Source organism: Sphingopyxis sp. JAI108 (genome assembly GCF_013410105.1).
In the GTDB taxonomy this organism is placed as follows: domain Bacteria; phylum Pseudomonadota; class Alphaproteobacteria; order Sphingomonadales; family Sphingomonadaceae; genus Sphingopyxis; species Sphingopyxis chilensis.
On the sequence record NZ_JACCCJ010000001.1, the window covers coordinates 282,560 to 340,230 of the forward strand.

At 62.4% G+C, this 57,671-nt stretch carries 47 protein-coding genes (2 of these 47 running past the window's edge); 31 read left to right on the top strand and 16 right to left on the bottom strand.

What is annotated here, in order from left to right; genetic code table 11:
• A protein-coding gene (locus HDC29_RS01355; protein WP_257017990.1) for a dipeptidase crosses the window boundary here: on the top strand, positions 1–160 show its 3' end. The gene continues 968 nt to the left of window position 1, outside the view; 160 of the gene's 1,128 nt are visible here — the last part of the coding sequence; the start codon falls outside the window, past its left edge; the stop codon is at positions 158–160.
• A gap of 39 nt (positions 161–199) precedes the next feature.
• Here the strand turns inward: HDC29_RS01355 and HDC29_RS01360 are convergent, their stop codons facing one another.
• Entirely contained in the window at positions 200–1,522 is a 1,323-nt protein-coding gene (locus HDC29_RS01360; RefSeq protein ID WP_179493672.1) for an amidohydrolase, read from the bottom strand.
• Positions 1,523–1,865: 343 nt separating this feature from the next.
• Between HDC29_RS01360 and HDC29_RS01365 the strand changes: the two genes are divergently transcribed.
• Positions 1,866–2,648, top strand: a complete 783-nt coding sequence (locus HDC29_RS01365) for a phytanoyl-CoA dioxygenase family protein (RefSeq protein WP_179493673.1) — start codon at positions 1,866–1,868, stop codon at positions 2,646–2,648.
• An 83-nt stretch (positions 2,649–2,731) separates the two neighbouring features.
• Positions 2,732–4,054 (top strand): serine hydroxymethyltransferase, encoded by a 1,323-nt coding sequence (gene glyA, locus HDC29_RS01370; RefSeq protein WP_179493674.1) that lies wholly within the window; start codon positions 2,732–2,734, stop codon positions 4,052–4,054.
• 87 nt (positions 4,055–4,141) lie between these two features.
• Here the strand turns inward: glyA and HDC29_RS01375 are convergent, their stop codons facing one another.
• A complete protein-coding gene (locus tag HDC29_RS01375; RefSeq protein WP_179493675.1) occupies positions 4,142–5,035 on the bottom strand; it encodes a LysR substrate-binding domain-containing protein in 894 nt (297 codons plus the stop codon).
• A 204-nt stretch (positions 5,036–5,239) separates the two neighbouring features.
• Here HDC29_RS01375 and HDC29_RS01380 point away from each other — a divergent pair, with 204 nt between their 5' ends.
• The 3 genes from HDC29_RS01380 (at position 5,240) to HDC29_RS01390 (ending at position 10,231) form a co-directional block, all read left to right on the top strand.
• Positions 5,240–6,352 (top strand): S-(hydroxymethyl)glutathione dehydrogenase/class III alcohol dehydrogenase, encoded by a 1,113-nt coding sequence (locus HDC29_RS01380; protein ID WP_179493676.1) that lies wholly within the window; start codon positions 5,240–5,242, stop codon positions 6,350–6,352.
• 235 nt (positions 6,353–6,587) lie between these two features.
• Positions 6,588–8,522, top strand: a complete 1,935-nt coding sequence (locus HDC29_RS01385; protein WP_218844276.1) for a DUF885 family protein — start codon at positions 6,588–6,590, stop codon at positions 8,520–8,522.
• 275 nt (positions 8,523–8,797) lie between these two features.
• The gene (locus HDC29_RS01390; protein WP_179493677.1) at positions 8,798–10,231 is read left to right on the top strand and encodes an amidohydrolase family protein; all 1,434 of its coding nucleotides are present in this window, start codon (positions 8,798–8,800) and stop codon (positions 10,229–10,231) included.
• Between the two features lie 80 nt (positions 10,232–10,311).
• On the opposite strand, the gene pip is transcribed toward HDC29_RS01390, so the two are convergent.
• Entirely contained in the window at positions 10,312–11,268 is a 957-nt protein-coding gene (gene pip / locus HDC29_RS01395; RefSeq protein ID WP_179493678.1) for a prolyl aminopeptidase, read from the bottom strand.
• A 212-nt stretch (positions 11,269–11,480) separates the two neighbouring features.
• Here pip and HDC29_RS01400 point away from each other — a divergent pair, with 212 nt between their 5' ends.
• From HDC29_RS01400 to HDC29_RS01420, 5 genes are all read left to right on the top strand, one after another.
• Positions 11,481–12,380, top strand: coding sequence for a LysR substrate-binding domain-containing protein (locus tag HDC29_RS01400; protein ID WP_179493679.1), 900 nt, complete (start codon positions 11,481–11,483; stop codon positions 12,378–12,380).
• 181 nt (positions 12,381–12,561) lie between these two features.
• Entirely contained in the window at positions 12,562–13,977 is a 1,416-nt protein-coding gene (locus HDC29_RS01405) for an amino acid permease (protein ID WP_179497129.1), read from the top strand.
• A gap of 377 nt (positions 13,978–14,354) precedes the next feature.
• Positions 14,355–14,612 (top strand): hypothetical protein, encoded by a 258-nt coding sequence (locus HDC29_RS01410; protein ID WP_218844277.1) that lies wholly within the window; start codon positions 14,355–14,357, stop codon positions 14,610–14,612.
• Positions 14,613–15,443: 831 nt separating this feature from the next.
• The gene (locus HDC29_RS01415) at positions 15,444–17,816 is read left to right on the top strand and encodes a TonB-dependent receptor (RefSeq protein ID WP_179493681.1); all 2,373 of its coding nucleotides are present in this window, start codon (positions 15,444–15,446) and stop codon (positions 17,814–17,816) included.
• A 96-nt stretch (positions 17,817–17,912) separates the two neighbouring features.
• The gene (locus tag HDC29_RS01420) at positions 17,913–19,358 is read left to right on the top strand and encodes an amidohydrolase family protein (protein WP_179493682.1); all 1,446 of its coding nucleotides are present in this window, start codon (positions 17,913–17,915) and stop codon (positions 19,356–19,358) included.
• A gap of 31 nt (positions 19,359–19,389) precedes the next feature.
• Here the strand turns inward: HDC29_RS01420 and HDC29_RS01425 are convergent, their stop codons facing one another.
• On the bottom strand, positions 19,390–19,971 hold the full coding sequence (locus tag HDC29_RS01425; protein WP_179493683.1) for a TetR/AcrR family transcriptional regulator: 582 nt from the start codon (positions 19,969–19,971) through the stop codon (positions 19,390–19,392).
• Between the two features lie 211 nt (positions 19,972–20,182).
• Here HDC29_RS01425 and HDC29_RS01430 point away from each other — a divergent pair, with 211 nt between their 5' ends.
• The 3 genes from HDC29_RS01430 to HDC29_RS01440 all read left to right on the top strand — a co-directional run bounded on the left by HDC29_RS01430 (position 20,183) and on the right by HDC29_RS01440 (position 26,608).
• Positions 20,183–21,052, top strand: a complete 870-nt coding sequence (locus tag HDC29_RS01430) for an ABC transporter ATP-binding protein (RefSeq protein WP_373562741.1) — start codon at positions 20,183–20,185, stop codon at positions 21,050–21,052.
• 11 nt (positions 21,053–21,063) lie between these two features.
• A complete protein-coding gene (locus HDC29_RS01435) occupies positions 21,064–24,675 on the top strand; it encodes a M1 family aminopeptidase (protein ID WP_179493685.1) in 3,612 nt (1,203 codons plus the stop codon).
• A gap of 61 nt (positions 24,676–24,736) precedes the next feature.
• Complete coding sequence (locus tag HDC29_RS01440; protein ID WP_179493686.1) at positions 24,737–26,608, top strand: DUF885 family protein; 1,872 nt, start codon at positions 24,737–24,739, stop codon at positions 26,606–26,608.
• A gap of 290 nt (positions 26,609–26,898) precedes the next feature.
• Here HDC29_RS01440 and HDC29_RS01445 read toward each other — a convergent pair whose 3' ends face one another.
• The 5 genes from HDC29_RS01445 to HDC29_RS01465 all read right to left on the bottom strand — a co-directional run bounded on the left by HDC29_RS01445 (position 26,899) and on the right by HDC29_RS01465 (position 31,255).
• A complete protein-coding gene (locus HDC29_RS01445; RefSeq protein ID WP_179493687.1) occupies positions 26,899–27,246 on the bottom strand; it encodes a hypothetical protein in 348 nt (115 codons plus the stop codon).
• A gap of 618 nt (positions 27,247–27,864) precedes the next feature.
• A complete protein-coding gene (locus HDC29_RS01450) occupies positions 27,865–28,551 on the bottom strand; it encodes a CPBP family intramembrane glutamic endopeptidase (protein WP_179493688.1) in 687 nt (228 codons plus the stop codon).
• A 155-nt stretch (positions 28,552–28,706) separates the two neighbouring features.
• Positions 28,707–30,029, bottom strand: a complete 1,323-nt coding sequence (locus HDC29_RS01455; RefSeq protein ID WP_179493689.1) for a HAMP domain-containing sensor histidine kinase — start codon at positions 30,027–30,029, stop codon at positions 28,707–28,709.
• A complete protein-coding gene (locus HDC29_RS01460; RefSeq protein WP_179493690.1) occupies positions 30,026–30,700 on the bottom strand; it encodes a response regulator transcription factor in 675 nt (224 codons plus the stop codon). The genes HDC29_RS01455 and HDC29_RS01460 overlap by 4 nt, the downstream gene beginning before the upstream one ends.
• A gap of 108 nt (positions 30,701–30,808) precedes the next feature.
• On the bottom strand, positions 30,809–31,255 hold the full coding sequence (locus HDC29_RS01465) for a RidA family protein (protein ID WP_257017994.1): 447 nt from the start codon (positions 31,253–31,255) through the stop codon (positions 30,809–30,811).
• Between the two features lie 43 nt (positions 31,256–31,298).
• Here HDC29_RS01465 and HDC29_RS01470 point away from each other — a divergent pair, with 43 nt between their 5' ends.
• A complete protein-coding gene (locus HDC29_RS01470; RefSeq protein ID WP_179497133.1) occupies positions 31,299–31,910 on the top strand; it encodes a TetR/AcrR family transcriptional regulator in 612 nt (203 codons plus the stop codon).
• A gap of 377 nt (positions 31,911–32,287) precedes the next feature.
• Entirely contained in the window at positions 32,288–32,413 is a 126-nt protein-coding gene (locus tag HDC29_RS19430) for a helix-turn-helix transcriptional regulator (protein WP_373562790.1), read from the top strand.
• Here the strand turns inward: HDC29_RS19430 and HDC29_RS01480 are convergent.
• Positions 32,410–33,666 (bottom strand): site-specific integrase, encoded by a 1,257-nt coding sequence (locus HDC29_RS01480; RefSeq protein WP_179493692.1) that lies wholly within the window; start codon positions 33,664–33,666, stop codon positions 32,410–32,412. The genes HDC29_RS19430 and HDC29_RS01480 overlap by 4 nt on opposite strands.
• 418 nt (positions 33,667–34,084) lie before the next feature.
• On the opposite strand from HDC29_RS01480, the gene HDC29_RS01485 reads away from it, so the two are divergent.
• The 7 genes from HDC29_RS01485 (at position 34,085) to HDC29_RS01515 (ending at position 41,252) form a co-directional block, all read left to right on the top strand.
• Entirely contained in the window at positions 34,085–34,582 is a 498-nt protein-coding gene (locus HDC29_RS01485) for a hypothetical protein (protein ID WP_179493693.1), read from the top strand.
• Positions 34,583–34,609: 27 nt separating this feature from the next.
• Positions 34,610–37,471, top strand: coding sequence for a TonB-dependent receptor domain-containing protein (locus HDC29_RS01490; protein ID WP_179493694.1), 2,862 nt, complete (start codon positions 34,610–34,612; stop codon positions 37,469–37,471).
• A gap of 184 nt (positions 37,472–37,655) precedes the next feature.
• Positions 37,656–38,780 (top strand): sensor histidine kinase, encoded by a 1,125-nt coding sequence (locus HDC29_RS01495; RefSeq protein ID WP_179493695.1) that lies wholly within the window; start codon positions 37,656–37,658, stop codon positions 38,778–38,780.
• Entirely contained in the window at positions 38,777–39,571 is a 795-nt protein-coding gene (locus HDC29_RS01500) for a LytTR family DNA-binding domain-containing protein (protein ID WP_179493696.1), read from the top strand. Before HDC29_RS01495 ends, HDC29_RS01500 begins: the two co-directional genes overlap by 4 nt.
• A 229-nt stretch (positions 39,572–39,800) precedes the next feature.
• The gene (locus tag HDC29_RS01505; RefSeq protein ID WP_179493697.1) at positions 39,801–40,400 is read left to right on the top strand and encodes a hypothetical protein; all 600 of its coding nucleotides are present in this window, start codon (positions 39,801–39,803) and stop codon (positions 40,398–40,400) included.
• The gene (locus HDC29_RS01510) at positions 40,366–40,932 is read left to right on the top strand and encodes an RNA polymerase sigma factor (protein ID WP_373562742.1); all 567 of its coding nucleotides are present in this window, start codon (positions 40,366–40,368) and stop codon (positions 40,930–40,932) included. Before HDC29_RS01505 ends, HDC29_RS01510 begins: the two co-directional genes overlap by 35 nt.
• Positions 40,929–41,252 (top strand): hypothetical protein, encoded by a 324-nt coding sequence (locus HDC29_RS01515; RefSeq protein WP_179493700.1) that lies wholly within the window; start codon positions 40,929–40,931, stop codon positions 41,250–41,252. Before HDC29_RS01510 ends, HDC29_RS01515 begins: the two co-directional genes overlap by 4 nt.
• A gap of 20 nt (positions 41,253–41,272) precedes the next feature.
• Here HDC29_RS01515 and HDC29_RS01520 read toward each other — a convergent pair whose 3' ends face one another.
• From HDC29_RS01520 to HDC29_RS01540, 5 genes are all read right to left on the bottom strand, one after another.
• On the bottom strand, positions 41,273–42,991 hold the full coding sequence (locus tag HDC29_RS01520; protein ID WP_179493701.1) for a flotillin family protein: 1,719 nt from the start codon (positions 42,989–42,991) through the stop codon (positions 41,273–41,275).
• A 63-nt stretch (positions 42,992–43,054) separates the two neighbouring features.
• A complete protein-coding gene (locus HDC29_RS01525) occupies positions 43,055–43,681 on the bottom strand; it encodes a YqiJ family protein (protein ID WP_179493703.1) in 627 nt (208 codons plus the stop codon).
• Positions 43,682–43,736: 55 nt separating this feature from the next.
• Positions 43,737–44,450, bottom strand: coding sequence for a hypothetical protein (locus tag HDC29_RS01530; protein WP_257017997.1), 714 nt, complete (start codon positions 44,448–44,450; stop codon positions 43,737–43,739).
• Between the two features lie 14 nt (positions 44,451–44,464).
• Entirely contained in the window at positions 44,465–45,670 is a 1,206-nt protein-coding gene (locus tag HDC29_RS01535; RefSeq protein WP_179493708.1) for a toxic anion resistance protein, read from the bottom strand.
• Positions 45,671–45,733: 63 nt separating this feature from the next.
• A complete protein-coding gene (locus HDC29_RS01540) occupies positions 45,734–46,690 on the bottom strand; it encodes a bile acid:sodium symporter family protein (RefSeq protein ID WP_179493710.1) in 957 nt (318 codons plus the stop codon).
• A gap of 64 nt (positions 46,691–46,754) precedes the next feature.
• Between HDC29_RS01540 and HDC29_RS01545 the strand changes: the two genes are divergently transcribed.
• The 8 genes from HDC29_RS01545 to HDC29_RS01580 all read left to right on the top strand — a co-directional run bounded on the left by HDC29_RS01545 (position 46,755) and on the right by HDC29_RS01580 (position 54,982).
• Entirely contained in the window at positions 46,755–47,405 is a 651-nt protein-coding gene (locus HDC29_RS01545; protein ID WP_179493712.1) for a purine phosphorylase, read from the top strand.
• A gap of 63 nt (positions 47,406–47,468) precedes the next feature.
• Positions 47,469–48,389 carry a lipopolysaccharide assembly protein LapB gene (locus HDC29_RS01550; RefSeq protein ID WP_179493714.1) on the top strand — a complete coding sequence of 307 codons (921 nt, stop codon included), beginning with the start codon at positions 47,469–47,471 and terminating at the stop codon, positions 48,387–48,389.
• Complete coding sequence (locus HDC29_RS01555) at positions 48,356–49,282, top strand: hypothetical protein (protein ID WP_179493715.1); 927 nt, start codon at positions 48,356–48,358, stop codon at positions 49,280–49,282. Before HDC29_RS01550 ends, HDC29_RS01555 begins: the two co-directional genes overlap by 34 nt.
• Before the next feature lie 108 nt (positions 49,283–49,390).
• Positions 49,391–51,223, top strand: coding sequence for a translational GTPase TypA (gene typA / locus HDC29_RS01560; protein ID WP_179493716.1), 1,833 nt, complete (start codon positions 49,391–49,393; stop codon positions 51,221–51,223).
• A 154-nt stretch (positions 51,224–51,377) separates the two neighbouring features.
• Entirely contained in the window at positions 51,378–51,923 is a 546-nt protein-coding gene (locus HDC29_RS01565; protein WP_179493717.1) for a pseudouridine synthase, read from the top strand.
• Between the two features lie 364 nt (positions 51,924–52,287).
• The gene (locus HDC29_RS01570) at positions 52,288–53,157 is read left to right on the top strand and encodes a DUF3883 domain-containing protein (protein WP_257017998.1); all 870 of its coding nucleotides are present in this window, start codon (positions 52,288–52,290) and stop codon (positions 53,155–53,157) included.
• A 96-nt stretch (positions 53,158–53,253) separates the two neighbouring features.
• Positions 53,254–53,643: a hypothetical protein gene (locus tag HDC29_RS01575; protein WP_179493718.1), complete on the top strand. Its 390-nt coding sequence runs from the start codon at positions 53,254–53,256 to the stop codon at positions 53,641–53,643.
• 295 nt (positions 53,644–53,938) lie between these two features.
• Positions 53,939–54,982: a hypothetical protein gene (locus tag HDC29_RS01580; RefSeq protein ID WP_179493719.1), complete on the top strand. Its 1,044-nt coding sequence runs from the start codon at positions 53,939–53,941 to the stop codon at positions 54,980–54,982.
• Positions 54,983–55,022: 40 nt separating this feature from the next.
• Here the strand turns inward: HDC29_RS01580 and HDC29_RS01585 are convergent, their stop codons facing one another.
• Positions 55,023–57,671: the 3' portion of a TonB-dependent receptor gene (locus HDC29_RS01585; protein WP_179493720.1), read on the bottom strand. The gene runs 24 nt beyond the window's last position; 2,649 of the gene's 2,673 nt are visible here — the last part of the coding sequence; its start codon lies off the right edge, out of view; its stop codon occupies positions 55,023–55,025.

A 57,671-nucleotide genomic window follows, 5' to 3' on the forward strand; every position in this document is an offset into this window, starting at 1 on the left:
CGCCTGGCGCGACAAGCTCGACACCGACGGCTTCGATCACCCGCGCCGCATCTATGACCTTACCGAGGCTTTGCTGCACCGGGGATATTCGGCGGACAATATTAAGGCAATCCTTGGCGGCAATTTCCAACGGCTGCTGACCGCGACATGGGGCGGCTAAAGCGCATGTTTACGTCGGGCGGCTGACCGCCGCCCGTCCTTATTTCCTCAGCAGATCGAGCGCAGCGACCGCCATGGCCTGCGTCCCCCGCGTCACTGACGCCTTCGCATCGACGCGGAATAGCGGCGAATGGTGCGGACGAACCGGCGGACCTCCATTTTTCGCGGCTTCGAATTCGCTCTGTGGTGTTCCGCCGACCCAGAAAAAGGCGCCCGGCACCTTCAGATCCCGCTGGATGAAATAGGCGAAATCCTCCGACCCCATCCAGTCGCGCGGCTGATATATGAGCACGTCCTTGCCGAGCGCCGCCGCAAGAGCGCCGCGCACCCGCTCCGTCAGATCGGGATCGTTATAGGTGACTGGCGTCGATTCCGGGCCGATCGTAACTTGCGGCAACCTGTCTTCCGGCATGCCGTTCATACGCCCGACATTGACGGCGATGCGCCTGATGCCATCGAGCAGTTTTCGCCGAGTTTCTTCCTCGTCGGCGCGAAGGCTCAGCTGGAGCACGGCGTTGTCGGGAATGATATTATGCTTGTTGCCCGCCTGGAACGATCCCACCGTCACCACGCCGGGTTTCAGTGGCGAAATTGTTCGGCTGACGAGCGTCTGGAGAGCCATCACGATCTCGGCCCCCATCAGGATAGGATCCTTGCCGAGGTGCGGCGAGGCCCCGTGTGCGCCGACGCCGGGGATCGTGATATCGACGCTGTTGGCAGACGACAGTGCAACGCCCGGGTCGAGCCCGATCTTGCCTGCGGGATAGGCTGTCGTAACGTGAAATCCGATCGCATAATCGGGCTTGGGAAAACGGGTGTAGAGGCCGTCGGCAAGCATCGCTCGCGCGCCCGCGATTCGTTCCTCAGCCGGCTGGACGACAAAAACGATCGTGCCCTTCCACTGGTCCCTGCGTCGACCAAGTTGCCGTGCCGCGCCGACTAGCGCGGTGATATGCACATCATGTCCGCACGCGTGCATAACCGGCTTGACCGCGCCGTCGCGGTCGACCTGCTTCGTCGTCGCGGCGTAGTGCAGGCCGCTGTCTTCCTTCAGTGGCAATCCGTCCATGTCGGCGCGCATCAGCAACACGGGGCCATCGCCGTTGCGCATCACGCCGACGACGCCGGTCCCGCCAACCTTCTCGGTCACGTCAATCCCGTCGATCGCGCGCAATTCCCTTGCCATGGCGGTGGCGGTGCGCGTCTCGAGAAAGGAGAGCTCGGGGTTTTGGTGAAAATCGAGAAACAGTGCCTCAAGATGGGCCGAATAGTCATCGTCGACTGCGGCGACGATATCCTGTTGCTGCGCGATCGCCGGCGCCGCAATCAGGCAGGTAGCAATCAGCGTTGTTGGGATGCGCATGGGTTGCCCTTTCCGTATCCACAAGGTCCTGCCATGTCGCGATGCGTACGGCGATGAAGTTATTCTGGTCGTGAGGGCTAGCCAATCTATTGGCTTTCATCCTCCCAATCGGAATCAATCGAGTTTGAGAGACTTAACCCTCGGAATGAACTGACGCATTCGGCAGAAAATAGGGGTAGAATAAAGCTCCGGCGGGAAGAGGGAGATACGCTAACGCTCTGACTGAATATTATTGGTTTGCGAACAATAGCCCCCCAATCGAAATTGGATAAGACCAACCGGCCACGCCTTTGCCGCACGGGCCGGACGCGACATCTCAATATCGATTGGCGGAGTGGAACGAATGAAACTGTCAGAGGAGCGTATCGAGGAATTTCACGAAAATGGATTTCTCGTCATTCCCGACCTGTTTTCCGCAGAGGAAGTGGCGGAACTGCGCAGCGCGATGGAGCGAACGTTCCAGCAGGACGATCCGGCGAACGTCCGAGAAAAGAAAAGCGGCGTGGTCCGCACAGCAATGGGGCTTCACCTGCGCGACGAGGTCTTCGCGCGCTTGATCCGCCATCCGCGCCTCGTCGAGCCCGCGAAGCAGCTTCGCGGCGAGGAACTTTACGCGCAGCAGGTGAAGATCAACGTCAAGGCTGCGTTCGAGGGCGAGCAATGGCAATGGCATCAGGATTTTTCGACGCACCACCAGGATGACGGTGTCCCCGAACCGCTCGCGCTCAACCTGCATATTTTCCTCGACGACGTGACCGAATTTAACGGGCCGCTCTATTTCTTCCGCGGTTCGCACAAGTTCGGCAGCGTCGCCACTTGGCACGATACGGTGTCGACGAGCTTCGCGCTCTGGGTGGTCGAGGAGGAAAAGGTCAAGGAGATCGCCGAAACCTGCTCGCTTGTCGCGGCGACCGGCCGCGCCGGGACGGCGTTGATATTCGGCGACTGCCTCGTCCATGGCTCGCCGCCGAACATGTCCCCTTGGAACCGCAGCATCTTCTCGCTGATTCTCAACCCGGTCGAGAACGCCTATACCAAGGACGATCGTAAGGATCATTTTCATCACCGCGACCTGACGCCGGTTCAGTCGCTCGCCGATGATTGCCTGCTCCAGCCCGCACGCTGAGCACTCGCTGTCGACCTGATTAATTTGAGTTGCCGAGCGCCGCGCGCTTTTGCGCGCGGCGCGGGCTTATGGGGATATTCTGTATGACGATGTTGGCGCGGCGATCATGGGTGGGCAACGAGAGCGAGGATTTGGTGCAGAGCGTCGCCTCTGCAGTGGCGGATGGGTCTGTCGATGCCGTCGACCGGCGGTTGTTCGAACTGGTCGAGCAAAACCGGCAGATCCACGATGTCGGATCGATTAATTTGAACCCCGCGACAAATGTGATGAATCCTCGCGCCGAGCAGCTTCTCGCCAGCGGGCTCGGCAGCCGTCCTTCGCTGGGCTATCCCGGCGCCAAATATGAAATGGGCCTTGAGGCGATCGAGCAGATCGAAGCGCTCGCGGCCGAAATTGCTGCCGAAGTGTTTGGCGCGCGTTTTGTCGAATTTCGTCTGGCATCGGGCGCGATGGCCAACCTCTACGCATTCATGGCGACGTGCAAGCCGGGCGATGCCATCATCGCTCCGCCCGATACGATCGGCGGGCATGTCACGCATCATCGCGCCGGTGCGGCAGGTCTCTATGGACTCGAGGTGCATACCGCCCCCGTCGACGCCGAAAATTTCACGGTCGATGTTGCCGCGCTCGCCGAGCTTGCACAGCGCGTGCGTCCCAAACTGATTACGATCGGCGGAAGCCTCAACCTGTGGCACCACCCGGTCCGCGAAATCCGGGCGATCGCCGATGACGTCGGAGCCTATGTCCTGTTCGACGCGGCGCATCTTTGTGGAATGATCGCAGGCAAACAATGGCAGCAACCGCTGGAAGAGGGCGCTCATCTGATGGGATGCAGCACCTACAAGAGCCTCGGTGGCCCGCCGTCGGGCCTGCTGATGACGAACGACGCCGAACTCGCGGAGCGAATCGACAAGATCGCCTATCCTGGCCTCACGGCGAACTTCGACGTCGCCAAGACGGCCTCGCTGGCGCTCGCGCTTCTCGACTGGAAGAAATATGGCGTCGACTATGCCGAAGAAATGGCGGCCACTGCATCGGCGCTCGCGCATCAACTTGAGGAGCGGGGCATTCCGGTTTTCCGGACCGCGCGCGGAATTACCGGATCGCAGCAGTTTGCGGTGCGCGCCGAACGCTATGGCGGTGGCCACAGCGCCGCCAAGCGGCTGCGGCAGGCCAATATCCTGACCTCGGGGATCGGCTTGCCGATCGATCCGGTCGACGGCGATTTCAATGGTTTGCGATTGGGTACACCTGAAATTGTAAGGTGGGGCATGACGGCCGATCACATGCCCGAACTGGCGAGCCTGGTTGCCGAGGCGCTGTCATCGAACGACGCGGGCGCGACGGCTGGGCGTGCGGCCGCATTCCGGAAAGAATTTCAGACGCTGCACTTCATCCGAGGCTAGCCGGTCGCTTCATTCAATCGGCCAAGAGTCGCCCCCGCATCCGGATTCTCCCCTCGATGCGGGGGCGGTGCTTTACGGGCGGGGCTTTCAGGTCCCAGACGGCTTGGCTTGCTCCAGAAGCCACGTGACGAACGTCTCCGCCGCTGCCGACAAGGGGGTCGCCGACTTCGTCAGCAGGTAAAACTGGTTCTTCGACGGCACCCGACGGTCGGATAGCGTTTGAAGCTGCCCGGTCCGCAGCAGTTCGCCGATGAGCGCCGTGTGCCCGATCATGAAGCCCCGGCCTTGCAGGGTAGCGTCGACCGTCATTGCGTAGAGCGAGAAGGTCTGCGTCTTGAGCGCCGCGGGGGGTGTCAGGCCCGTGCGCGCAAGCCAGTCAGTAAAATCATGTTCCCAAAAGGGGTCGAGCATCAGCGACGCGCCGATTGGCAGGCCTTGCTCGTCGCGTTCCAGCTTCTCTATCAGCTTGGGGCTTGCGACGGGCACGAGTTCGTCGAAGAAGAGTTCGCGATAGTCACAACCCGGAAAGGGCGGTTTCCCGTATCGGATCGCCAAGTCAAAGTTCGAGGTGCGCAGATCGATCACCGTGGGATCGGCCCAGATCTCGACGGTCGTGTTGGTTTCTAGCGCATGGAACTCCTCCATGCGCGGGCCCAGCCATAGCTGGGCCAGCGACGGAAGGATCGTGACACGCACCGACTTGGCGCTCCCGGCCGATGTAATTTCGCGTGTCGCCGTAACCAATTGGTCGAGCGCTGGAGAGACTCGCTGGGCATAGCGCTTTCCAGCTTCCGTCAATCTCACGCCCTGCGGATAGCGCTGGAAAAGATCGATCCGGAGAAAGGCCTCAAGCGCCTTGATCCGCTGGCTCACGGCGCCGGGTGTCACATTCAGACGCGTTGCCGCCATTGCGAAGCTCTCGGTCGAGGCGGTTTCAGCAAAGACGCGAAGCCAGTCGAGGTTGGGCGTTTCGCGCAGCATCAATATATCTGCCGCTTAGATGCAGTATTAGTCATTTGATGCTTTCCCCGATGGCCCATTAGATCAGGGCTGGACGAGAAAGGTCTACAGCGGCGGCGCGCGCTGTCGACATGATGAATTCTGGGGGAAAGCCGTAGTTTTTCTGCGCGTTCGTGCCGTGCACGACTGATCTTGCCCCAACTGTCCCGAAGGAGAATCTTGAAGATGAAGACCCGCGCCGCTGTTGCGTTCGAAGCGAAGAAGCCGCTCGAAATCGTCGAACTCGACCTCGAAGGCCCGAAGGCGGGCGAAGTTCTCGTCGAGATCATGGCGACGGGCATTTGCCACACCGATGCCTATACGCTCGACGGCTTCGACAGCGAGGGGATCTTCCCGAGCGTGCTCGGCCATGAGGGCGCAGGGATCGTGCGCGAGGTCGGTGCGGGCGTGACGTCGGTGAAGCCCGGCGACCATGTCATCCCGCTCTACACCCCCGAATGCCGCCAGTGCAAAAGCTGCCTCAGCGGCAAGACCAACCTGTGCACCGCGATCCGCGCGACGCAGGGCAAGGGACTGATGCCCGACGGCACGACCCGCTTCAGCTACAAGGGCCAGCCGATCTTCCATTATATGGGCTGCTCGACCTTTTCGAACTTCACCGTGCTGCCTGAGATCGCGGTCGCGAAAATCCGCGAGGACGCGCCGTTCCAGTCGAGCTGCTATATCGGCTGCGGCGTCACCACCGGGGTCGGGGCGGTGATCAACACCGCGAAGGTGCAGGTCGGCGACAATGTCGTCGTGTTCGGGCTTGGCGGCATCGGGCTCAACGTGATCCAGGGCGCGCGCCTCGCGGGCGCCGACAAGATCATCGGCGTCGACATCAACCCTGCGCGCGAGGAATGGGGCCGCAAATTCGGCATGACCGACTTCCTGGGCACCAAGGGCATGAGCCGCGAAGACACGGTCGCCGCGATCGTCCAGCTGACCGACGGCGGCGCCGACTATACCTTCGACGCCACCGGCAATACCGAGGTGATGCGCACCGCGCTCGAAGCCTGCCATCGCGGCTGGGGCACCTCGATCATCATCGGCGTGGCCGAGGCGGGCAAGGAGATCGCGACGCGTCCATTCCAGCTCGTCACCGGTCGCAACTGGCGCGGCACCGCTTTCGGCGGCGCCAAGGGCCGTACCGACGTGCCCAAGATCGTCGACATGTACATGACCGGCAAGATCGAGATCGATCCGATGATCACCCACGTCATGGGGCTGGAAGAGATCAACAAGGGCTTCGACCTGATGCACGCGGGGACAAGCATCCGCAGCGTTATCCTGTTCTGAATTTTAGGCTCAGAAGGAGAAGTTCTAGTCCTGGGGGCGAGCATTACTGGTTTGCTCAGTGCCCCGGAAACCATCCTAAATGGTCGAAAGCGTGAGCGGGTGCCGCGATCTTTTGCGCGGTCGCAAAGACGGAGCGTGGCGCTTCACGCCGCGGCCGCGCGGTACTGAATTGCGGCGGCTGCTCGGCTGGAAGCGGTAGCGCGTCGATCGGAGACATGGGTGGAGTGGGCGCGATATGCGCTATGGCTGGAGGATTTCTGTGACTGATAATATTTTGGGATGTACGGATGGCTGCATGATGCGCAGAGGATTTGCTGTACGCACGAAGACGCTTCTCTGCCTCGCCACTGCCACGCTTTTTCTGGGCGGGCTCCAGGGCGCCCCGGCGGGGGCGCGGCCAGCACAAAGCGCGGCAATCCCTTCGCCCGATGCCGAAACTGCGCGCCTCAACAGCTGGCTTAATGCCAAATATGAAGAAGAACTCGCGTTTAGCCCGATCACGCGCGGTTATCAGGGAGACAAGGCTGATTACGAGAAGATTGATGACTTCTCTGACGCGGCCGAGGACCGGAAGATTGAATGGCAGCGCCGGTCGGTCGAAGAAATGGAGGCGAAATTCGATCGCGACAAACTGCCTGACGACGCTCAGCTTTCCTACGACCTGTGGATCTACCGCTACGAAGATGCCGCAGCTTGGGCTAAATTTCGGCGAAACCATTATGTTTTCAACCAGATGTTCGGCCCGCATACCCGGATTCCTCAATTTCTGATGCAAGTTCACAAGGTCGAGGAACCTGCGGACATGGACGCCTATATCACGCGCATCGGCGGCATTGCTCGGGCACAATTGCAGCAGCTCGATACTGCGAAGGCTAATGCCGCCGCGGGGTCACGGGTGCCGCGGTTCGCCTATGAAGCGATGATCGGCCAAGCGCGCGCGCTGATTTCCGGCGCGCCATTTGGCGGCGAGGGCGACAGCCCGGTGTGGAGTGACGTGCAGACTAAGATTGATGGACTGCTCAAGGCAGGCAAGATCGATCGGCTCAAGGCGGACGCGTACCGGGTTGCGGCGAGGGATGCATTAGTCGAAGAATGGCTACCAGCCTATCAGTCGCTGATCGCATGGTTCGAAAGCGAAGCGCCAAAAGCCGATGCGGTAGCCACCGGCGTCGGCAAGAACCCGAATGGCAAGGCCTATTATGATATGCTGCTCGTCAGTTCGACGACGACCAGTCTTACTGCCGACCAGATCCATCAGATCGGCCTGGACGAGGTCGCTCGGATCAAGGGCGAAATGGAAGCGATCAAGGATAAGGTCGGTTTCAAGGGCTCGCTGCAGGATTTTTTCAAATATGTGCGCGATGACGAGCGTTTTTATTATCCCAATACCGACGCGGGTCGGCAGCAATATATCGACGCCGCGACCGCCCATATCGCCTATATGAAGCAGCAACTGCCAAAATATTTTGGCATCTTGCCCAAGGCCGACGTCATCGTGAAGCGGGTTGAATCTTATCGCGAAGTCGCAGGCGGCGCGCAGCATTATTATATGTCGACCCCCGATGGATCGCGGCCGGGTGTATATTATGCGCATCTGCTCGACATGAAATCGATGCCGATCCCGCAACTCGAAGTGATCGCCTATCATGAGGCGCTGCCAGGGCATCATATGAATTTCGCAATCGCGCAGGAATTGCCTGACGTCCCGAACTTCCGCAAATTCCTTTATGTGAATGCGTATCAGGAGGGATGGGGCCTCTACACCGAGCAACTCGGCAAGGAAATGGGCGCCTATCGGGATCCCTATTCGGATTTTGGCCGCCTGACGACCGAGATTTGGCGCGCGATCCGTCTGGTGGTCGACACCGGGCTCCATTCGAAGGGGTGGACCGAAGAGCAGGCGGTCAAATATTTCACCGAGAATTCAGCTGCCGCGGAAGGACAAATCCGGTCCGAAGTGCGACGCTACATCATCATGCCGGGACAGGCGACGGGATACAAAATCGGCATGATCAAGATGCTCGAGCTCCGTAAAAAGGCTGAAGACCAGCTCGGCAGCAAATTCGACGTCAAGGGCTTTCATGACACGATCCTCGGTCGCGGTCAGATGCCGCTCGACCTGCTCGAGCGCCGCGTCGACCAGTGGATCGCCAGCCAGAAGGCGGCTTGAACCGGCCTGATCGCAGGAATCCTGCACTCGATCATGTTGTCCCGGCCAAGGCCGGGATGACATGGTCGGATATATTCTCTTCCTAACTGCAAGCCACGGATTACCCCCAGAGAATCTGGCCCTCCGGGCGAGCTTTATTGCGTTGCCTCTGGCTCCGTCTGTCACCCAATAGGATGCATCACTCCGCAACAAACCGGGGCCACTAACAGATGTTCGCGGCGCGTGACTGCAGTCCCACAGGACGGCAGGCCGTTCGAGCGAATGAAGGGGAAAGCATGAAAATCGCTACACTGGTTTCGGGTCTGCTTGCCGCCGCTGCCATGGCTTCGCCCTCCGCCGCCCAGGATGGCGGCCCGGAGGCGCGGCCGATCTACAATCGCGACCAGTGGCTGCCGCCGTCGGTGCCGACCTCCGACGACGTGCTGCGGATTCCTGCTCCCACCGATTTCAACGCCCCAAAGGGCTCCTTCGTGCTGGTCGGCGGACGGCTGTTCGACGGTACCGGCAAACCCGCGCGCCCGGCGACGATTGTCGTCGAAGGCAAGGCGATCACGGCGGTGCTGGGGCCGGAGGAAAAGAACTGGCCGGCCGAAGCGGTGGTCTATGACGTCGCGGGTAAAACCATCATGCCGGGTCTCATCGACCTCCATACCCATCTCACCTTTCTCGAACCCGCAGAATCGCACGTTTATTCGACGGCGCACCTCAGCGGGGCGGAATCGGCGATGCGCGGGGTCAGGCGCATGGGGATCCACTTACAGGCGGGCGTGACCAGCGTGCGCGATCTGGCATCGCACGGCGACACACCCTTCGTGCTCAAGCGGGCGCAGGCCGCGGGCCAAGTTCCGGGGCCTCGCATCTTCACCGCAGGCCAGCTCATCACGCAGACCGGCGGACACGCCGCGCTCCACGCGATGGTACCCGGCTATCCCGAAAAGCCGAACGATAATCCCAATTCGATGGTGCGGATTGCATCGGGTCCGCAGGAATGGCGCGAAGCGGTGCGCATCCAGTTCGCGAAGGGCGCGGACCTGATCAAGCTCGCCAGCGAATATACGCAGGAAGAAATCACCGCCGCGGTCGACGAGGCGCATTCGCTCGGGCTGCCGGTGACGGTCGATAGCGAAACCCAATATATCGACATGGCGATCAAGGCCGGCGTCGACTCGATCGAGCATCCCCTGCCGCGCAGCGATGCCGCCATCGCCTTGATGGCGAAGCGCGGTATCGCATCGGTGCCGACCTTTGTGCCCTACCGGATCATCAGTCGCTCGTCCGGCGGCTATTTCGGATCAACTTCGCGACGCTTCGAGCTCAACGAGGGCACGATCGTCGAAATGGGCAAGAAGCTGCGCCGGGCAGGCGTGAAAATGGGAATTGGCCTCGACCTCGTCATCAACTGGCCCGAATATATGCCGGGCGCATATATTAGCGAACTTGAGAGCTTCACCCAGATCGGCTTCACAAAAATCGAGGCGCTGGTCGCAGCAACTAAAACGAGTGCCGAGATCATGCACATGGGCGACCGACTCGGTACGATCGAGGTGGGCAAACTCGCCGACATCATCGTCGTCGACGGCAATCCCGATGAAGACTTCGGCGCGCTCCGCAAGGTACGGACCGTCTTCGTAAATGGCCGGCTGATGTTGCAGGACGGCCGCATCTACAAACCGCCCCACGAAGAGGTCCCGATGCCGCAGGCGAAATAGGGCGTTGCTATTCTCGCGCTCCTTCACTGCTCGAAGAAGGCCAGGACTAATGCGAGTGATGCGCCGAATTTGAAGGTCGGTTAGTCGTAATCAGCGAAGCGGTCCGTCGCCTCGAGTAGCTCGTGGAGGACGCCGGGTTCGTTGAAAGCATGGCTGGCACCCTCGATGATAAAGAGTTCCGAATCCGGCCATTTATTGTGAAGTTCCCACGCCGAGCGCACCGGGGTAGGCAGATCGTAACGGCCATGAACGATGACGTCCGGAATGCCGGCCAACTTGTCGGCGTCACGGAGCAGTTGACCGGGCTCCAGCCAGCAATCATGCGAAAAATAATGATTCTCAATCCGTGCAAAAGCAATGGCGAACTCGCCGGCGCCATGGGAGAGAGTCAGCTTGGGGTCGGGAAGCAGGGTGACCGTCTCGCCCTCCCATAGACTCCACGCCTTGGCGGCTTGCAGCTGCGCCTCTTGATCGTCGCCGGTCAGGATGCGATTGTAGGCGGCGACCAGATTCCCGCGTTCGGTAGGGGGAATCGGCGCGAGGAAGCGCTCCCATTTGTCCGGGAAAATCTCGGATACGCCGAATCTGTAATACCAGTCGATCAGCGCGCGTTCTCCGGTAAAGACGCCGCGCAGGACGAGGTGGCTGACACGTTCGGGATACGCCTCCGCATAGGCGAGCGACAACGTCGATCCCCAGCTGCCCCCAAAGACCAGCCAACGCTCGGCGCCGACCCATTCGCGCAAGCGTTCGATATCGGTAACGAGGTGCCAGGTCGTGTTTGCATGCAGTTCGGCGTGGGGCGTCGAGCGGCCGCATCCGCGCTGATCGAAAAGCAGGACGTCATAGCGGGTGGGATCGAAGAGTTGGCGGTGAAGCTCGGACGACCCGGCGCCCGGTCCGCCGTGGAGAAAGACCGCCGGCTTAGCGCCCGGCGTGCCGACCCTTTCATAATAGAGACGATGCCCGTCTCCGACATCCAGCATACCCGTCTCATAAGGTTTTATGGCGGGATAGAATGTTCGCAAATTACTCATGCGCACTCCATGGATATGGGCGGTTGTTCCCAATTCGCTTCTGCCAAGGGCTTGATTGGCACAGCCAAGAAAACTGGTGCTGACCTCTCGATTCGGCCCTGCTTGTCGCGGATGTCGTGCCTATATTTCCGTCACGGTCTCCTCGACATAAGGCCCCCCCCCGGCTAGCAGTCGCAAGTCAATTTTCCTGTTGGTGAGGGTCAAGGTTTCTAATGCCACGGGAGCTACCCAATCTCGACTGGCTTCGCGTTTTCGCGGCGACGGCCTCGAGCGAGAGCTTCGTGTTTGCCGCGGGCGAACTTAGCGTCACACCAGGCGCCGTCAGCCAACGCATCAAGGCACTCGAGGCCTATCTTGGCGTCGAGCTTTTCCAAAGATATCCTCAGGGGGTGCGGCTCACCGAGATCGGGCGAAGTTATGCCCAGCGCGTGCTTCCGCCGCTCGAACAACTGACGCTGGCGACACGTGAGATTTTCTCCCCCGCAGACGCAAGATCGATCCGTGTGACAGCCTTGCCTGCGTTTGCGCAGCTTTGGCTGGGCCCCAGAATTGAAGGGTTTCACCAGGCGCATGCCAACACGACAATCGAAATCTGGGCCGATCCCGCGATCGTCGATTTGCGGACCTCCAATTTCGATGTGGCTATTCGTTACGGTAAGCCGCCATTCGCTGGATGCGATCATCGCGAACTGTTGTTCGACGAACTGGTGCCCGTTGCGGCGCCGTCTCTCCTCCGGTCGTCGACGTTGGACGCGCAAGGGCTTCCGATCGGGGCGCCGCTTTTCCTCGATACCTATTGGGCGAATGATTTCGACGACTGGCTTGGGCACACCGGCCATGTCCGTCCGGCCGATCTCGTCACGCACACCTTTTCGCTCTATTCGATGGTGATCGAAGCAACATTGAGTGGGCGCGGGTTCATGGTCGGGCACACGTCGGTGGTATCGGACCTGATCGACGAGGGACGGCTGCAACTGCTTTCCGAACGGCGGGTGACGGCGGGAAGCCAATTCTATCTGCTCACCAACACCGGGTCGGCGCTATCCGACATCGCCGCCGCCTTCGTAGATTGGCTGCTCGATCGGGCGATGACGAAGCGACCTCTAGGATGAAAGCCCAGGCGCAATAATTCTCGCGGCGAGGCGCAGGATTAGTCCTGTTGCGCGAGTGGGGTCTCAGGGGCCACCCTTGGATCAGTCGTTTGCCCGTTGCCCGGGAATTCAAACAAGAGCCATCGATTGTTTGGCTGCCTTCCGGCGGCGCGCAACGGTGCGAGTCCGCCGGAGATTGGAATTGAAGAGCTGGACACGTTGCAAGCCCATTGCACCGGCGGGCGAGCGCCATCCCGACGCGTTGCCGCCGACCTTGTCCTGGCCGCATCTGGTCATGCTAGGCGTCGGCGCCATCGTCGGCACGGGCATATTGACCCTCATTGGGGTTGGGGCCGACCGCGCCGGGCCGGCCGTGCTATTGTCTTTCGCTATCGCGGGCGCGGTTTGCGCGTGCGCCGCGCTGGCTTACACCGAGCTTGCCACGATGATGCCTGCCGGGGGCAGCGCGTACAGCTATTCTTATTCGGTATTGGGAGAGGCGATCGCTTGGGTGGTAGGATGGAGCCTCATCCTCGAATATTCACTGGTCGTCTCGACGGTAGCGGTCGGATGGTCGGGCTATGCCTCGCCATTGCTCACAGCTATCGGGTTTCCCGCGTCCCTGACGCTGGGGCCGGAACTTGGTGGGTTCATCAATCTTCCCGCTGTGTTCATCATTGGCGCCGTCACGGGGCTCCTGCTGCTCGGGACAGGCGAAAGTGCACGGGTCAACGCTGTCCTCGTCTTCGTGAAGATCGCGACACTATCGCTCTTCCTTTTCTACGCGCTGCCGCATTTCGATGCGGCAAACCTCGATCCCTTCATGCCTTATGGCTTTGGAGCGAACGCGGGCGACGACGGCGTACAGCGCGGTGTCATGGCGGGAGCCGCGATCATCTTCTTCGCCTTCTATGGCTTCGACGCTATCTCGACTGCCGCCGAGGAAACGAAGCGTCCCGAACGCGACCTCGTGATCGGAATCCTCGGGTCGTTGATCATCTGCACCCTGATCTATCTCCTCATCGCGGCCGCTGCGATGGGCGCGGTGGCCTTCACCATCCTTGCCGACAGCCCCGAACCTTTGGCGCTGATCCTGCGTTCGATCGGTCGCGAAGGAGTGGCGCAAGTGGTCGCTGCCGCGGCGGTCCTTGCCTTGCCCACCGTACTACTGGCCTTTCTCTACGGCCAGAGCCGCATTTTCCTGGCGATGGCGCGCGATGGCTTCCTCCCCAAGGGGCTTGCGCGAATTTCAGCGCGGGGGACGCCGATCCGGATCACGCTGACCACCGCGGTGCTGGTCGCGATCCTAGCCGGGCTACTTCCGATCAGCGAAATCGCCGCGCTTGCTAATGCCGGCACTCTCATAGCGTTCGTCGCGGTCGGAACCTGCTTGCTCGTCTTGCGGCGGCGCGCTCCCGATCTTCCACGACCATTCCGTGTCCCGGCCGCGACGATGGTGGGCGCTGGAGCGATTGGCGGCTGCCTCTATCTCTTTTTCAGCCTTCCGGTGCAAACCTTGCTCTGGTGCTTCGCGTGGAACCTTCTCGGTATCGTCATCTACGCGTTCTATGGCAACCGGAAGAGCATCCTCGACCAGGGTGACAATGCATCGGCCTAGAATCCGGGGCGCATTTCACGGCTGCAGATCAACGCAATATTCGATGGTCAGGCGGATTTAACGTCCGGGATGTGCGGCATTGAACGGGCCGCACGTACAGCGCGGCCCTCCTCCCGCGCTTTCCCGAGACCGCGCGCAGCTGGTCCTGAGCGTGCAGGACACTCGGATGGTCGCAACGCGGCCGCCCGCACCATGTTCGCGCAATGTTGCCCTGCTTTTGCTGCAGACAGCCCGCGTGCGGCAACGCTGCGGGGCCGCATCTCAGCGCTCAAACCTAACTGGAGAGTCCAATGTTACACCGTCCCTTCTCGCAGGGCCGCCGATCCTCTATCTCGCTCGGTCTCGTCGCCCTGTTCAGCATCGGCCTGGGAGGATGTATGTCCACGGGCGAGCGGCGCGAAGCAAATCTTCGTGAAGACGAAGACACCTGCGCCAGCTTCGGCGCGCGTTACGGTTCGCCCGCCTATAATGATTGCATGCTGACCCAGCAGCGCCGGCGCGACGTCAAGCAACTCGAATCGCTCGAGCGAACCCGACTGACGACCGAGATTGCCAGAGACGCCCAAATCATGGCTGATCGCGCGCGCAAGCAACGCTGCGATCGCGATCCCGATCGGCGCGAGTGCGGTCGCTAGACGCTCCGTGGCTCGATGCTGCTTGCGGCGGCGGTAGTCCGACCGACCGCCATGACTGCGCGGACCGCTGACCCGGGACGCGTAAGTTTCGCTTAGCCAACCCGGCCGGTTGCCCAGCCGGGTGGCCGGCCATGGCCGGCCACAAGCAATGCGACGCACCGAATTGAGCTTATGGCCTCTGGCGCGCCGGACACCGTCCCTAGCTTGATGAGAGCCGACATTAGCCTTTGCATTGACGACATTCGGCTGGCTCCGGGCAAGTAATCGCCCATCTCAGGTGGCGTGCCTCGCACCTCAGGCGAGCGCCCTTGGCGGGTTTCTGGATGATCGCGGCTCTCTTCTCGATGTCGCCGCGATACCGGTCGAGCCGAACCTGTTTGGGTTAGCTTGGGTCGCCTTCAATGTTCAATGCCATGGTCGATAGCCAGGGTTGCAGCGGGCTGCGTGGATAAGGCGCGCTACGCGAACCGCATGGGAAGCACGCGAAGAGGATGAAAAAGCCTCCGCCTATGAAGCAGGATTACTCGTTTGCGCCGCGCCGGACGGGCTGAGAAGCTTATCCAGTCGATGGCGCGCATCTTGAGCGCCCTCTCCCGACGATTCGAATATATTATGCCCAATGGGCCCGTTTAAAACAGCATTTATGAAATAGATTTTTAGATATCGTCATGCCTATATCAAAGTTTATGCGAAATTATTGTGAAAAGTGGAATGTAATCATTTTATTATGTTAATAAAATGAGACATTTTAATGAATCTAAGATCATGAAATGCGGAATATATTAAAATATGGGCCATTTGTAATTCAAGTCTTTTAAAGGGGGGTTTGGAATGTCGTTACCGAAATATCTGGCGCTAGGCGCATCGGCGCTGGCGCTCTCCTTGCCGGTGTCGGCTGCGGCGCAGGCATCGGAGCAGGGCGGGAGCGCATCCAGCAATCCGTCTGCGCAGCAGGATGGCGGGACCAGAGGGGCCTCGCAGCAAAGTGCTTCGGTTGACCCCAACGACATCATCGTGACAGCGACGCGGCGCGACGCGTCGATCCTCGACGCGCCGCTTAGCATCAGCGCCTATTCGCAGGAGAGCCTGGACATCAAGGGCGTGCGCAACATGGAGGACCTTGCGCGCATGACGCCGGGAGTCTCGCTCAACCAGGGCGTGTTCGGCACGAAATATCTCGTGATCCGCGGCCTCTCCTCGACGATCGGCGCCACAATGAATGGCGTTTATGTCGATGACACGCCGGTACAGGTTCGCTCGGTCAGCACGACGGGTAACTTCTATCCGGCGATGTTCGATCTTGAGCGCGTCGAAGTGCTTCGTGGTCCCCAGGGCACGCTGTTCGGCGCCGGCTCGATGGGTGGTGCGATCCGCTTTATCTCGGCCAAGCCGAGCGCTACCGACTATTCGGGCTATGCGCGCGGCGAACTCGGCCTCACCGAAGGTGGCGACCCGAGTTATGAAGCCGGCATCGCGTTTGGCGGGCCGATCGTCGACGACAAGATCGGCTTCCGCGTGAGTGGCAATTACCGCCGCGACGGCGGCTACATTGACCGCGTCCCCTATGTCGCAAGCCGCGGCACGGCGCGAAAGAATCACAACGAGCGCGATACTTACGTCGGGCAGCTCTCCCTGATGTTGCAGCCGGCCGACGGCATTACGATAACCCCCTCGATCTTTCACCAGCAGGCCAATCGCGACAATAGCGACCAGTTTTGGGAATGGCGTCCCGGTGTCGACCTGCCGACCTTGCCGAAATTCTTTAGCGGTGAAGGCATCGACTCCTATGGCCGCGACCGCGCCACCATCTACTCGGTCAGGGGCGAATTCGATCTCGGTCCGGCGACGATCATCACCAACACCGCCTATCTTGACCGCAGGGTGGTTAACAAGGACGACGCCACGGCCTATTATCTGGACGCGTTCGGTCTCCCGGTTGGACTCGATATCCCGGGCGTCATCGATCCGCGCATCATCATCAATATGGAGATGACGCAGCGCGCCTTCACGCAGGAACTGCGTGTCCAGTCGAACCCCAGTTCGAGTCCGATCAGCTATGTCGCGGGTATCTTCTATCAAAACTCGCGCCAGACCGCGGAGGAATTCGATGTCGCACCCAACCCCGACCAGTTCCTCGTTCCATCGACGAACGGGAATGTCGGCTATCTTCTCGACAACGCACGCGACCAGCAGTTCGCCGTATTCGGGCAGGTCGATTACAAATTGGCCGACAAGCTGACGGTCAACGCGGGCGTCCGCTATTCCTATGTGACATTCGACTTCAAGCAAACCGGCGGTAACAACTTGCCGACCGACACCGTCTTGACTGGCAGCACCGACGAGAGCCCGATTACGCCCAAGTTCGGCATCGAGTATAAGCCGACCGACAATCTGATGTTTTATGCCAGCGCCGGCAAAGGCTTTCGTCCCGGCGGTTCCAACGCGATCCTGTCATCGCAGCTCGACGATTCCTGTCTGGTTCAGTTGCAGAACCTTGGATATTCGCAGATTCCTGCACAATATCGCTCCGACAGCACATGGAGCTACGAAGTCGGCGCAAAGGGACGGGTCGGCGGTTGGCTGACCTTCGCAGGCGATGTGTTCCAGATCGACTGGACCGATGTGCAGCGGTCGCGCTCGGTACTCAACTGCGGGGTCCCCTTTATCGATAATCTCGGCAAATCGCGCGCGCGCGGCGTCGAGGCGAAGATTACCCTCACTCCGCTCGTCGGTCTGACGCTGGACGCCAATGTCAGTTACACCGATGCAAAAGTGCGCCAGACGCTGGTCCGGCCCGAGTTCGTCAACGACGACGGTTCGGTCATTCCGGCAGGCAATATCGTTACCAAGGGCGACAGGTTCGCACCGCCATGGATCGTCTCGTTGTCGGCAGACTATGAAACCGACCTGGGCGTGGGCGATGTGGTCGGCTTTGGCCGCGTCCAATGGGATTACCGCAGCGGGCTGACGAACCCTTCGGGCAACCTCGGTTACAATCCACTATATGCCCGGGTTCCGGCGCGCGATTTCGTCGCCGCACGGCTCGGCGCCCGCACGGGCCAGACCGACGTCTCGCTGTTCGTGAACAATCTTCTCAACTCGCGCGACGAACTCGGCAGGCTCGTGATCGGCGCGGGACAGCGCCAGCTCCGGCAGACCTATCGCCCGAGAACCTGGGGCGTCACGGTCAGCCAGCGTTTTTGACTGCTGGCGCGGGTAATTCGAAAAAATGAAGCATGCCATGTGCCTGGTCCGCTCGCCTCGGGCGGATCAGGCCGAAATCCGAAGGGACGCGAGATCATGAGCGCCGCGTGGGTAACAGGACTGCTGCTGGTCACGGCGCTGGGCGCGGTGCCCACCCTCGCGCAAGCGAGGGACAAGGGCCCCGAGGCGCGCCCGATCTACAATCGTGACCGATGGTTGCCGCCGTCGGTGCCGACGTCGGACGACGTGCTGCGTATTCCCGTGCCGGCGGACTTCAATGCCCCCAAGGGATCGTTCGTGCTGGTCGGTGGGCGGCTGTTCGACGGTACCGGCGAGGCCGCGCGCCCGGCAACGATCGTCGTGGAGGGAAAGTCGATCACAGCGGTGCTGGGTCCGGAAGACAAGAACTGGCCGGCCGATGCGGTGATCTATGATGTCGCGGGCAAGACCGTGATGCCGGGCCTGATCGACCTCCATGCCCATCTGACCTTCCTCGAAGGGGCCGCCGACGCTGGCCTTTACGCCACCGCGAATATGAGCGGTGCAGAATCGGTGATGCGCGGCCTCAAGCGCATGGGGGTCTATCTTGAATCGGGCGTCACCAGCGTGCGCGACCTGGCATCGCACGGCGACGCGCCGTTCGTACTCAAGCGCCTCCAGGCGACGGGCGAACTGTCAGGGCCTCGCATCTTGGCGGCCGGTCAGCTGATCACGCAGACCGGGGGGCACGCTGCGCTCCATGCCTTCCAGCCTGGCTACCCCGAGATCGCCGACAAAAACCCCAATTCGATGGTGCGGATTGCATCGGGTCCGCAGGAATGGCGCGAAGCGGTGCGCATCCAGTTCGCGAAGGGCGCGGACCTGATCAAGCTCGCCAGCGAATATACGCAGGAAGAAATCACCGCCGCGGACGACGAGGCGCATTCGCTCGGGCTGCCGGTGACGGTCGATAGCGAAACCCAATATATCGACATGGCGATCAAGGCCGGTGTCGACTCGATCGAGCATCCCCTGCCGCGCAGCGATGCCGCGGTCGCCTTGATGGCGAAGCGCGGTATCGCATCGGTGCCGACCCTCGTCGCCTATCGCATCATCATGCGTGGCAGCGGCGGCTATTTTGGATCGACCTCGCGCCGTTTCGAGCTCAACGAAAGCGTCAACGAGACCACGGCCGCCAAGATGCGCCGCGCCGGGGTGAAGATGGGAATCGGCCTCGACGTGGTCGCGCTCGCGGGGACGGGCTTCCTGCCCGGATCCTATATCGATGAGCTGGAATCCTTCCACCGCATCGGCTTTACGAAGAGCGAGGCGTTGGTCGCGGCGACGAAGACGAGTGCCGAGATCATGCATATGGGCGACCGGCTTGGTACGATCGAGGCGGGAAAACTCGCCGACATCATCGTTGTCGACGGCAATCCGGATGAAGACTTCGGCGCGCTGCGCAAGGTACGGACCGCCTTCGTGGGCGGCCGGCTGATGTTGCAGGACGGACGCATCTACAAACCGGCGCACGAAGAAGTGCCGATGCCGGCGACCAAATGATGGAAAACCGCGTATCAGCGCCTGCCCGGGATCATTCGCTATGGTGATGGCCAAGCGCAGCCATCGCGGCCTTCACGATCGGTTCGCGCCATTCGCGTTCGAGATGCATGGTTACGGCGAGCCTTGCCGAGAAAGTGGCACCCGAGAGGGCGGTAAAGGTGTGCGCCATCCGGTCCATATCGGGCGCCGTGAGGTCGATCCCCATCGCGCCGACGATGTCGAACCCCAGCTGGGTGAAGCGCGGATCACCCGTGCCCCCGGCGTGCGCCAATCGCTCGCCATCGCTCGCGAGCTGCTGGGCGAAGGCCGACATGCCGGGCCAGTCGAAGGCAAAGTCGATGACATCCTCGACGAGTTTGCGATCGCGCTCGATCCCGGGGGGCATGCCCTCGAGCCTGCCGATCCGTTCGCGCGTCTGGGCTTCGTACCGGTCGAGCACCGCATCGTGGAGCGCCTTCTTGCTCGGATAATGGTGGAGCAGTCCTGCCTTCGAATAGGCGAGCGCGTCCGCGATCTGCTGGATCGATGTGCGCGCAAAGCCATGGCGCGCGAAGATTCCCGCAGCGCAGTCGAGAATCTCGGCGTCGATCTCCGCTTTCGTCTGTCTCGGCATGGTAGCCCTCTAGCATGGCCCCGTTCGACACGGTCAATCTTCTATCGGCAACCCGCAGGGCCCCGTTTCAAAAAATTCTTGCGGCCGACCAATATGGTTGGTAGCCGACTATATTGGTCTGTTTTTAGTAGGCCCAGCCGGGCGGGTGCGTCAACCCGTCTCAACGCATTTCAGGAGAGAAGCATTGTTGCAATTGAATGGAGTTGAGCATGTGTACCCGAACGGCACGCGCGCGCTCGACGGCGTGACGATGACGATTGGCAAGGGGATGTTCGGGCTGCTCGGGCCGAACGGGGCCGGGAAATCCTCGCTGATGCGGACGATCGCGACCCTGCAGACGCCCACCGCCGGCGAGATACGCTTCGGCGACATCGACGTGCTGCGCGAGCCCACGCGGCTGCGCGCCACACTCGGATATCTCCCGCAGGATTTCGGCGTTTATCCGCGCGTGTCGGCATATGATCTGCTCGATCACATGGCATCGCTGAAAGGCGTCATATCGGCCGCCGATCGCAAGAATACCGTCGAAACATTGCTCAATCAGACCAATTTGTGGAATGTTCGCAGCAAGGCCGTGGCGGGCTTTTCGGGCGGCATGCGCCAGCGCTTCGGCATCGCGCAGGCGTTGATCGGCAACCCGGAGCTCATCATCGTCGACGAGCCGACCGCAGGCCTCGACCCCGAGGAGCGCAATCGCTTCTATAATCTGCTCGTCGAGATCGGCGAGAATGTCGTCGTGATCCTCTCGACCCATATCGTCGACGATGTCGCCGATCTGTGCCCGCGCATGGCGGTGCTTGCCGCGGGCCGCATCCAGCTCGAAGGTGCGCCGCTCGACCTGATCGAGCGGAGCCGCGGCACGGTGTGGGCGAAGACCATCGAGCGCGAGCGGCTGGCCGAGGTACAAGCGTCGCATGAGGTGATCTCGACGCGCCTGCTGTCGGGCAGCACCGTCATCCATATCCTGTCGGACAAGGATCCGGGGGACGGCTTCCTACCGGTCGAGGGCGGGCTCGAAGATGTTTACCTGTCGACCCTGGTGCGCTCTCGCCGGATCGCCGCCGCTCGGCAAGCCGCTTGAGGAATCCGGAGATGTTCGCAACGATCGCGCGCTTCGAGCTGCGCTACCAGTTTCGCAATCCGGTCTTCTGGGCTGCGGCCATTATGTTCTTCCTGCTGACCTTCGCGGGAACGACGGTGGAATCGATCCGCCTTGGCAGCGGTGGCAGCATCCATAGCAACGCACCGACCGCGGTTGCGCAGGTGCAGCTGATGATGTCGCTGTTCTTCATGTTCGTGACGACGGCATTTGTCGGCAATGTCGTGGTGCGCGACGACGAGACCGGCTTCGGCGGCATCATCCGATCGACCAAGATCGGCAAGATGCCTTACATGTTTGGCCGTTTCACCGGGGCCTTCCTCGGCGCCGCGGTGGCGTTTCTTGCTGTTCCGCTGGCAATCTGGATTGGCACCTTCATGCCGTGGGTGAACGCCGAGTTCCTCGGGCCGAACCGGTTGCAAGACTATGCCTTCGGCTATTTTGTTCTCGCGTTGCCCAACATCTTCATCACGTCGGCGATCTTCTTCGCAGTGGCGAGTTGGACGCGTTCGGTTACCTACAGCTATCTGGCAGTCATCATATTCATGTTCGCCTATTTTGCGCTCAACGCCATGCTGCGCAAATTGCCGGACCTCGCCTTCGCATCCTATTTCGAGCCGTTCGGATCGGTCGCCTATAGCCTGGGCATCCGCTATCTGAGCCCGATCCAGGCCAACACCCAAGCGCTCGAGTTGTCAGGGCTCCTCGCAAGCCACCGCCTGCTGTGGGTGGCCATCTCGGTCGCAATCATTGCCTTCACGGTCTGGCGTTTTCGTTTCGCCGATCGCGGTTCATCGAAAGCAAGCGCCAAGCGCGACATTGCGCGCCAGCAGAAGCTTGCGGCGGTCAGGCCAGCGCATGTCGATCGATTGCCCGACAGCACGCCGGAACGAGGGGCCTGGCATCAGCTCGCGACGCGCACGCTGCTTGAAATGAAGCTCGTGTTCAAGAGCCCGGCCTTCTGGGTGCTGGCGGTGGTCGGGTCGATCAACCTGTATCTCACGCTCAAACTCGCCGGTCTCTATTACGGGGTACCGATCTGGCCCCGGACCTTCGCGATCGCCGATACGGTGAGCGCTGCATCGATGCTGATCACCCTGTTGATGGCGATCTACTTTTCGGGCGAAGTGGTCTGGCGCGAACGCGAACGTCGCTTCAGCGAAATCATCGATACGACCCCGCTGCCCAACTGGATTTTCCTTGTCTCCAAACTCGCCGGTGTCGCGGGCGTATTGTTGGTGCTCAGCGTGGCTGTGACGATGCTCGAATCGATACTGTACCAGGTCATGGGCGGCGTAGCCGATATCGAATTCGGTCATTGGCTGGCGTGGTTCGCCGCACCCGCCACATTCTACGTCATCCAGATTTCCGCACTTTCGATCGTTGTTCAGGCGGTCAGTCCGAACAAGTTCGTCGGCTGGGGGATCATGCTGATCTATCTCGTCTCGACGATCGTCTTTGCCGGGTTGGGCTGGGAGCATCCCTTGTTGAACTATGCGGCCGTGGCGCAGCCGCTCTCGGACATGAACGGTTCGGACTATGGCGATACGGTCGGTTGGTGGCTGCGCTTCTTCTGGCTCGCCGTCGCCCTCGTCCTCGTCGTCGTCGGGCACCTGATGTGGCGGCGGGGCACCGCCGTCACCCTTCGAGGGCAATGGCGGACGCTACCGGCCCGGCTCAGAGGCACGCCCTTGGCATTCCTCGCGGCCGCGCTCGCGATTGCGACCGGTCTGGGCGGTTTCATCTTCTGGAATATGAATATCCTCAACGAATATCCCGACCGCGAGACGTTCGAGCGCCGGCTTGCCCAATATGAGCGCGATTATGCGCACTATGTCGACCTGCCGCAGCCGACATTGACCGACGTCCGTATCAAGGTCGATCTGCATCCGTCGCGAGGCGCCATGTACGTCAAGGGCGCGTACCGTTTCGTCAATAATAGCGCGGTGCCGATCGAGACGCTCCATCTTCGTATGACGCCGGGCCTGAACCTGCCGTTTCGAGTTCTCTCGTTGCCGGGCGCGACGCTGGTGCACGACGACAAGATCAACCACCACCGCATCTATCGGTTCGAGGCGCCGTTACAGCCGGGATCGGGCGGGACGATGTCGTTCACGACCGCACTCGAAAAGCGGGGACTGGCCGCTTTGCCCAATCCATTAAATTACGAAATCGACGCGCAGCCCGCGCAGAACGGTACCTATGTCATCAACCATCAGATATTGCCGCTGGTCGGCATGACCCGGGCGGGTTTCCTCGACGACAAGACGACCCGACAGAAATACGGGCTTTCTCCCGCGCCGGTGACGCCGAAGCTGGAAGACCGGTCGGCGCAGGCGCGAAATTACGCAGGTCTGGAACGGGTCAATACCGACATTACCGTCACGACCGATGCCGACCAGACACTGGTGGCCACCGGCACGCGCGTGTCTGACGTGGTTGCCGGCGGACGCCGCACCGCACGGTTTGTGTCGCCGATCCCTTCGATCAACTTCATCATGATCCAGTCGGCGCGCTATGCGATCAAGACGGCCGATTCCGATGGGGTCAAGCTGGAGGTCTATTATCATCCCCAGCATCCGAAGAATGTCGATCGGATGCTGCGGGCGATGGATGATTCGCTCGACTATTTTCGTGCGAATTTCGGGCCTTATCAATATCCCTATGCGCGGATCGTCGAACGGCCAAGCTATGGGGGCGGCGCAAACTCAGCGGCCGGCACCATCGGTTTCTCGGAAAAAATCGGCTTCAACATGGATCTGGGTGATCCAAAGCGGCTCGATTTCCTATCCTATGTCGCCTCGCATGAACTGGCGCACCAATATTGGTTCCACCAGCTGATGCCGGCGGACATGCAGGGGGCGGAGGTGCTCACCGAAGGGCTGGCGCAATATTCGGCGCTGATGGTCATGAAGCATCGCTATGGGTCCGATCATCTCCGGCAATTCCTGAAGTATGAGGTCGATCAGTATCTGCAAGGTCGCCGGATGGAAAAGGGTGAGGAGAACCCACTCCTGCGAACGCGCAACCAGGGCTATATCCATTACAACAAGGCCTCGATCGTCATGTTCTTGATCCAGGAGCGCCTGGGAGAGGAGCGGGTGAACGCGGTGCTGCGCGGTCTGCTCGCTCGATATCGCTTCAAGGGTGCACCCTATGCGCGATCGAGCGATCTGGTCGATGCCTTGCTGGCGGTTGCCCGCACGCCGCAGGAGCGCGAACTGATACGCGACCAGTTCGAGCGGATCACGCTCTACGACTTGCGCGCGAAACAGGCGGCGGTCAGACGTCTGCCGGACGGCAGCTATGAAACGACGGTCACCGTCCATGCCGCTCAGGCCTATTCCGACAGCAAGGGCAACGAGCGTCAGGCGCCGTTCGACCAGCAAGTCGATATCGGCGTCTTCACCGCGGACCCGGCGGATCTTGGCTTTGCCCGTGCAGATATTCTGTCGATGCAACGCCTGCCGATCAGTTCGGGCGAGCAGCAGGTCCGGATCGTGACGGTGAAAAAGCCGCTCTATGCAGGGGTCGATCCGTCGCTGACCTTCATCGACCGCAATGCGAACGATAATGTGATTGCTGTGGCTTCGGTCCGGCGGTGAGGGGAGTAGGGCGTGGTCGCGAAAGACGCGGCATGAGAAATCTAGAAGGCGGGAAGTGCTGATGTTTCAGGCAATAAGGGTTCTGCTTTTTTCAGGTGCGATGCTGGCGCATGCCGTCAATGGCTGGTCGCACGAGGCGGAGCCAAAGCGTGGTACGGCGACCGATAGCGCAGCTCTTGCGAATGAGGGCGAAACCGCGCGGCTGAACGCGTGGCTCGATGCGAAATATGAGGAGCAACTAAGTTTCAGCCCGATGTCGCGCGGCTATGCGGGGCAGAAGCGGGACAATGACAAGATCGATGACATGTTGGAGGCGGCGGCGGACCGCTCGCTGGAGTGGCAGCGCAGATCGGTCGAAGATTTGAAGGCAAGCTTCGATCGCGCGGCGCTACCGGCGGACGCGCAGCTGTCTTACGACCTGTGGGTGTATCAATATGAGGACGCGGCCGCGCTCGCCGGATTTCGCCGGAATGCCTTCGTCTTCAATCAGATGGCCGGACCGCACACGAGCTTTCCGCAGTTCCTGATGCAAATCCACGGCGTCGATGTGCCGTCGGATATGGACGCCTATATCGCCCGCATAGGCGGCATCGCGCGCGCGCAGCTTCAATTGTTGGCGAACGCCAAGCAGAATGCCGCGGCGGGATCGCGCGTGCCGCGTTTCGCCTATGAAATGATGATCGCTCAGGCGCGCGCGCTGATTGCCGGTGCACCCTTCGAGGGTGAGGGTGACAGCGTGGTATGGGCGGACGTCAACAAGAAGGTCGACGGGCTGGTCAAGACCGGTAAGATCGATACCGCCAAGGCCGATGCCTATCGCGCGGCCGCGCGCAGGGCGCTGGTCGAACAATGGAAGCCCGCCTATTCTCGGCTGATTGCCTGGTTCGAGGCCGATCTGCCCAAGGCGGACGCGATCGCGACGGGGGTCGGCAAGCAACCGAACGGCAAGGCTTACTATGAAGCGCTGCTGCGCAGCGCGACCACGATCGACCTCTCAGCAGACGAGATTCACCGGATCGGTCTCGACGAGGTCGCGCGAATCAAGGTCGAAATGGAAGCCGTCAAGGAAGAGGTGGGTTTCGAGGGGGCGCTCGGCGAATTTTTCAAATTTGTGCGTGACGATAGCCAATTCTACGATCCGAATACCGACGAGGGCCGACAGGCGCATATCGACGCGGCGACCGCTTATGTCGCTGAGATGAAGCAACAGCTACCCCAGTTTTTTGGAATTCTTCCCAAGGCCGATATCGTCGTCAAGCGCGTCGAGGCTTATCGCGAGATCCCCGGCGGGGCAGCGCATTATTTTCTTTCGTCGCCCGACGGTTCGCGACCAGGTATATTCTATCTGCACCTCTCGGACATGCGGTCGAAGCCGAAACCGCAGCTTGAAAATACAGTCTATCACGAGGCATTGCCGGGCCATCATCTGAACTTCGCAATAGCCCGCGAACTGACCGACATTCCCGATTTTCGAAAAAATGCCTATTTCAATGCGTATCAGGAGGGATGGGGCCTGTACGCCGAGAAGCTCGCCAAGGAGATGGGGGCATATAAAGACCCCTATTCCGATTTCGGTCGCCTCACGGGAGAAATCTGGCGCGCGATTCGTCTGGTAGTCGATACAGGCCTTCACTCCAAAGGCTGGACTGAAGAGCAGGCCGTCAAATTTTTCACAGAGAATTCAGCGGCCCCCGAGGGGCAGATTCGCGCCGAGGTGCGCCGCTATATCGTGATGCCCGGGCAGGCCACCGGCTACAAGATCGGCATGATCAAGATGGAGCAATTGCGCAGGAAGGCAGAGAAAAGGCTCGGCCCGAAATTCGACATACGCGGTTTTCATGACTCGATACTCGGCCGCGGGCAATTGCCATTCTTCCTGCTGGAACGGCAGGTCGATAATTGGATTGCGGAACGGATGTCCGGCGCCAGTTAAGCGGTCAATCCGTGAACGGTCATGCTTGGCGCATTTTTTCGATTTGACCAGCACTCGCTAAAGAAATGCCATTAAAGTCCGCCAGCGATCGGATTTTCGCGATCGCCCAACCGTCGTCTGGTCGGATACGAGGGCATCTGACGCCAATTGATCCTGATCGCTGGCATTGCGGACCTCCGATGGAATCATCAAAATCCATTGAAAATCGATTTTTCGTGGCCTGCGTCAATCGCTCTCCGACCGGGCATCCCGACACATCGTAAGGCTAGGTTGGGTGGCGACATCATCGGTTATCGCTTCCGGCATTCACGCCGCTCCGGATTGCGGTCGCAGCGCTGCCTGCGAGCTCGCTCGGCCATTAGCTGGCTGTCCTTGGCAAGTTGAGAGAGCCTTTCGCTCTCCTCAAGATCCCTCAGCTTCTTTGTATCGCGTCGCTGCTGCTGGTCGAGCATGCAGTCGGTAAAAGCCGGTGTGCCATATCTCGCGCCGAAACTTTCGCAGGTCCGAACGTCCTCACGAAGCTTCGTTTTCTGACTTTGGGCAGTCGCTTCGTTTTGGGCGAATCCCAAGGTCAGCAGGGTAAAAAAGCCAGTGGCCACCAAGGTGAGGCGCTTTTTAGCGAATGTGTATTGGGTCATATTTAAAGCTCGTTTCCAAAGATTCGCTGATCCGGGCGTGAAGCGCGTAGATCGCATGATGCGCGGCGAAGGGCGTTGCGCCTTGGGGCTGCGGAGACCACCGCAGTCACAGGGCTTTGTGGGTCGTGCTGAGTTCAGATGATCTCCTCCGTGGAGTGGGCGTTTGCGATTAATCCGTGACGCGAAAAGCACCACGGCAACGGCCGGCAAGACTGCCATGACAGCGTCATCGCCAAAAAGCAGGCGTAGGTTGCAGCAACATTGTGCGCGTCGAGAGAGGGATCGGCAGAAGGACTGGTTGCGTTTGCCAGCCACTCTTCTGCGGTCGATCATGGGGCCGGCGAGATCGCTGCGGCGCGAAGGTCGCTCGTGCTATTCCGATTCGCTGGCCGGAGGATGGCCGGACCCGTTCCCAAGTCGTCCGTCGATACCGTTTGGAGACAAGGAAAGTCCTAGAAGAGCGGCTGAACGGCTCGATCTGCCCGCTAGCGCATCATCCCCAAATTCAAAGGCGCCGCTGCATACTGAGGGCAAAACTGCCTGCAATGCCGCGATCGACCTGGATTGATCAAACCGCCAAAGCCGTAACGATCGATTGCAGCGGATGGTGGTCTTGAATTACCCCATTGGTGCAAATCCGGATGCCGACGCGACGCTGTTAGCGGCATTGTAAATACAGTGCAGGACGACGCAGGGCCAAATCGATCCCGTCGCGCGGAAAAGTATGGCTGACAAAATGCCAACCATGATCGCGATCGGCAATATCACGCTGACGCCGTGCGCCAGCCCGAATATGATTGAACTGAGCACAATGCCGGCGAAAGCGCCGTAGCGGTTGAGCGCGTTGGCGATGATTCCCCTGAACAGGATTTCCTCGCCGAAGGGCGTCAGAATGGCGCCGCCTAAGAAGGAGAGGATAAATGGCAGCGGTCCGCCTCGGGCGGCCGCATGCAATATGTTCTGGGGGTCATCGCTCCCGAACCAGATCATGTAGGTATATTGTATACCCAGATTGAGACAATAGCCGACAATCCCGAGTCCGGCGGCGATCCAGAGCCACCGGGCTGAAACGGGTTTGAACCCGAACGGGCGGAGCGCCCGAATGCGAAACCCGCAAGCTGCGGCAAAGGCGCCGATGCCGACAACGCCGCCTGCAGTCGAACCCACCATGCCAAGGAGAACAGGGTCGCCATGGGGAAGAAGGCCCATGAGCAAGGCAAAAGTCAGAAGAAGCAGTACATAGCCTGCAAGCCCGATCAGAATTTCGGGCCAGCCAGGCCTTTCCCCTTTGTCATCAGCGACCATATTCCACCCCCATCTATGTCCCGACAAGACGCATCGGCGCTGCGTCCACGCGCAGGCGGGCGGTAGGTGGCATCTGGTCGGCGCCAGCTTGCTACCGCACTCCTGACGAACAGATGCGCAGCTCAACATTGCGTGAACATTGGCTGGGTGCGCGATTACAGAGCCGCGGGAAATTCGATCCGAACTATCGCCCCGCCGGTTTCTGCCTTTGCTATCGAGATGCGACCGCAATGGTGGTCCACCACTTGCTTGACCAGATTGAGACCCAGGCCGGTGCCAGAAGAGCGCGGCCGTAGCCGGTGAAAGGGCTCCAACACCCGCTCGTGCTCTTCCTTCGGTATGCCTTGACCGTTGTCTTTGACCTCCAGGGAGGCAGCGTCGATCCGGACGATGATCGCGTCGCCGCCATGCTCTACCGCATTTTGTACGAGGTTCGCGAGCGCGCGTTCGATCGACCCGGCGTTGCCTGTAATCGTTTCGCGTCGCCCGACGACCACCTCGATCGTTTTGCCCGACGCGATCAATATTGGCGCTAGATCCGCAGCGACCCTGCGGGCGAGTTCGGCGAGGTCGATTCGATCGATCGGCGCGCCATTGTCCAGGCGATGAAGATCGAGCAACTGCTCGGAAAGGTTGGCGAGGCGTGACACATCGGAAGCGAGCGAGCGTATGCCCCTGTCATCCGATGCGTCGATTTTCATCTTCAAGATGGCGATTGGTGTTCGCAGTTCATGGGCCGCAGAGGCGACAAAACGGTTCTGGCGATCATAGCCTTCATCCAGGCGGACCAGAGCCTCGTTGACCGCGCGAACCAGCGGTTCGATCTCATGCGGAACGAGGTCTTCGGAAAGGCGGATGCCGCGACGCTCGGCGTCGATCTTCTTTGCCTCCTCCGCTGTCTTTACGACCCCCGTCAAGGCACGTTTGACGATCATGGGCGTCGCTATGATGGAGATGACAGCCAGGGAAAGGAAAATCACGATGGCGACGATATTCGATGCCATCCAGATTAGCGCGGTGAATGGCTGGACCTGGCCGTGCGCCATTATTTCCATATCGCCTGCCGGCCCAGATGCTTGTCGCACTACCGCAGAAAGCGTAAATGGCGCAAACTGCCCGCGCAGGTCCGCGGACGACAGCTTGTCGAGATGTGGAACGAGGGGGGCGTATTCGGTGGGCACCCGGCCATAGCTGATCTGGGTGCCGTCCTTGAGCCTGGCTGCAAACCAGGCGTCCGGCACTTCCTCGCGCAGTTTCGCGAGTTCCGGCGTTAACACTACCGCGGGAGTTCCCCTGGCATCGCGCACGATCGAGTTAGCGGCGATTTGCGCGACGGCCTCGTCGGCATACATTCCGTCGAGGGTTGAGTTGACGAAAAAGGCGATGAGCCCGGTGGCCGCAGCAGCGACAGCCAGAAATTGAAGGGCAAGCTGTCTGGTGACGAGGCGCGCTTTTAATGATGGCTGGCGGCGCCTCAATCCTTTGCTCTGAGCAAGTAGCCCACTCCCCTGACAGTATGAATATCGACGCCGGCGCCCGCGTCGCCCAACTTCCTACGCAGGCGCGAAATGTGCGAATCGAGTGTGTTCGACTGGATCAGATCATCGAAGCCGTACACTGCCTCCTCCAGCGATTCCCTCAAGACAGTTCTTCCGCGCCTCTTCAGCAGCGCAGTTAGAACCGCCGCTTCACGCCTCTGCAAATCCAGCCGCGCGCCGCGCACCCGTGCTTCACTAAAGGCCATGTCGAAGACAAGATGGCCAACGGTGACTTCGTCGGGTGTCACTTCGCTCGGGCGGCGCTGCACCGCGCGAATACGAGCAAGCATTTCCTGCAGGTCGAACGGCTTGACGAGATAGTCGTCTGCGCCATTGTCGAGCCCGACTACTCGCTCGCTCGGCTCACCGCGCGCGCTCAAAACGATGATCGGGACGCCCGGATTATCGATCCGCAGCCGGGGAATCAGCTCAAGGCCGTCGCCGTCGGGAAGAGTGCGATCCAGCAGAACGAGTTCGTGCTTGCCCGACCGCGACGCTTCGCTGGCGAGCGAAAGGCTGGTGACCCAGTCAATTATGAAGCGGTCGCGCTCAAGCGCGCCGCGCAACGCCTTGGCAAACTCGGCTTCATCTTCGACAAGCAGAATTCTCATTGGGGACTTTCGGTTTCGAGGTTGCGCGCCGCTCCATGCAAAAATTGCTTGAAAGGCATTGGCGCGCTGAAGCGGTACGATTGCCGATGCTGAGCGGTCCGGATGGCTTCAGGCAGGGATGCGGGCGATCGCTTTGATCTCGAAATCGAAACCGGCGAGCCAGTTGACCCCGACCGCCGTCCAGTTGGGATAAGGCGCATCGCCGATCTCTTCGTTCCGAACTTCCATGATCGTCTCGAACTGAGTTTCGGGGTCAGTATGGAATGTCGTGACGTCGACGACATCGTCGAAGGAGCAACCCGCGGCTGCGAGAACCGCCTTGAGATTGGCGAAGGCCCGGCGCACCTGATCGGCAAAGTCGGGTTCGGGCGAGCCATCGTCGCGGCTGCCTACCTGGCCCGAGACGAACAGCAGATCGCCCGATCGAATGGCCGCGGAATAGCGGTGCTCCTCATAAAGCGCATGGCGATTAGCAGGAAAAACGGCGTCACGCTTGGACATGATTGGTTCCTTCAGGATTTGCGCGGCGCCATTTGCAATAAGGCGCGGCGTCATACATACGAGGCGTATGTAGGTCATGTCGGAGTATACGCGGCGTATGTCAACTGGTGGTTCGAACAATCCGGCATCTCGCGTCGCAAGTGCGGCTACCAATCGTCGGCGGCTGATCTCTGCGGCGCGTGCAGCCTTTGCCCGCCAGGGTTACGCAAGTGCGTCAATGGACGAAATGACGGCTGCCGTGGGCCTGACACGTGGTGCTCTTTATCACGGCTTTGGTAGCAAGCAGGGTCTGCTCGCAGCGGTAATCGCCGAACTAGATGCCGAGATGGCAGGCCGATTGGCTGATGCCCGACGCGCGGCGCCCGATCCCTGGTCAGGTCTCCTAGCCGAGGGCGTTGCCTATGTCCGTATGGCGCTCGACCCAGAGATTCAGCGCATCATGTTGCTGGACGGGCCCGCCGTTCTTGGCGACCCCTCCACTTGGCCCGGCGAGCAGGCCTGTCTAGAGCAGACGATCAGCACACTGGCCCGGCTGCGCGACGATCGCGTCATCAAACCGCTGGATGTCGAGGCCGCAGCGCGGCTGTTCAACGGGGCCGCGCTCACGGCTGCCTTGTGGGTTGCCGCCGCCGATGATCCGTTGACTGCTCTTCCCAAGGCTATCGAAGCCTTTTGCGCGCTGGCAGAAGGATTGCTCGCTGAGCGATAAGTTGCGTTTGAGGCTTGGTTGGGCGCCGGTGCTACAACGTGGTAATCTTGAATGGCCTACAGGTCCGCTAATGGCATCGCGTAAGCGCGCCTAGTCGTTCCCACGGCCCGGTTCTGCCTACGCCAGCGCCTGTCGTTGCGCTCTATCATTCGACAACCAGAATATGGGGTTGAAATCGGCGGTCGAAGGGCTTTTTTCCTTGCTGGGGCGGACATAAGTTCCATGTCTTAGGAAGGAGCTGCCATGCGCGCAGACTTGATCGACCCGGACACAAGCCATCGACTAGAGTGTCGCCGGCGATGAAACAGGGCGAGACGATCATAAGGCTGAAGACCGTTCTCGCTCGGACAGGACTTTCCCGGTCCACCGTTTACCGAATGATCGCGAACGGATCGTTCCCCCGCCAGCGACGGATCGGGATACAGGCGACGGGCTGGTATCAGTCCGAGGTGGAGGAATGGATCTTGGACCCTTCCGGCTACCAGACACGTGCCGCCGTCTAGGCGGCCTGGGCAACAAGATTCTCCGGCAGGATAGCACTCCACTGCCCTCCAGTGAGATAGGCACCCCACTGATCCAGGAGTTTCCGCCGCATCTCGAGAAACTTTGCCCGGTTGTAGGCCTTGATCACGGCGTCGGGGATGACATGGGAAAGAGCGGATTCCGCCGCCGGTTCCGGAATGAAGGGCTGCTTCTCGGCCGCCCAAGTCCGTAGACTCGTGCGGAAGCCGTGTGGCACATAGGGTAGCTCTTCATCGCGCATGATCTTGGAGATTGTCATGTCGCTGATCATCCCCCCTTTGCGGTTAGCAAATATGAAGTCGTCGGGTCCTTTTTCGGGCTTCAGCAGTGCGATCTTCGTGAGAACGAGTAAAGCCGGCTCGTTGAGGGTTACGACATGAGCTTGATCAGATTTACGCATCAGTTCTGCAGGTCGCCCCCATGAGGCGCGCTCAATATCGACGTGTCGCCATTTGGCTTCGCGCACCTCTACCGATCGGGCGCCCGTCGCGATAAGGAACAGGAGCGCGAGCCGGCCAATAGTCTCGCGCGCACTGGTGAGTTGCGTCCAATAGGCTGGCAGGTCCTCATAGGGCATAGCGGGGAAGTTGCCGCCCTTCTTGGCCTTGCCGGTGAGTGCGCGGACCTGCTCGCGAGGCGCTGCATTCGCGCGCCAGCCTTTTGCCGAGGCGTAGTCCAGCACAACACAGATGCGGCGCCGCACCTTCTTCGCTGTTGCGGGCTTGGCCTGCCAGATCGGCTCCAGGGCAGTCGCCACGTCATCGGCCGTGATCGCATCCACCCGCTTATTCCCGAGCGATGCATAGGCATGGTTCTCAAGAGAGGAGAGAAACGCCTTTGCTTCCTTGTCGCCCCATCCGTGTGATTGCGCTGAATGGGTGGTCGTAACCGCTTCCTTGAAGGTCGGAGCGAGCTTGCGATCACGCTTGAGTTCCGCGACCGGATCTTTCCCGGCCTTGGCCGCATTTCTAAGCCTGATGGAGAGCTCGCGCGCTTCTGCGAGCGTCAAATGCGTTCGGCCTTCAAGTGGTACATCGTCACCGACCTTCGACGGCATCCCAAAGGTGGTGGAGAGGACGCCGCCAAGGCCGATATCACGGCGCTTGCCTCTTACCTGGACACGCAGGATCCAGGACCGGCAGCCGGTCCTTCCTACAAGCAAATAAAGACCTTTGCCGTCGCAATGACGACCCTGTTTTGCGGTCTGAACAAATCTGGCAGTTAGGCCGGCCATACATTCTCTACCAATGACCCCGAATCTCCTCCCTCATTTCCTCCCTCATTTTGGGTCGGATAAAAGGGGTTTCGATGGAATCGCATGGTACTGGAATACGCCTAAAAATCCACGGGTTTTCTGGGTATTTGGCACCAGTTCGGATGAGTTGGAACGGAAAGTTATGTCCCTCACGGGGCATCCATCCGCCGCCTGACGCCGTGATCGCAAGGGCGTGCGGAAAACTTCCAACCCGACCTCACCGTCCCGACCGCCGCTGCGCGTCGAGGCGCAATCCGGTGCTCGTTCACCCTGCGTGACATGACGTTCGCCCTTGCCGGCGTGCGTTGGACAGCATGCGCGCGACGATCGGCGGCCAATCGCTCCAACCGGTGAGCCGCCCGCGCTAGCGACCCCTTCACGGAAAAAGGGGACGAAGATGACCGAGGCTACCCATTTCATCGCGGCTGCGGCGGGTCCAGGGGCGCCTGCTCGGGCGATCCTGATCGGCGGACTCGCGGGCGGAGTTCTCGATCTGGGTTTCGCCTTTACCGCCTGGGCGCTGAAGGGTGTCGGACCCGCCGATATTTTGCGGGGTATTGCGTCGGGCATACTGGGCCCTGCGGCGCGGGCCGGGTTCGTCCCGGTGCCCTTGGGACTGGTGTGCCATTTCCTGCTCTCGTTCCTGTTCGCGGCGGCCTTCGTCCTCGTTGCCGCGCGGGTCGCGCCGGTGGGGCGGCAATCCCCTTGGCTTGCCGGGCCGCTCTACGGCGTCGCCGTCTATTTCGTGATGAACCGCGTCGTGCTGCCACTTTCCAACTTTGCGGTTCCGGCTGGGGGCACGTCGCTCAGTTTCGCGGACCTTGCATCGCACATGTTCCTCTTCGGCCTGCCGATCGCGCTCGCGGCGCATCGGTGGGCACGGGTCGCTTCATAAAAACGGATAAATACAGGGAGTATCAATATGTTGGGTAAGTTTCGACCGCGTCACTATCTGCTTTCGACAACATTGCTCGGAAGCGCCGCTTGTATATCGCCGGCCTATGCGCAGGACGCGCCTGGCGAGGAGACGACAATCGAAGATTCGTCGCCGATCGTCGTCACCGGTTCGCGCATCCAGAACCCCAATCTCGAACAGTCGAGCCCCGTCCAGGTCGTGGGCGAGACCGAAATCGGGTTGCGCCAGGCAACCAACGCCGAAGAGCTGATCGGCGATCTGCCGGGCGTGTCCCCCGGTGCCAACAGCGCGGTCAACAATGGCGGCGCGGGCTTCGCTTCGCTTAACCTGCGCGGCGTCGGCACCAACCGCAACCTCGTGCTGCTCGACGGGACGCGGCTCGTGCCATCGTCGCTGCTCAGCGAAACCGACCTCAATATCATTCCCGTCGCGCTGATCGAACGCGCCGAGATTGTGACCGGTGGCGCCTCGTCGGTCTATGGCGCCGACGCGATCGCCGGCGTTGCGAACTTCATCACCAAGCGCGATTTCGCCGGCGTCGAGCTCGCCAGCACGGTCGGTATCACCGAGCGCGGCGACGGCGCGCGCTATCGCTTCGACGTGACGGTCGGGGCCAATTTCGACGACGGCCGTGGCAACGCGGTGCTGAGCGTGGGCTACCAGAAGGTCGAGCCGGTGCTGCAAGGGGGCCGCGCTGTTTCGCGCGACACCTATTTCCTCGACGGCAGCCTGGTCGGTTCGGGGACGACGACGCCGACGCGCATCAACAACCGTATCTACAATCCCGCCGACGGCGCGCTGCGCGATTATGTGGGGTCGCGCGATGCCTATAATTTCGCGCCCGCCAATTATTTCCAGACCCCGCTCGAGCGCTATAATCTGTTCGGGGCCGCGCAATATGAAGTCGCCGACGGCATCGAAGTCTATGCCAAGGGCATGTTCACCCGATCGAAGGTGCAGCTCAGCCTCGCCTCGTCGGGAATGTTCGGCGACACGTGGCAGTTGCCGCTGAACAACCCGTTCCTGCCCGACGCGGTGCGGTCGGAGGTTTGCGCGTCGAACGCGATCTCGGCCGCCGACTGCGCCGCCGCCGGCGCCGCGACCAGCCCGAACGATCCCGCCTATCGCGAGGTCGCGACGGTGATCAACCGCCGCTTCATCGAGGCCGGGCCCCGCATTCGCAACCTGACGACCAACCAGTTCCAGCTATGGGCCGGGGTTCGCGGGTCGATCACCGATTCGATCAAGTTCGACGTCTATGGCCTCCATGGCGAATCGGATCGCAAGAACAGCAATATCAACTGGGGTCTGAAATCGCGCGTGCAGCAGGCGCTTCGCGCGAACAGTACGACGGAGTGCGCCGATCCGTCGAACGGGTGCGTGCCGATCAATCTCTTCGGCGACGGCACCGACATTTCGGACGAGGCGATCGCCTTCTTCAACCAGCCGGCGGGATCGACGGTGAGCACGCGCCTGTCGGTCGTCAGCGGCAGCATCTCGGGCGAGCTGGGCAATTTCCTTGCCGGGGAAACGCCGATCGGTTTTGCGCTGGGCGCCGAATATCGTAAATATGGCGCCGAGCAGGTTTCGGACGTCGCCTTCGGGACCCAGGACGAGGTGCTCGGCACGGGGGCGCCGTCGCCCTCCTTTTCGGGCGCCTATGACGTGAAGGAAATCTTCGGCGAACTCATCGTGCCGATCGTCGAGGATGTGCCCGGCATCTACAGCCTGACCGCCGAAGCGGGCATTCGCCTGTCGGATTATTCGAACACGGGCACGAGCACGACGTGGAAGGCCGGCGGTACGTGGGAACCGTTCCGCGGCTACAAAATCCGCGGCATTTATCAGCATTCGGTGCGGTCGCCGAATATTTCGGAACTCTTCACGCCGATCACCACCGGCTTGGCGAATCTTGCCGAGGATCCGTGCCAGGGTTCCAATCCGGTCGGCAACGCCGCGCTCACCGCGATTTGCATCGCGCAGGGCGCGCCGGCCGGCACGATCGGCAATATTCCGGCGCCTTCGTCGGGCCAGATCAACCAGACGGCGGGCGGCAACCCGGACCTCGACGTCGAAACCGCCGATTCCTATACGCTGGGGCTGGTCGTGACGCCGCCGCAGCTGCCCGGGCTCGCGATCACCGCAGACTATTATCATATCAAGATCACCGACGCGATCACGCTGCCGACGCCCAGCGACGTCTTCGGCCCCTGTTTCGAAGAGGGCGATGCGGCGGCCTGCGCGCTCATCCGCCGCAATCCGCTCAACGGCTCGCTGAACGGGGGGGGCGATACGCCGGGACAGATCGCACTGCTGACCAATCAGGGAACGATCACGACATCGGGCGTCGACCTGCGGATCAACTACGGCTTGCCCACCGGGTTCGGGCGGCTGAATTTCGACCTTTCGGGCAATTGGACCGAGCAGTCGAAATTCCAGGCCTCGCCGACCAGCATCAATCGTGAATGCGTCGGGCAATACAGCACGAACTGCGGTTTCTTCGCCGGCGAAATCACACCGAAATACAGCTTCAACCTGCGGGCGACGGCGCAGATCGACGATTTCGGCGACATTTCGCTGCTGTGGCGCTGGCTCGACGGTTCCGATTATGAGCGGATTCTGGACGCCGACGGGATCGAACCCGACTATCTGCATATCCCGAGCTACAGCTATTTCGACCTTACGTACCGCGCCAAGGTCGCCGATATTTTCACGCTCACGCTGTCGGTCCAGAACCTGCTCGACAAGGACCCGCCGCTCGTCAGCAACTATGTCGGAACGACGGCGCTCAACTCGGGGAACACCTATCCGACGACCTATGACGTCCTTGGACGGCGTTACAGCCTGACCGCGAGCATGCGTTTTTAGGCCCGCGCTTCGGGCGCCGGGGATCAGTCCCCCTCGGCGCCGGTCCGGTGTGCGGACGAAGGGTGGTGCCTTCGTCCGCACATCACATTGCTCCCCTTTTGCGCCCTCGCGGCGGGGGTGAACGCGCGATATCTGCGGCCGAACGTCGGTCGACAGCTCATCGCCTTCCTGCGATAATCGCGCGATGAACCAGGTTGCGGCCTTTCCATCAACCGGCGTCTACGAACTGGCCCTTGCCAGTCGATCAGGCCGCCTCGAACGCCAGCGTCGGCAAGCGATCCTCTGGCTGACCGGCGTCTTCTGGGGCCTGCACACGCTGGCGCTGTGGACCGCCGACCTGCTCGACCAGCATCCGCACCTGCTGCGGGCGACCGCCGTGCGCCTCCTGCTTATGGCGGTCGGTCTCGCCCTGTGCTTCGGCATTCACGTGATTTTGCAGGAGCTGGGGCGGCGGTCTTGGCGCCAAAAGGCGCCGATCGTCTTCGTCGCCTCGCTCGTCGCGGCTGAATTGTTCGCCTGGTGCACCTATTTCGGCCTGGTTTATGCAAAGGGAGAGCCGATCCACGTCGCGATCGAAGGCGGCGTGGTGATCCGCACCCTCGTCCCATGGACCTGGTTTTTCCTGGCGTGGGTCGGGCTTTATCTCGCCGTGCAATATAGTTTCGAGGCGCGCGCGGAGGAGCGACGCTCGGCGCAGCTTCGCACGATGGCGCAATCGGCCAAGCTCCAGGCGCTCCACTACCAGATCAATCCGCATTTTCTGTTCAACAGCTTCAACTCGGTATCGGCGTTAATCCTCGATGGCCGGACCGAGGATGCCAATGCGATGGTCGAGCGGTTGGCGAGTTTCTTTCGCGTCAACCTCGCCACCAATCCCGACGTTGATATTTCGCTGGCGGAGGAGATCGCGCTTCAGGCGACCTATCTGGAAATCGAGCAGACGCGATATCCCGACCTGAGCATCCGGATCGATTTGCCGCCGGCGCTCGGCCGCGCGGCAGTCCCGGCCTTCATTTTGCAGCCGCTGGTCGAGAATGCTGTCAAGCACGGCGCGGGAACAACCGGCGCCGGAGACGCCTGGATTGCGATCTCGGCGCGGCACGACGAGGACAGGCTCAAGATCATGGTCGAAAACAGCTGCTCACCGTCCGCGCTTCGTCCGGGCGTTTGCGGCACGCATACCGGACTCCGCAACGTCCGCGACCGCCTGTCGAACCGCTTTGGCGTCGACGCAAAATTATCGACCGAGCGGCTGCCCGCTCCCTGCTTTCGCGCCACGATTGAACTGCCGCTAGGATTTGTCGGATGACGATATCGGTGCTGACCGTGGACGATGAGCCGCTCGCGCTCCGGCGGCTCGAGTTGATTCTCGCGAAGCTTGCCGACGTTGAGCATGTGGGTTCGGCGAGCGGTTGTCGCGACGCGATCGAGAAGATTGCCGACCTCAGGCCCGATATTGTGCTGCTCGACATCAAGATGCGCGACGGAACGGGTTTCGACGTCCTGAACCGGCTACCCGAAGATTGCGCGCCGGGCGTCATTTTCACGACGGCATTCGATCATTTCGCCGTTCGCGCGTTCGAGGCCCATGCCATCGATTATATCTTGAAGCCGATCGAACCGTCCCGGTTGCGTGCGGCGCTCGACCGGTCGCGCGACCGGCTCGCCGCGGTCGACGCAAGCGAGCAGATTGCCCAGATGCGCGCCGTGATCGACGATTTGCGCGCGGGCTATCACGAGCAGGGGGTGCAACAAGGCGACGACGAATTGTGGTTGCGCGGAACCGCGGGCGTGCTGACATGCATCCGGCGCGGCGATATCGACATGATTACCGCCGAGGATGATTATGTCCGGCTGCACACGGCGTCCGCATCCTATCTGCTCCGCGGGTCGATCAAGGCGGCTCAGGCCGATCTCGACCTTGCCGAAGAAGAGTTCGTCCGCGTGCATCGCCGCGCGCTGTTGCGGCGGAGTTCGATTGCAAGCGTGCGGCGGTCGACCGAAAAAGGCGTGCGCGTGATCCTGCGAAATGGCACCGATGTCGGAGCAGGCCGGGTCTACGCCAAGAAATTGCTGCGCTCGCTCGCGGCGGTAGGCTGACTTTTCGCCGAAGGAACGTTTCGGTCGGTTCGGGGGCGGCAGTCAAAAAAATCACGGGACCTGCATCCATTGGCGCGCGCCGCGCCGTCCAGTCGATGACCGGCGGCTGCGCCGGTCCGGGCGGCGGCTTTGCAGCGCGGTTGATCTGGCTCCCCGGTTCAGATCATCCCCGCCTTGCCGGAGGCCGCCGCCTGTGGTTTCACCATGCCGAGCGGCATGAAGGAGAGAGATGTTGGATCAGCTGATAACCGCCGCGGCCGTCGCGGTCCCCGCCGTGCCCACTGCGGCTCCTCCTCCCGCGGTCACCGTGCCCGTTTCCGGCACGCAGTCGATCAGCCCCGCCGACGTCGCGGCCTATATCGATCCGCGTGACGTCGCCTCTTTCCTGCCTCCGCCGCCGCCGACCACCGAGCTGGTCGCGGTCAGCGAGGGCTTTTTTCGCCTGCTCGAAAACGTTACGATGGTCGCGCTGTTCGTCGTCGGCCTTTTCCTGCTCGCGCGGCTGCTCCACGCCTGGATGCTGCACCGTTCGATCCGCCGCGCGCTCGACGCAAAATCGGATGCGGTCAGCCCGCTGATCGACAAGCTCAACAAACCCTATGAGCATCTCGGCGGCCAGAGCCCCGATACGCCCGGCGACGATCGCAACGCGCTGGTGCTGCTGGCGATGGGCCTCGCGATGGCCGGCTTCGGCCTGATCCAGGGGCATGAGCAACTGATCCGCACGTCGGCTGGGGCCGCACTCTTTCCCGTCTTTGTCGGCATCGCACTCCTCGTCCGCCGCCGCCTCGCGCGTGCCGCGGCTGCCGAGGAACGCCCCGCTGCGTGATGAGGCAAGCGCCGATGAGGATTGGGCTCTCAGCCAACGTGTCGCAGGGGGCGACCGCGCCGCTTTCCAGCTCCTCGTGCTGCGGCACGAAGGGCGATTGCGCGCCTTTCTGTCCCGCGCCGCCGGCTGCGACGCCGACGATCTGGCGCAGGAAACCTTCGTCCGCGCGTGGCAGCGCGCGGGCGAATATCGGGGGCAGGGGAGTTATGCGGCCTGGGTCATGGGGATCGGCTGGCGGCTGTTCCTCGACCAGCGGCGCACCGCGCGGCGGCGCGAGGGGCTGGCGGCGGGTGAGGAGGTGACGACCGCGACCGATCCGCGCCCCGCAAGCGACGCCGCGATCGACGCCGACCGGCTGCTCGCTGCGCTCGCACCGCAGGAACGCGCCGCGCTCACCTTATGCTTCGGCCATGGCTGGTCGCACGGCGAGGCGGCCGCGATCATGGGGGTGCCGCTCGGCACGCTCAAATCGCTCGTCTTGCGCGCGCGCGCCAAGGCGCAGAAGATGATCGGCGAAGGAGCGGATCGATGATGGCGCCCGACGATCGGAACATGGACGCGACGCTCGCCGCGTTGTTGGCGCCACCCGAAGGACCGGGCGATCGCGGATTTGCGGCGGGCGTCGAGCGCGCGATCGCCGCGCAGGCGGCCTATGCGCGGGCCCGGCGGCGTTTCTGGCGCAGCTTCGCGTTCGAAGCGCTTGCCGTCGCTGCGCTGCTTGCCGCGCTGTGGCTCCTGTCATCGACGCCGCTGCTCGCACCGCTGGCGGGAACGGCGCATTGGGGGCTGGCACCGCCGTTGCTGCTCATCCTGCTGCTTTGGTTCGGAACGCAGCGCTGGCGCCAGACCTGACTGGCGCCAGCCCCCCCCGATCAGGCGTCTTCCTCGCTGTCTTCGCCTTCCGACGCGGCGGGCGCGCTCGGGCGCGGCTTGCGGCCGCGCGTCGTCGCGGCAATCGCGGGCGGCGTCGCCGGCTCTGCCGCGGTGGCGCCCTTGACCAGCGCGTCGAGCGAACCGCCGTCGAAGCCGAGTTCCTTCATCAGGCTGTCGATCACCGGCGCCTGCGCGCGATAGGCGAGCGCGGCCGATACCGCGTTGCTCGCGAGGTTGCCATTGTCGCCGTTCGCTCCCCCCGCAGCAGTGGGGCCGCCGCTCTGGTTGATTCCATCGACCTGGATGATCTTGATCGAATCGATCGCCTCCATCGGCTTCGCGGCCTCGCGCACGACCTCGGGCAGAACCTTGAGCAGCGCCATCTTGGTTTGCAACGAAATTTGGTCCGACGAGAGGAGGTTCGCGGCTTCGTTGATCGCGCGCTGGCCGGCAGCCTCGACCTCGAAGCGGATGCGCGCAGCTTCGGCGCGCAGCTTTTCGGCCTCGGCCTCCCCCTCGGCTTCGAGCCGGAGGGCGGCAGCGCGGTTCGCCGCGGCCTCCTTTTCGGCTTCGGCCTCGACTTTTACCGAGATGGCCTGCCGCTCGGCTTCCTTGGCGGCCTCGATCAGTTCGATGCGCTTCGAACGCTCCGCGACCTCGGTTTCGCGTGCGGTCGCGACCTGCTCCTCGGCGGCGACGGCGATCGCGCGCGCGGCGTCGGCTTCGCCGCGCGCCTGGCTTTCTTCGCGGCTCTTGTTCTGGATCAGGATCTGCTGTTCCTGCCGCGCGAGTTCGATCGCCTGTTCCTGCGCGATGCGCGCTTCCTCGATCGCGCGATCGGCCTCGATCTGCTTGGCGTCGACCAGCTGCTTGGCCTGGATACGTGCGCCTTCGGCTTCCTGATTGCGCTGTGCCTGCTCGCGGGCAATCTCCGCCGCTTGCCCGGCGCGGCGCATCTCGACTTCGCGTTCCTGTTCCAGCCGCGCGAATTCATTGTCGCGCGAAATCTCGAAGCTGCGCTTGTCGGCCTCGAGATTCTTGGTCTCGATCTGGACGCGCGTGTCCTGCTCGATGTCGTTGCGCGCCTTCTTGCGCAGCTCGATCTGCTCGGTCAGCTTGGTCAGCCCCTCGGCGTCGAAGGCGTTGTTGGCGTTGAAATGCTCGATCGACGTCTGATCGAGCCCGGTGAGCGACACCGATTCGAGTTCGAGCCCGTTCATCGACAAATCGTTCGAACTGACCTGCTGCACCTTCTGCACGAAGTCGGCGCGCTGTTCGTGCAGCTGGTTCATCGTCATGCCCGCCGCGACCGAGCGCAGCGCGTCGACGAACTTGCCCTCGACAAGATCTTTTAGCGCCTCGGGGTTCATCGTGCGCAGTCCGAGCGTCTGTGCGGCCATCCCGATCGCGCCCGCATCGGGGCGGACGCGGACGTAGAATTCCGCCTTTACGTCGATGCGCAGGCGATCGAGCGTGATCAGCGCGTCGACATTCTTGCGTTCGACCGCGAGCCGGACGGTGTTCATGTTCACCGGCATCGTTTCGTGCAGCACCGGCAGGACCAGCGCGCCGCCGTTCATGATGACGCGTTCACCGCGAAACCCCGTGCGGACGAAGGCAATTTCCTTGGTCGCGCGATGATAAAGCCGCGTGACAATCAATCCCAATATCAGGAGCGCGGCAAGCCCGATGCCGGCGTAAATCGCAATTTCAATCATGAACCCACCCGTTGCTGTCGATTCGCGCTTCCGTGATTGGAAGCCCCGCCACGGATATTAGGGTCAGTCGAGGCGCGGTAAATAAAAATCGCCTCGTGTGAAGGCTTTGAAGATCTCACCTTCACGTTTTACGAGCAGCACGCTCTCTCCGGTCTGGAAAACCTGGTCGGCGCTGTCGGGTTCGACCATGATCTGGTGTGGCTGGCCGTGCGGGTCGGTGACGCACGCGCGGGCGGGATGGCCGACGCGCGCTGTGCCAATGCTGATCTCGGCATAGAGACCGACGAGGTCGTCGCGTTCGATTGCGGTGGTTTCGAGGCCGGGGAGAATGTGCGCGACAAGGCGCGCCGCGCCGCCGGCAACGGGAAGCGCGGCGACGGCGGTGACCGGAACCATCAGCAGATTGCTGCCGGGGCCGCCGGTCAGCGCGGTCATCAAATGCTGCAGCCCAAGTCCCAGCGCCCCGAACAACGCAAGAAAGAGTACCAGCCACATCAGGAAAGGCACGCGGCCGATGCCGGCCCAGGCGAGCAGCGTGTCGGCGACGCCGATGTCGCCATCGGTATCGCCGTGCAGGTCGGCGTCGATATCGCCCGCGAGCCCGATCGCCTGCACGGCGCCGATCAGCAGCATCAGCAACAGCGCGGAGCTGAAGACGATATTTTCGGGCGCGAGGAACTGGTCGAGCATCAGCGCCTATGTGACCGCGCGGACGCGGCTTGGCAAGCGATGCCGCGGATCGGCGCTATGCCGCGTCTTCGCCCTCAAGCCCCTGATATTTGAGCTGCAGATAGCGTTCGCGCGTCGCGAGCTTGTCGAGCTCGCCCGCCGCGAGGTTGCGCGCGGCATTGCCGATTTCGCTTTCGAGCATCTTCAATCCGCCGACGAGCGTCTCGTCGGGGGTCCGGCCGGCGTGCGCTTCGGTGCGCAGCCCTGCGGGGATGCGCTGATAGCCCGCCACCAGCTCGGGAAGATCCTCGCCGACGAGCTTGCGGATATTCGCCGCCGCCGGGCTCGACGCGTCGAGCGTCTGGAGCTGCGGCGCGAGCAGGTCGAGCTGGACGCCGATGCCGTCGACAAGTTGGCGCGCCGGTGCCGGCAGCGCCGGGCGCTGCGCCTCGAGCCATATTTCGGTGCGGCCGGCAAGCTGCTTCAGATCGGTCTTCGGCAGGTCGGCCTGACGCGGCTCGGGGAAGGGCGAGCGGCCGAAGAGCACCGCGACGCCGATCAGGAGGATGAACAAGGCGAGCAGCCCGGTGAAACCGAGCGGCTGGATCAGCGCGCCGAAGACCGCGGCGCCGATCAGCACGATACCGCCCGCGATCAGCATCCGGCCCAGCTTCTTGTAAAGATGCTGGCGGCGCAGCGCGACGCTCTTGGTGCCGATCGGCCGCCGCCGCTCGCGCGATCGTTCGATCGCCGATGCGGCCGAGAGGCGGATCTTGTCGACTTCGCTCATGCTCATCGCGCGCCTTAGCCTTCGAGCGATGCGAGCGGGCTGTCGGCACCACCGACGCTCGCCTGCGCCTGCGCGGCGCCTTCGGCGCGCGCGATATAACCTTTCGACTTCGCGACTTCGCCCTCAAGCGCGTTGACCGTTGTCTTCATGCTGTCGAGCGCCTTCAGCTTGAAGGTGTCGATGGCGTCCATCGTGTCATAGATATTCTGGAACGCGCGCTGGAGCGTTTCCATCGGGATCGTGCTCGACGCCGCCTGTTCGTGGATGCGCGCGGTGTTGTCCTTCAACATCTTCGACGTGCCGTCGATGATGTTCGCGGTGGTGGTGTTGAGCGCGGTGATCTGCTCGAGCACCAGTTTCTGGTTGGTCATTGCTTGCGCGACGGTGATCGCAGTCTTGAGCGCGCCGACCGTGGTGGTCGAGGCGCGGTCGACCCCCTTCACCAGCTCGACATTATTCTTCTTGACGAGGTCGAGCGCGAGATAGCCCTGCACCGTCACCGCCATCTGGGTCAGCAGATCCTGCGTGCGCTGACGGGCATAGAAGAGCGCATTCTCGCGTAGCACCTTGGCCTTAGCCGGATCGACGCCGTCGAGTTCGTTCGCCTTGGCTTCGAGTTTTTCGTCGAGCGTCTGGGCGATATGAACCATCTGTTCGAGCTTGCCCATCGATTCCCACATCTTGCGACGCTCGACGTCGATCGCCGCATTGTCCATCAGCAGCTCGTCCTTGCCGTTGGAGAGCGCGGTCAGGATGCCGCCGATATGCGTCTGCGCGCTGCGGTACTGCGCGAAATAATTGTTGATCTTGCCGCCGAAGATCTTGTCGAGAAAGCCGCGCTTCGAGATAAGCTTGCCGTTCGCCGACGGGTCGAGCCGCTCGACGGTGGTGCGCAGCTCGATCAGATTCTGGCCGATGTCGGTATCGCGGTCCATCGCGCGGATCGGGCGATCCAGGAAGCGGTTCGAATGGCTCGCCGCCTCCAGCATTTCCTTGCGACCCATGTTGGTGATCTGGTCGACCTTTTGCCCGAAAGCGGGCGAATTGACGTCCTGCGCGACAAGGTCGTCGATGAAGCCGTCGACGCGTTCGCCAAGCTTTGACTTTTGTTCGGTCGACAGCGGCACGAGGCCGGCGGCCTTTTCGGGCGAAACCGACTGTACGGGGTCGGGCGGGGTCAGCTTCAGCTCGTCGGTTGCTGTCGCAGTCACTTCGCTCATTCGTCTTCCTTCCAGCCCCTTGCCGATTGCCAATATGGCATGCGGTCCTGTGTTATTCAAGCACTACACCTCTTCCGCCCTGAGCGCCGGTGCGATCCAGGCGGAGAGGATCAGTTGCGCCATATGATAGACGAGGATCGGAACGAGCACCATGCCGGCGATGGCGGGCGGGAAAAGCGTCGCTGCGAGCGGCGCGCCGACCGCGATGCTCTTTTGCGCGCCCGAGAAGAGCAAAGTGATGCGGTCGGGGCGGGTGAGCCCCAGCATCCCGCCAAGCGCCCAGGCGCCGCCGAAGGACAGCGCGAGCAGGACCGCAACCGCGCCGAGTAGGACGACGATTTCGCGCGCGTCGAGCAGGCTCCAGATACCCGCGACCACCGCCGCCGAAAAGGCGACATAGACCGCGATCGCGATCGCGGTGCGGTCCATGAGGGTCGCAAGGCCGCGGTGCGAAAGCACCCACGGCCGCAGCCAGCGCTGGGCAAGCTGCCCGGCTACGAACGGCACGAGCAGGATCGAGACGATGCGCAGCACGGCCTCCCCGTGGATCTCGCCTTCGGCGCCCGCGAGCAGCGCAAACAGTAAGGGCGAGAGGGCGACCCCGCTGAGGTTGAGCAGTGCCGCCGCAACGACGCTCGCCGCGACATTGCCGCCCGCGAGGCTCGACGCGGCGGTCGCCGACTGGACCGTCGACGGCAATATGCCGAGGAACAGGAAACCGAGCGCCAGCGTCGCGGGAAGCAGCGGCGCGATCGCCGCTTGCGCCGCGAGCCCGAGCAGCGCCATGCCGCCGAAACAGAAAGCGAATGCGCTTCCCTGCAGCTTCCAGTTGCGGATGCCGTGGAGCACTTCGTCGCGGGGCAGGCGCACGCCGTTGAGGAAAAAGAGGAAGATGATCGCCGCGGTCGACAGGCCCTGCGCGATCGGCACCGTGCTCCCGCGCACCGGGAGCAGGCTGGCGAGCAGGATCGTCGCGAACAGGACGGGGACGAAGCGGTCGGGGAAGATGCGGGACAGCATTGGTGCGAGCGATGGCGGGATGCGGCGGGGTTGGCAAGCCGGCAAGAGGCGATAGAGAGACGCGATGGCCCATATCTTGATCCTTGCCGCTTTGCCCGAAGAAGCCGACGCGCTGTTTCCCCGCACCGGCGAACGCGTCGGGGGGCTGTTTGCCGGGCGGCGGCTGGTCGTTGGCAACCATAGCCTCTCCATCGTCACCACCGGCCTCGGCAAGGTCAACGCCGCGCTATGCGCCGGCGCGCTCGCCGGCGATGCCGACATACTTCTGATGACCGGCACCTGCGGTTCGCTCGGCGCGGCGCCGGGTGCCTATTGGATCGCCGAGGCGCTGCAGCACGATTATGGCGCCAACCAGCCGGGCCTCTTTCGCCGTTACCGCGCCGGCGAATGGCCGATCGGCGAGGCGGGCGACGCGCATTTTTCGGCGATGGCCGATCCGGGGCTTGGGCTGCCGCACGCGCGGATCGCGAGCGGCGACAGCTTCGTCGCCTGCCCCGATGCGGCCGCCGATCTTGCCGCGCTCGGCGCGACGCTCGTCGACATGGAGGTGGGCGCAGTCGCGCAGGCCGCGGCGCGGTTTGCGCTACCGTGGGCCGCGATCAAGGCGGTCACCGACGAAGCGAACGACGACAGCGCCGGGGACTTCCACGCCAATCTCGTTCGCGCCGCGTGCGCTGCGGCGCGCGAGGTCGAGCGGCTGATTGCGATGATCTGAGGCGTTCCGCCCGGGTCCCGCCTGTGATAGTCTGGCGCATAACGACCGAGGGAGAGACTCGCCATGCGGTACCGGTCTTCACTAGCCACGCTTGCCGCCTGTGCGGCTTTCGCCGCGTCGATTGCGTTTGCGGCTGGCAGCGGCGGGAGCGGCAGCAGCGCCCCGCCTAGCCAAAGCGCCTACGACCCGACGATCGATTATCAGAAGGGCGCCGACGCCTTCGCCTCCGGCAAATATGACGAGGCGGCAAAAGCGTTCAAAAAGGTCGTGTCGGCGGTGCCGAAGAACCCGCAGGCCAATTATCTCCTCGGCGCGAGCTATATGGCGCAGGGCGACTTTTCGCGCGCGGTGAAGCCGCTCGAGGCCGCGGTGCGCTATGACGAGAAGATGGTCGACGCGCGCCGTGACCTTGGCATTGCGCAGGCGAAGCTCGGCAAGGCGGACAAGGCGGACGAACAGCTTGGTGCGCTGAAGGCGATGCAGGAGGGATGCGCCGGGACTTGCGCCGATTCGGCAAAGCTCGCCGACGCGGTCGCCAAGCTGGAGGCGGCGGTTGCCGCCGGTCCGCAGGCCCGAAGTGCGGTCGAGCCCGAGGTGCGGCTGGCCTCGGCCGCGACGCTCGATGCCACCTATGTCGCCGCGGTGGGCCTGATCAACGAGCATCGCTACGAAGCCGCGATCGCGAAGCTCGACGCGGCCTTGTGGGCGGCGGGGCCGCATCCCGACGTGCTCACCTATCTCGGCTTTGCGAACCGCAAGCTGAAACGTTACGACGCGGCGGAAAGCTACTATCGCGAGGCGCTTGCCATCGCGCCGGCGCATCGCGGCGCGCTCGAATATTATGGCGAACTCAAGCTTGAACGCGGCGATGTTGCGGGGGCGAAGGCGCATCTTGCGAGGCTCGAGGCGATCTGCGGTTTCGGCTGTCACGAGGTCGACGAGCTCAGGCGTTGGATCGCGGCGGGGCGTTCATCGGCAAGCTGATCGCGATCGCGGCGCTGCTTTTCGCGACCGCGGCGCCGCGCGGCGATGCGCCGCCGGCGTTCGAGCAGTTGCGCTGGACGGCGTCCGGCGCCGCGCGGACGCTATTGTCGGAACAGCCCGCGACCTGCCTCGCCGCGAACAATGATATGGTCCGGAGCGGCCGTGCGCTGTTCGGGACGCCGACCCTGCTCGGCGGGCAGGCCGCCAAGGCTGGCCTCAGTTGCGCGAGCTGCCACATCAACGGGCGCGACAATCCGCATTTCCTGCTCGCGGGGGTTTCGGCGGCGCCGGGAACGGCGGATGTGACCAACAGTTTCTTCAGCGCGGCGCGCGGGAACGGCCTTTTCGATCCGGTGCTCATTCCCGACCTGGCCAGGCCGGGCAAGGTCGCCCGTGATCCCGAGGCGCGAGCGCTCGAGGCCTTCATTCGCAATCTGATCGTCGAGGAATTCGGCGGGCAGGAGCCGACGCCCGCGATGCTCGCCGCGCTCGCCGCCTATGTTCGCGCGGTCCGGTCCTGTCCGGGCGAGCCGAAGGTCGCGCGGCGGCTGGGCGACCAACTCGCGGCGATTGCCGATGGCGCCGCAGGGGCGCAGCTGATGATCGGCCGTGGCGATCGGCAAGGCGCGCGGCTGTCGATCGCGGCGATGCGTCATCAGCTGGGATTGGTCGCCGAGCGTTATGCGGGGCCGGGCTTCGCGCGCGACCGGGCGGCGCTGCTCGCGGGATCGCGTCAATTGCAGGCCATCGGCGATATCGCCGACGTCGGGCAGATGCGGCTCGCCATCGACCGCTGGACGCTCGGTTTCGAAACCGGGCTGGCGCAGAGGTTGCGCCGTGCCGAGGCGCGGTCGCTTTATGATCCGACGCATCTCGACCGCGCGCTGCGCTAGTTCGGGCGCGATCGGCAATCATGTTGCGCCGCAGCACCCATTCTGTTAGGGGCGCGGCGTTTCGCGGCGCTTTGGGCGCTGCCCCCTTCCATCAAGGCCCGTTTCCGCATGTCTCTGCGCAATATCGCCATTATCGCCCACGTCGATCATGGAAAAACCACCCTCGTCGACCAGCTGTTCCGCCAGTCGGGCACCTTTCGCGACAACCAGCGTGTCGAGGAAAGGGCGATGGATTCCAATGACTTGGAGAAAGAGCGCGGGATCACCATCCTCGCGAAATGCACCAGCGTCGAGTGGGGCGAAGGCGCCGATACGACGCGGATCAACATCGTCGACACGCCGGGTCACGCCGACTTCGGCGGCGAGGTCGAGCGGATCCTGAGCATGGTCGACGGCGTCATCCTGCTCGTCGACGCGGCCGAAGGGCCGATGCCGCAGACCAAATTCGTCACCGGCAAGGCGCTCGCGCTCGGCCTGAAACCCATCGTCGTCGTCAACAAGATCGACCGCAGCGACGCGCGCGCCGCCGAAGTGCTCGACGAGGTGTTCGAGCTGTTCCTGACGCTCGAGGCGAATGACGAACAGCTCGACTTCCCGATCCTCTATGCCTCGGGTCGCGGCGGCTATGCCTCGCCCGACCCCGAAGCGCGCGAGGGCACGCTCGAGCCGCTGTTCCAGACGATCGTCAGCCATGTGCCGACGCCGGGCCTCGACGAAGATGCGCCCTTCACCTTCCTCGCGACGCTGCTCGACCGCGATAACTTCATCGGCCGCATCCTGACCGGCCGCGTCCAGTCGGGATCGGTCAAGGTCAACCAGCCGATCCACGCGCTCGACATGGACGGCAAGGTGATCGAGACCGGCCGCGCGTCGAAGCTGCTCGCCTTCCGCGGGCTCGACCGCGTTCCCGTCGACGAAGCGCGCGCGGGCGACATCGTCGCGATCGCGGGCCTGGCGCAGGCGACCGTCGCGAACACCATCGCCGACACCAGCGTCAGCGAACCGATCGCCGCGCAGCCGATCGACCCGCCGACGCTGTCGATGCGCTTTGCCGTCAATGATTCGCCGATGGCGGGGCGCGAGGGCAGCAAGGTCACGAGCCGCATGATCCGCGACCGCCTGTACCGCGAAGCCGAAACCAATGTCGCGATCCGCATCACCGAAAGCGCCGACAAGGACAGCTTTGAAGTCGCGGGCCGCGGCGAGCTTCAGCTTGGCGTGCTCATCGAAACGATGCGCCGCGAAGGCTTCGAACTCGGCATCAGCCGCCCGCGCGTGCTGTACCAGACCGACGAAAGCGGCCAGCGCACCGAACCCTATGAAACCGTCGTCATCGACGTCGACGACGAGCATAGCGGCACGGTCGTCGAGAAGATGCAGATCCGCAAAGCCGACCTGACCGACATGCGCCCCTCGGGCGGCGGCAAGACGCGCATCACCTTCAGCGGCCCGAGCCGCGGCCTGATCGGCTATCACGGGGAATTCCTGTCCGACACGCGCGGCACCGGGATCATGAACCGATTGTTCGAGAAATACGGCCCGTACAAGGGTCAGATCGAGGGCCGCAAGAATGGCGTCCTGATCTCGAACGGCAATGGCGAAGCGGTTGCCTACGCCCTGGGCCCGCTCGAAGAGCGCGGTATCCTGTTCGTCTCGCCCGGCGAGGCGCTGTACGAGGGCATGATCATCGGCGAAAATGCCAAGCCCGACGACCTTGAGGTCAACCCGATGAAGTCGAAGCAGCTCACGAACTTCCGTTCGACGGGCAAGGACGACGCGATCCGCCTCACCCCGCCGCGCCGCATGACGCTGGAACAGGCGATCGCCTATATCGACGATGACGAGATGGTCGAGGTGACCCCGAAGAATATCCGCATCCGCAAGGCGCTGCTCGACCCGCACGAGCGCAAGAAGGCGAGCCGCAAGAAGGAAGCGGCGTAACAGGTCAAGCCCTCCCCTTCAGGGGAGGGCAGCGAGACTTGGCAACTTGCTGCCTAGTCGCAGCGGGTGGGGCCTATCGGCCTCGCGCAAGGCCGATAAGCCCCACCCCAACCCCTCCCCTGAAGGGGAGGGGCTTTATTTGAGAGGACATGCGTTGGCCCGCCTGATCCTGTTCAACAAGCCGTATGGCGTGCTGTCGCAATTCACCGACCGCGGCAGCGAAACTGCGCGCGCGACGCTGTCCGACTATATCGACGTGCCCGGCGTCTATCCCGCCGGGCGGCTGGACCGCGACAGCGAGGGCCTGTTGATCCTGACCGACGACGGCGCGCTGCAGGCGCGGATTTCGTCGCCGAAGCACAAGACGCCCAAAACCTATCTCGCGCAGGTCGAGGGCGAGCCCGATGACGCCGCGCTGGCGGCGCTCGCCCGCGGCGTCACGCTGAACGACGGCCCGACGCGCCCCGCGACCGTCCGCCGCATCGACGCGCCGACGCTGTGGGACCGCGACCCGCCGGTGCGATACCGCAAGAGCGTGCCCGACTCATGGCTCGAACTGACGATCACCGAAGGCCGCAACCGCCAGGTGCGGCGGATGACGGCGGCGGTGGGGTTTCCGACGCTGCGGCTCGTGCGGTGGCGGATCGGGGGGTGGGAGATTGGGGATTTGGCGGTGGGGGCGTGGCGCGAGGTTGGTTGAAATGGGCGGCCGACTATGAAGTCTCAGAACGGCGGTTCGGTTGTTCCTCACGACTGAGGGCGGCGCTTATGCTACGGAAATAGTGTCGAAAAAACTCACCGCACTTTAACTTCGCCATGTCCGGCTTTAACCTTGGTTCGTTAAAGAACGCCGAATCGTCTAGCCCGAGCATTCGTTGGATATGTCTTCAATCACGGCTTCGTCACTGTCAGAGAGGCCGAGAGTTGTTGCGTATATGCGCTGAGCGGCCGCGGGATAGCCCGGAGTTAGCAATTCCATGTTCAGCGGGTGAAATGCGAACCCAAGGAACACAATGACTTCTGCTTCGCCTACGGCCTCATGAATACCTCCACGCAGAGGTTCTTTGCTGCCGCCGGATTTTCGTTATGGTGCTTCCATGATTGAAGGGGCAGAGCGTAGAGCGTGGTCAGACGCGGAGAACGACATTATCGTCGCCGACTACTTCGCTATGCTAGCACAAGAAATCGCCGGAGGCACACCAGTCAAGGCGCATCATAACCGGGCGCTTGTGGAGCGCATTGGGCGTCCACGTGGCTCTATCGAGCGTAAGCACATGAACATTAGCGCAGTGCTTGAACGTCTCGGCCAACGTCGCATCAATGGCTACGCTCCTCTTGCAAACTTTCAGAGCAGCTTGATTGCTGCCATCGAGCGATACCTGACTTTAAACGCAGGTGCAGTTTCATTGGCGGAAGGGAAGGTCGAAGAGGCGCGTCCGGCGTTGTGGATTGGTCCTCCGCCATCGATTGGATTGGAGGACGTTAAGACGACCCCGGCGCTTGAAAGACTGGTCCGCAAGTTTGATCCCGCCGAACGTGACGCGCGTAATCAGAACTTGGGTCGAAGCGGTGAGGAGCTTGTGTTTCACCACGAGCGCGAGCGGCTGATCGCGGAAGGCCGCGATGATTTGGCGCGGAAAGTCGAATGGACGTCTCGGGAACGAGGTGACGGTGCTGGGTATGACATCGCATCATATGCTGCTGATGGTTCGGCTCGCTTAATTGAGGTTAAAACCACCAACGGTTCAGCCAAAACTCCATTCTATATGAGCGAGAACGAACGAATGTTTAGCGAAGAGCGTCCAGACGCATTTAGGCTGATGAGACTCTACGAATTCGCAACCAAGCCAAGCGGTTTTGAGCTGCGGCCGCCACTGGAGACTTTCCTAGCCCTTCAGCCAACGAACTACCGCGCAGTTATGCTGTCGATTTGATGCGGGACTGCATCCGCAATGGATCGAGTTCGAGCTATTTGGCAAATTGTCGTTCTATGATCGGCGCCTAGATTCGAAACATCGCAGGTTTGGATCATGTCGTGGACTGTGTTTGAGTATCTCTATCGAGACGCCGACAACCATAAGGCATTCGGCAGGGTCGCCTTTGACGGCTCAGTCCCGCCAAAGTCATGGGATCTTGCACTTCAAAAGCTTGATGACGGCACGCACTTCATAGCTGAGCAGGTCGGGCTTCCGCCTCTTTGTGGCCAATTATATCGCTGGAGCGGCGGCAGGCACATCGACGCTGATCATTGCTGGCATGAGTTCGTCTCGGTTTCCGTCGTTGAGGAAGGCGACTTGCCTCTGGCGGCGTTGAAGCTGGGCGAGACAAGTGCGTTCGTCGATCTTCTCTCGTCGATAGAGGAGTGGGACATCTGGTCATCTCCCAACGTTGAATGCGGGATGCCGAAATGTATCGGATGAAGATTTGCATTTTTGAAAAGGGGGCACGCCGCATTCTATCGACCGTTCGATTTTCTTCCGGGTCGATCGAAGATGGGCTTAATATCCAATCTGAGCATTGGAATCGGCATTTTGTCCTGAGCGACAGGCGCGTGTCGAAATTATATATACAAGAAAACGCCACTCGCTGGTGGCGAGTGGGCACAATCTACTCCTGAAATATGTGATTTGGACATATAGGGAACAAATCCCTTTCCTACATTATCCCTCCACGTCATATCCTGTCCGATTCGCTTTGGCAGACAGGAGGGCCAACATGCAGAACCGCACACCGATTGCAGCGGAGGCTCGGGCGCCGCTTCCCGAGTTTACGCCGGTACCGCGCAAATACCGGCACGACGGGTGGACGCCCGAGCGGCAGCGGGCCTTTATCGCGGCGCTCGCCGATACGGGGTCGGTCAGCCGCGCCGCCGCGATGGTCAATATGGCGCAGACGAATTGCTATACGCTGCGGCGCGCGCCGGGGGCGGAGAGCTTTCGGCGGGCGTGGGAGGCGGCGCTCGATTTCGGGATCGCGCGGCTGAAGGATGTCGCGTTCGAACGCGCGATCGACGGCTATCTGGAGCCCGTCTTTGTCGCGGGCAAGCTGATGGGGTTCCGGCGGCGGCACAATGACGCGCTGCTGATGTTCTGCCTGCGCCATTACGGGCAGGACGCGGGGGGCAGGCGCACGACGATCAACTATTTCTCGACGCGCGCCAGTGCAGGGGCGGGCGCCGCGGTTGCGGGGAGCGGTGAGGGCGGCGCGGCTGCGGAGGCGTCGACGACGACGGTGCGGACGGTGATCCACGGCGACGGTTCGGGAGCGCCGGGCGCGGCGGGAACGCAGGATGCGGCGGCGGGGCTGATCGAGGGGTTCGAAGGGGTGGCGCTCGACGAACAGGCGAAGGCCGAGATCGACGCGGCGTTGCTCGCGCTCGCCGAGCGGCAGCGCGCGCTGATCGCCGCCGCCGACACGGGCGGGCCCGACGCGATCGACGCGCAGCTCGACGATCCGGGGATCGGGCTGGTGACGGTGCATGGCAAGGGGGTTCCCTTTCGCGGGCCGCTGCAGGCCTTTGAGGGGCCGGCCGATGCCGAGCCGGCGCGGCGTTTCGCGGGCGAGGCCGACTGGGTGGAGGCGGGGGGCGATATTCCCGAGGGTTACCGCGACTGGATCGAGGCGGCCGAGGCGCGCGGCGAGCGGACGTCCGCGGTGCCGCTGACTGCGGCGGCGCAGGACGGCGTGGCGACGGTGAGGAAGCGGCCTTCGTGGCGGCAGGCGCGCAAGGCGAAGGCGGCGGGGGGCGAGACGGGTTGATCCTCCCCACGGCTTTGCCGCGGGGAGGACCGGGCGCGCGTCAGAACTTCAGGCGCGCGCCGACATAGAAGATGCGGCCATTGTCATAGATGGCGCGCGGGCGGTCGCGGGTGCCCGAATATTGCTCGATCTTCTCGTTCGTCAGGTTCACCGCGTCGGCGGTGAGCGCGATATTGTCGGTGACATTGACGCTGACCGAGGCGTCGAGCGACGCGAGCGACGCCTGGTTGAGCGGCGCCGCGCGGTCGATGTCGATGAAGAATTTCGAGCGGTAATTGTACGAGAGGCGCGCGCTGACGAGGTCGTTCTCATAATAGCCCGTGAGGTTCAGCGAATGTTTCGAATTGCCGGGGATGGGGTCGCCATTGTTCGCCTTGGCGTCCGAGTAGGTATAGTTGACCACCGCGCCGAAGCCGCCCCAGATCGGGCGCGACACCTGAAATTCAAAGCCCTGGTTGCGCCCGCCGTCGCCGTTGCTGCGGCGGTTGATCTGATAGGGGCAGTCGAAGAGGTTGGGATTGGTTCCGGGCGCCGCGACGCAGCCCGCGGGCTCGGACCCCGGCACGAAGACGCTCGGCAGGATTTCGGTCGAGGTCGTGTTGACGATATACGACTGGATATCCTTGTAGAAGGCGGCGAGCGCGACGATCGTCTCGCGGTCGGGATAGAATTCGATCGAGAGATCATATTGGTTGGCGCGATAGGGATCGAGGTTCGGATCGCCGCCGCGCCCCGTCAGCAAGGTGCCGTTGAGGTCGACGCCGGGGGTGATGTCGACGAAGTCGGGGCGCGTCACCGTCTTGCCCGCGGCGAAGCGCAGCACGACCTGGTCGGAGAGGTCGACCGACAGGTTCGCGCTCGGCAATATGTCGGTGTAGGAGCGCTTCGCGCGCGACGGGGTGAAGCCGCCGAACGGGTTGGTGAATTCGGGGTTCGCGCCGCCGATGATGAAGCCGTCGGAGGTCTGCTTCGTCTCGATCACGCGCACGCCGACATTGCCGCGCCAGCCCTCGCCGCCGAATTTGGCGAGGCCGTAGCCGCCCCACGCCTTTTCGTTGATCGAATAGGCGTTGCCGGGGACGAGGAAGCGGTCGTTGCTCGGCGAGGTCGATGCGCCATAGATGGCGCGCAGCTTGGCGGGATCGACGCGCCAGTAATCCGTGAGCGTGCCCGGCGATGCGATATTGCCCAGGAAATCGCCGGGCATCCCGCCGCCGGTCGCGAAATCGGCCGAGGTGCAGGGGGCGCCGTCGCAGGTGAGGCCGGGCGTGAAGACGCCGCCGTTGGTCGCGAAGCGTTCGGCGACGCGGTCGTGATCGGTATATTTCAGCCCGAATTTGAGCGCGGTGAGCGGCCCCCATTCGACCTGTTTTTCGAGGTCGAGATAGACATATTTCTCTTCGTCATCGTTGGTGACCGACTGGATGCGCCCGAAATCGGGGCGGATCCCGGCGGGATTGAGTGGATCGGGGTTCGCAAAGCTCACCTCGGGCCGGCCGCTGGTGAGGTCGTAGCTGAACGCGCCGGGGCCGGCGAATTCGATGAAATTCTCGTTGCTCGTGTCGCCGTTCGCCTTGGTCCAGCCGGCCTTGAAATGGACCGAGAGGCTGTCGGTGGGGCGGTAGGTGAGGTCGAAATCGGCCGAGACCGTCTTGGCGACCGCCTGCCGGTCGATCGCGTCATAGACGACGCCGAAGCCCGTCGTGCCGCCGTTCGCCGAGGCGATGTCGCCCGAGACCGCGACGCCGTCGCGCACCACCGCATTGCTGATCGTGCCGCCGCCGCCGAGCGCCTGTTCGCCCCACGCGATATAATTCTGGTTGAAATTGTCGGCGTTGAAGCGCGAGTAAAGCCCGGTGATGTTGATCTCGAGCGCGTCCGACGGGCGGAACTGGATGCCGACATTGGCGCCGTAACGTTCGCGGTCCTGCTCGAACAAGGTCGAGCCGATCAAGGTCGGGACGAGCGCGTCGCCGCCGCCGACGGGGAAGGAGCGGTAGCCGAAGATTTCGAGCCCGTCGCGGCGCGTGCGGCGCTTCTGGTAGATGGCGCCGACGAGGAGGCCGAAGGTCTCGTCGTCATTCTTCCAGCTGACGAGCCCCGACACCTGCGGATCGACCTTGCCCGACAGGTCCGAATAGGCCGCCTGCACCGAGGCCGAGAGGGTGAGCGGGTCGAGATCGAGCGGATTGCGCGTGATGACGTTGATCGTGCCGCCGACCCCGCCTTCCTCGACGTCGGCCTGCGGGCTCTTGTAGACTTCGAGGCGGCCGATGATCTCGGCGGGCAGGGTGAGGTAGTTGAAGCTGCGCGTCGAGGCGACCTGGTCGAGGATGAACCAGTCGGCGGTCGCGACGCTGTGGCCGTTGAGGAGGGTCTTGGTGAGGTTCGGCGCGGTGCCGCGCAGCGAGACGCGCTCGCCCTCGCCGAACTCGCGGTTGACGACGATGCCGGGGACGCGCTGGAGCGCCTCGGCGACATTCTTGTCGGGGAATTTGCCGACATCCTCGGCGGTGACGACGTCGGCGATCACCGACAGGTCGCGCTTCGCGTCGATCGCCTCGCGCAGCGAGCCGCGGATGCCGGTGACGACGATTTCGCTTTCGGCGGCGGCGTCGGCGGCGGGCGCGGCGGTCTGGGCCTGCGCGGCCGAAGCGGCGAAAAGCAGCGTACCAATGCTCACCGAGGC

Bases quoted from the DNA above. Each gene is read 5' to 3' on its own strand.
- HDC29_RS19430 (WP_373562790.1), top strand. From the start codon at position 32,288: ATGATCGCGAACGGATCGTTCCCCCGCCAGCGACGGATCGGGATACAG.
- HDC29_RS01480 (WP_179493692.1), bottom strand. From the start codon at position 33,666: ATGGCCGGCCTAACTGCCAGATTTGTTCAGACCGCAAAACAGGGTCGT.
- HDC29_RS01365 (WP_179493673.1), top strand. From the start codon at position 1,866: ATGAAACTGTCAGAGGAGCGTATCGAGGAATTTCACGAAAATGGATTT.
- HDC29_RS01485 (WP_179493693.1), top strand. From the start codon at position 34,085: ATGACCGAGGCTACCCATTTCATCGCGGCTGCGGCGGGTCCAGGGGCG.
- typA (WP_179493716.1), top strand. From the start codon at position 49,391: ATGTCTCTGCGCAATATCGCCATTATCGCCCACGTCGATCATGGAAAA.
- HDC29_RS01525 (WP_179493703.1), bottom strand. From the start codon at position 43,681: ATGCTCGACCAGTTCCTCGCGCCCGAAAATATCGTCTTCAGCTCCGCG.
- HDC29_RS01380 (WP_179493676.1), top strand. From the start codon at position 5,240: ATGAAGACCCGCGCCGCTGTTGCGTTCGAAGCGAAGAAGCCGCTCGAA.
- HDC29_RS01580 (WP_179493719.1), top strand. From the start codon at position 53,939: ATGCAGAACCGCACACCGATTGCAGCGGAGGCTCGGGCGCCGCTTCCC.
- HDC29_RS01445 (WP_179493687.1), bottom strand. From the start codon at position 27,246: ATGACCCAATACACATTCGCTAAAAAGCGCCTCACCTTGGTGGCCACT.
- HDC29_RS01505 (WP_179493697.1), top strand. From the start codon at position 39,801: ATGTTGGATCAGCTGATAACCGCCGCGGCCGTCGCGGTCCCCGCCGTG.
- HDC29_RS01385 (WP_218844276.1), top strand. From the start codon at position 6,588: ATGCGCTATGGCTGGAGGATTTCTGTGACTGATAATATTTTGGGATGT.
- HDC29_RS01415 (WP_179493681.1), top strand. From the start codon at position 15,444: ATGTCGTTACCGAAATATCTGGCGCTAGGCGCATCGGCGCTGGCGCTC.
- HDC29_RS01520 (WP_179493701.1), bottom strand. From the start codon at position 42,991: ATGATTGAAATTGCGATTTACGCCGGCATCGGGCTTGCCGCGCTCCTG.
- HDC29_RS01515 (WP_179493700.1), top strand. From the start codon at position 40,929: ATGATGGCGCCCGACGATCGGAACATGGACGCGACGCTCGCCGCGTTG.
- HDC29_RS01490 (WP_179493694.1), top strand. From the start codon at position 34,610: ATGTTGGGTAAGTTTCGACCGCGTCACTATCTGCTTTCGACAACATTG.
- HDC29_RS01360 (WP_179493672.1), bottom strand. From the start codon at position 1,522: ATGCGCATCCCAACAACGCTGATTGCTACCTGCCTGATTGCGGCGCCG.
- HDC29_RS01575 (WP_179493718.1), top strand. From the start codon at position 53,254: ATGTCGTGGACTGTGTTTGAGTATCTCTATCGAGACGCCGACAACCAT.
- HDC29_RS01535 (WP_179493708.1), bottom strand. From the start codon at position 45,670: ATGAGCGAAGTGACTGCGACAGCAACCGACGAGCTGAAGCTGACCCCG.
- HDC29_RS01540 (WP_179493710.1), bottom strand. From the start codon at position 46,690: ATGCTGTCCCGCATCTTCCCCGACCGCTTCGTCCCCGTCCTGTTCGCG.
- HDC29_RS01420 (WP_179493682.1), top strand. From the start codon at position 17,913: ATGAGCGCCGCGTGGGTAACAGGACTGCTGCTGGTCACGGCGCTGGGC.
- HDC29_RS01500 (WP_179493696.1), top strand. From the start codon at position 38,777: ATGACGATATCGGTGCTGACCGTGGACGATGAGCCGCTCGCGCTCCGG.
- HDC29_RS01450 (WP_179493688.1), bottom strand. From the start codon at position 28,551: ATGGTCGCTGATGACAAAGGGGAAAGGCCTGGCTGGCCCGAAATTCTG.
- glyA (WP_179493674.1), top strand. From the start codon at position 2,732: ATGACGATGTTGGCGCGGCGATCATGGGTGGGCAACGAGAGCGAGGAT.
- HDC29_RS01495 (WP_179493695.1), top strand. From the start codon at position 37,656: ATGAACCAGGTTGCGGCCTTTCCATCAACCGGCGTCTACGAACTGGCC.
- HDC29_RS01435 (WP_179493685.1), top strand. From the start codon at position 21,064: ATGTTCGCAACGATCGCGCGCTTCGAGCTGCGCTACCAGTTTCGCAAT.
- HDC29_RS01470 (WP_179497133.1), top strand. From the start codon at position 31,299: ATGTCAACTGGTGGTTCGAACAATCCGGCATCTCGCGTCGCAAGTGCG.
- HDC29_RS01440 (WP_179493686.1), top strand. From the start codon at position 24,737: ATGTTTCAGGCAATAAGGGTTCTGCTTTTTTCAGGTGCGATGCTGGCG.
- HDC29_RS01460 (WP_179493690.1), bottom strand. From the start codon at position 30,700: ATGAGAATTCTGCTTGTCGAAGATGAAGCCGAGTTTGCCAAGGCGTTG.
- HDC29_RS01400 (WP_179493679.1), top strand. From the start codon at position 11,481: ATGCCACGGGAGCTACCCAATCTCGACTGGCTTCGCGTTTTCGCGGCG.
- HDC29_RS01410 (WP_218844277.1), top strand. From the start codon at position 14,355: ATGTCCACGGGCGAGCGGCGCGAAGCAAATCTTCGTGAAGACGAAGAC.
- HDC29_RS01375 (WP_179493675.1), bottom strand. From the start codon at position 5,035: ATGCTGCGCGAAACGCCCAACCTCGACTGGCTTCGCGTCTTTGCTGAA.
- HDC29_RS01530 (WP_257017997.1), bottom strand. From the start codon at position 44,450: ATGAGCGAAGTCGACAAGATCCGCCTCTCGGCCGCATCGGCGATCGAA.
- pip (WP_179493678.1), bottom strand. From the start codon at position 11,268: ATGAGTAATTTGCGAACATTCTATCCCGCCATAAAACCTTATGAGACG.
- HDC29_RS01425 (WP_179493683.1), bottom strand. From the start codon at position 19,971: ATGCCGAGACAGACGAAAGCGGAGATCGACGCCGAGATTCTCGACTGC.
- HDC29_RS01465 (WP_257017994.1), bottom strand. From the start codon at position 31,255: ATGACGCCGCGCCTTATTGCAAATGGCGCCGCGCAAATCCTGAAGGAA.
- HDC29_RS01390 (WP_179493677.1), top strand. From the start codon at position 8,798: ATGAAAATCGCTACACTGGTTTCGGGTCTGCTTGCCGCCGCTGCCATG.
- HDC29_RS01550 (WP_179493714.1), top strand. From the start codon at position 47,469: ATGCGGTACCGGTCTTCACTAGCCACGCTTGCCGCCTGTGCGGCTTTC.
- HDC29_RS01545 (WP_179493712.1), top strand. From the start codon at position 46,755: ATGGCCCATATCTTGATCCTTGCCGCTTTGCCCGAAGAAGCCGACGCG.